Origin of the sequence: Streptomyces sp. BoleA5 (assembly GCF_000373665.1) — a bacterium.
In the GTDB taxonomy this organism is placed as follows: domain Bacteria; phylum Actinomycetota; class Actinomycetes; order Streptomycetales; family Streptomycetaceae; genus Actinacidiphila.
Map to the genome: position 1 here is coordinate 280,480 of NZ_KB892124.1, position 56,998 is coordinate 337,477.

At 73.7% G+C, this 56,998-nt stretch carries 49 protein-coding genes (2 of these 49 running past the window's edge); 24 read left to right on the top strand and 25 right to left on the bottom strand.

Annotated elements, in window-relative coordinates; all coding sequences use genetic code 11:
- Window positions 1–1,422, bottom strand: the 5' portion of a protein-coding gene (locus B085_RS44355) for an ATP-binding SpoIIE family protein phosphatase (RefSeq protein WP_063741104.1). The gene continues 1,017 nt to the left of window position 1, outside the view; the window shows 1,422 of its 2,439 coding nt (coding positions 1–1,422); the start codon lies at window positions 1,420–1,422; its stop codon lies off the left edge, out of view.
- A 210-nt stretch (window positions 1,423–1,632) separates the two neighbouring features.
- Here B085_RS44355 and B085_RS0131155 point away from each other — a divergent pair, with 210 nt between their 5' ends.
- On the top strand, window positions 1,633–2,223 hold the full coding sequence (locus B085_RS0131155) for a TIGR03086 family metal-binding protein (RefSeq protein ID WP_018562530.1): 591 nt from the start codon (window positions 1,633–1,635) through the stop codon (window positions 2,221–2,223).
- Here the strand turns inward: B085_RS0131155 and B085_RS0131160 are convergent.
- A complete protein-coding gene (locus B085_RS0131160; RefSeq protein WP_018562531.1) occupies window positions 2,186–3,049 on the bottom strand; it encodes a methyltransferase domain-containing protein in 864 nt (287 codons plus the stop codon). The genes B085_RS0131155 and B085_RS0131160 overlap by 38 nt on opposite strands.
- A 327-nt stretch (window positions 3,050–3,376) precedes the next feature.
- Here B085_RS0131160 and B085_RS0131165 point away from each other — a divergent pair, with 327 nt between their 5' ends.
- A complete protein-coding gene (locus tag B085_RS0131165; protein WP_026251633.1) occupies window positions 3,377–3,829 on the top strand; it encodes a lamin tail domain-containing protein in 453 nt (150 codons plus the stop codon).
- 262 nt (window positions 3,830–4,091) lie between these two features.
- Entirely contained in the window at window positions 4,092–4,277 is a 186-nt protein-coding gene (locus B085_RS0131175) for a hypothetical protein (protein WP_018562534.1), read from the top strand.
- Window positions 4,278–4,326: 49 nt separating this feature from the next.
- Here the strand turns inward: B085_RS0131175 and B085_RS0131180 are convergent, their stop codons facing one another.
- Both B085_RS0131180 and B085_RS0131185 read right to left on the bottom strand, forming a co-directional pair.
- Window positions 4,327–8,619, bottom strand: a complete 4,293-nt coding sequence (locus tag B085_RS0131180; protein WP_026251634.1) for a discoidin domain-containing protein — start codon at window positions 8,617–8,619, stop codon at window positions 4,327–4,329.
- A gap of 240 nt (window positions 8,620–8,859) precedes the next feature.
- Complete coding sequence (locus B085_RS0131185; RefSeq protein ID WP_018562536.1) at window positions 8,860–9,918, bottom strand: AI-2E family transporter; 1,059 nt, start codon at window positions 9,916–9,918, stop codon at window positions 8,860–8,862.
- Between the two features lie 256 nt (window positions 9,919–10,174).
- Here B085_RS0131185 and B085_RS0131190 point away from each other — a divergent pair, with 256 nt between their 5' ends.
- Window positions 10,175–10,957 carry a glucosamine-6-phosphate deaminase gene (locus B085_RS0131190; protein WP_018562537.1) on the top strand — a complete coding sequence of 261 codons (783 nt, stop codon included), beginning with the start codon at window positions 10,175–10,177 and terminating at the stop codon, window positions 10,955–10,957.
- A gap of 10 nt (window positions 10,958–10,967) precedes the next feature.
- Here the strand turns inward: B085_RS0131190 and B085_RS0131195 are convergent, their stop codons facing one another.
- Complete coding sequence (locus B085_RS0131195) at window positions 10,968–12,122, bottom strand: TDT family transporter (RefSeq protein ID WP_018562538.1); 1,155 nt, start codon at window positions 12,120–12,122, stop codon at window positions 10,968–10,970.
- A 70-nt stretch (window positions 12,123–12,192) separates the two neighbouring features.
- On the opposite strand from B085_RS0131195, the gene B085_RS47605 reads away from it, so the two are divergent.
- Window positions 12,193–13,218: a LysR family transcriptional regulator gene (locus B085_RS47605; RefSeq protein ID WP_018562539.1), complete on the top strand. Its 1,026-nt coding sequence runs from the start codon at window positions 12,193–12,195 to the stop codon at window positions 13,216–13,218.
- Here B085_RS47605 and B085_RS0131205 read toward each other — a convergent pair.
- Window positions 13,103–14,164 (bottom strand): NAD(+)/NADH kinase, encoded by a 1,062-nt coding sequence (locus tag B085_RS0131205; protein WP_026251635.1) that lies wholly within the window; start codon window positions 14,162–14,164, stop codon window positions 13,103–13,105. The two genes, B085_RS47605 and B085_RS0131205, sit on opposite strands and share 116 nt — an antisense overlap.
- A gap of 164 nt (window positions 14,165–14,328) precedes the next feature.
- Between B085_RS0131205 and B085_RS0131210 the strand changes: the two genes are divergently transcribed.
- Window positions 14,329–14,826, top strand: coding sequence for a cupin domain-containing protein (locus B085_RS0131210; protein WP_018562541.1), 498 nt, complete (start codon window positions 14,329–14,331; stop codon window positions 14,824–14,826).
- Between the two features lie 373 nt (window positions 14,827–15,199).
- Here the strand turns inward: B085_RS0131210 and B085_RS0131215 are convergent, their stop codons facing one another.
- Both B085_RS0131215 and B085_RS0131220 read right to left on the bottom strand, forming a co-directional pair.
- Entirely contained in the window at window positions 15,200–17,647 is a 2,448-nt protein-coding gene (locus tag B085_RS0131215; protein ID WP_018562542.1) for a SpoIIE family protein phosphatase, read from the bottom strand.
- A gap of 153 nt (window positions 17,648–17,800) precedes the next feature.
- Entirely contained in the window at window positions 17,801–19,879 is a 2,079-nt protein-coding gene (locus B085_RS0131220) for a SpoIIE family protein phosphatase (RefSeq protein WP_234018701.1), read from the bottom strand.
- A gap of 199 nt (window positions 19,880–20,078) precedes the next feature.
- Between B085_RS0131220 and B085_RS0131225 the strand changes: the two genes are divergently transcribed.
- Window positions 20,079–21,440 (top strand): hypothetical protein, encoded by a 1,362-nt coding sequence (locus tag B085_RS0131225; protein ID WP_018562544.1) that lies wholly within the window; start codon window positions 20,079–20,081, stop codon window positions 21,438–21,440.
- Window positions 21,441–21,639: 199 nt separating this feature from the next.
- Here the strand turns inward: B085_RS0131225 and B085_RS0131230 are convergent, their stop codons facing one another.
- Window positions 21,640–21,912, bottom strand: coding sequence for a helix-turn-helix domain-containing protein (locus tag B085_RS0131230; RefSeq protein ID WP_018562545.1), 273 nt, complete (start codon window positions 21,910–21,912; stop codon window positions 21,640–21,642).
- Window positions 21,913–21,977: 65 nt separating this feature from the next.
- On the opposite strand from B085_RS0131230, the gene map reads away from it, so the two are divergent.
- Entirely contained in the window at window positions 21,978–22,745 is a 768-nt protein-coding gene (map, locus tag B085_RS0131235) for a type I methionyl aminopeptidase (protein ID WP_018562546.1), read from the top strand.
- On the opposite strand, the gene B085_RS0131240 is transcribed toward map, so the two are convergent.
- Window positions 22,732–23,646, bottom strand: coding sequence for a MerR family transcriptional regulator (locus tag B085_RS0131240; protein WP_018562547.1), 915 nt, complete (start codon window positions 23,644–23,646; stop codon window positions 22,732–22,734). The genes map and B085_RS0131240 overlap by 14 nt on opposite strands.
- Window positions 23,647–23,742: 96 nt before the next feature.
- On the opposite strand from B085_RS0131240, the gene B085_RS0131245 reads away from it, so the two are divergent.
- The gene (locus tag B085_RS0131245) at window positions 23,743–25,263 is read left to right on the top strand and encodes a dienelactone hydrolase family protein (RefSeq protein ID WP_018562548.1); all 1,521 of its coding nucleotides are present in this window, start codon (window positions 23,743–23,745) and stop codon (window positions 25,261–25,263) included.
- Between the two features lie 3 nt (window positions 25,264–25,266).
- Here B085_RS0131245 and B085_RS44365 read toward each other — a convergent pair whose 3' ends face one another.
- The 8 genes from B085_RS44365 to B085_RS50210 form a co-directional block, all read right to left on the bottom strand.
- The gene (locus B085_RS44365) at window positions 25,267–25,761 is read right to left on the bottom strand and encodes a universal stress protein (RefSeq protein ID WP_018562549.1); all 495 of its coding nucleotides are present in this window, start codon (window positions 25,759–25,761) and stop codon (window positions 25,267–25,269) included.
- Between the two features lie 45 nt (window positions 25,762–25,806).
- Window positions 25,807–26,340 (bottom strand): hypothetical protein, encoded by a 534-nt coding sequence (locus B085_RS0131255; RefSeq protein WP_018562550.1) that lies wholly within the window; start codon window positions 26,338–26,340, stop codon window positions 25,807–25,809.
- Window positions 26,341–26,437: 97 nt separating this feature from the next.
- Entirely contained in the window at window positions 26,438–28,381 is a 1,944-nt protein-coding gene (locus B085_RS0131260; RefSeq protein WP_018562551.1) for an APC family permease, read from the bottom strand.
- Window positions 28,382–28,557: 176 nt separating this feature from the next.
- Window positions 28,558–29,625, bottom strand: coding sequence for a zinc-dependent alcohol dehydrogenase family protein (locus tag B085_RS0131265; RefSeq protein WP_018562552.1), 1,068 nt, complete (start codon window positions 29,623–29,625; stop codon window positions 28,558–28,560).
- Window positions 29,626–29,810: 185 nt separating this feature from the next.
- Entirely contained in the window at window positions 29,811–30,758 is a 948-nt protein-coding gene (locus B085_RS0131270; protein WP_018562553.1) for a Gmad2 immunoglobulin-like domain-containing protein, read from the bottom strand.
- 237 nt (window positions 30,759–30,995) lie between these two features.
- The gene (locus B085_RS0131275; protein ID WP_018562554.1) at window positions 30,996–31,772 is read right to left on the bottom strand and encodes a class I SAM-dependent methyltransferase; all 777 of its coding nucleotides are present in this window, start codon (window positions 31,770–31,772) and stop codon (window positions 30,996–30,998) included.
- Window positions 31,773–32,032: 260 nt separating this feature from the next.
- Complete coding sequence (gene ppk2, locus B085_RS0131280; RefSeq protein ID WP_018562555.1) at window positions 32,033–32,845, bottom strand: polyphosphate kinase 2; 813 nt, start codon at window positions 32,843–32,845, stop codon at window positions 32,033–32,035.
- Window positions 32,846–32,911: 66 nt separating this feature from the next.
- Window positions 32,912–33,685, bottom strand: coding sequence for a hypothetical protein (locus tag B085_RS50210; RefSeq protein WP_037732775.1), 774 nt, complete (start codon window positions 33,683–33,685; stop codon window positions 32,912–32,914).
- Between the two features lie 395 nt (window positions 33,686–34,080).
- Here B085_RS50210 and B085_RS0131290 point away from each other — a divergent pair, with 395 nt between their 5' ends.
- The gene (locus tag B085_RS0131290) at window positions 34,081–35,052 is read left to right on the top strand and encodes an aldo/keto reductase (protein ID WP_026251636.1); all 972 of its coding nucleotides are present in this window, start codon (window positions 34,081–34,083) and stop codon (window positions 35,050–35,052) included.
- Between the two features lie 48 nt (window positions 35,053–35,100).
- Here B085_RS0131290 and B085_RS0131295 read toward each other — a convergent pair whose 3' ends face one another.
- Window positions 35,101–36,471 (bottom strand): FAD-binding oxidoreductase, encoded by a 1,371-nt coding sequence (locus B085_RS0131295; RefSeq protein WP_018562557.1) that lies wholly within the window; start codon window positions 36,469–36,471, stop codon window positions 35,101–35,103.
- Between the two features lie 284 nt (window positions 36,472–36,755).
- Between B085_RS0131295 and B085_RS0131300 the strand changes: the two genes are divergently transcribed.
- The 4 genes from B085_RS0131300 (at window position 36,756) to B085_RS0131315 (ending at window position 42,658) form a co-directional block, all read left to right on the top strand.
- Complete coding sequence (locus tag B085_RS0131300) at window positions 36,756–37,655, top strand: glycoside hydrolase family 19 protein (protein ID WP_018562558.1); 900 nt, start codon at window positions 36,756–36,758, stop codon at window positions 37,653–37,655.
- A gap of 344 nt (window positions 37,656–37,999) precedes the next feature.
- Window positions 38,000–39,763: an endonuclease/exonuclease/phosphatase family protein gene (locus tag B085_RS49680; protein ID WP_018562559.1), complete on the top strand. Its 1,764-nt coding sequence runs from the start codon at window positions 38,000–38,002 to the stop codon at window positions 39,761–39,763.
- A gap of 29 nt (window positions 39,764–39,792) precedes the next feature.
- On the top strand, window positions 39,793–41,760 hold the full coding sequence (locus B085_RS0131310; protein WP_018562560.1) for a phosphocholine-specific phospholipase C: 1,968 nt from the start codon (window positions 39,793–39,795) through the stop codon (window positions 41,758–41,760).
- A gap of 115 nt (window positions 41,761–41,875) precedes the next feature.
- A complete protein-coding gene (locus B085_RS0131315) occupies window positions 41,876–42,658 on the top strand; it encodes a GntR family transcriptional regulator (protein WP_018562561.1) in 783 nt (260 codons plus the stop codon).
- A gap of 182 nt (window positions 42,659–42,840) precedes the next feature.
- On the opposite strand, the gene tmpA is transcribed toward B085_RS0131315, so the two are convergent.
- Window positions 42,841–44,478, bottom strand: a complete 1,638-nt coding sequence (gene tmpA, locus B085_RS0131320) for a TauD/TfdA family dioxygenase (RefSeq protein WP_018562562.1) — start codon at window positions 44,476–44,478, stop codon at window positions 42,841–42,843.
- A gap of 218 nt (window positions 44,479–44,696) precedes the next feature.
- On the opposite strand from tmpA, the gene B085_RS0131325 reads away from it, so the two are divergent.
- Window positions 44,697–45,368 (top strand): enoyl-CoA hydratase-related protein, encoded by a 672-nt coding sequence (locus B085_RS0131325; protein ID WP_018562563.1) that lies wholly within the window; start codon window positions 44,697–44,699, stop codon window positions 45,366–45,368.
- 27 nt (window positions 45,369–45,395) lie between these two features.
- On the opposite strand, the gene B085_RS0131330 is transcribed toward B085_RS0131325, so the two are convergent.
- Window positions 45,396–46,124 carry a hypothetical protein gene (locus B085_RS0131330; RefSeq protein WP_037732858.1) on the bottom strand — a complete coding sequence of 243 codons (729 nt, stop codon included), beginning with the start codon at window positions 46,122–46,124 and terminating at the stop codon, window positions 45,396–45,398.
- Between the two features lie 196 nt (window positions 46,125–46,320).
- Between B085_RS0131330 and B085_RS0131335 the strand changes: the two genes are divergently transcribed.
- Window positions 46,321–46,923 carry a GNAT family N-acetyltransferase gene (locus B085_RS0131335; protein ID WP_018562565.1) on the top strand — a complete coding sequence of 201 codons (603 nt, stop codon included), beginning with the start codon at window positions 46,321–46,323 and terminating at the stop codon, window positions 46,921–46,923.
- A gap of 9 nt (window positions 46,924–46,932) precedes the next feature.
- Here B085_RS0131335 and B085_RS0131340 read toward each other — a convergent pair whose 3' ends face one another.
- Window positions 46,933–47,121, bottom strand: a complete 189-nt coding sequence (locus tag B085_RS0131340) for a DUF4236 domain-containing protein (protein WP_018562566.1) — start codon at window positions 47,119–47,121, stop codon at window positions 46,933–46,935.
- Between the two features lie 276 nt (window positions 47,122–47,397).
- Window positions 47,398–48,549, bottom strand: coding sequence for a serine hydrolase domain-containing protein (locus tag B085_RS0131345; protein ID WP_018562567.1), 1,152 nt, complete (start codon window positions 48,547–48,549; stop codon window positions 47,398–47,400).
- A 182-nt stretch (window positions 48,550–48,731) separates the two neighbouring features.
- On the opposite strand from B085_RS0131345, the gene B085_RS0131350 reads away from it, so the two are divergent.
- From B085_RS0131350 to B085_RS0131390, 8 genes are all read left to right on the top strand, one after another.
- Complete coding sequence (locus B085_RS0131350; protein ID WP_018562568.1) at window positions 48,732–49,994, top strand: NAD(P)/FAD-dependent oxidoreductase; 1,263 nt, start codon at window positions 48,732–48,734, stop codon at window positions 49,992–49,994.
- 474 nt (window positions 49,995–50,468) lie between these two features.
- Window positions 50,469–51,068 (top strand): sulfite oxidase-like oxidoreductase, encoded by a 600-nt coding sequence (locus B085_RS0131355; RefSeq protein ID WP_018562569.1) that lies wholly within the window; start codon window positions 50,469–50,471, stop codon window positions 51,066–51,068.
- Entirely contained in the window at window positions 51,038–51,793 is a 756-nt protein-coding gene (locus B085_RS0131360) for a ferredoxin reductase (RefSeq protein WP_026251638.1), read from the top strand. Before B085_RS0131355 ends, B085_RS0131360 begins: the two co-directional genes overlap by 31 nt.
- A 37-nt stretch (window positions 51,794–51,830) precedes the next feature.
- Window positions 51,831–52,166, top strand: a complete 336-nt coding sequence (locus B085_RS0131365; protein WP_018562571.1) for a hypothetical protein — start codon at window positions 51,831–51,833, stop codon at window positions 52,164–52,166.
- A 152-nt stretch (window positions 52,167–52,318) separates the two neighbouring features.
- A complete protein-coding gene (locus B085_RS45985) occupies window positions 52,319–52,636 on the top strand; it encodes a hypothetical protein (RefSeq protein ID WP_018562572.1) in 318 nt (105 codons plus the stop codon).
- Window positions 52,637–52,926: 290 nt separating this feature from the next.
- Window positions 52,927–53,145 carry a hypothetical protein gene (locus B085_RS0131375; protein WP_018562574.1) on the top strand — a complete coding sequence of 73 codons (219 nt, stop codon included), beginning with the start codon at window positions 52,927–52,929 and terminating at the stop codon, window positions 53,143–53,145.
- Between the two features lie 943 nt (window positions 53,146–54,088).
- Entirely contained in the window at window positions 54,089–55,705 is a 1,617-nt protein-coding gene (locus B085_RS0131385; RefSeq protein ID WP_018562575.1) for an ABC-F family ATP-binding cassette domain-containing protein, read from the top strand.
- 87 nt (window positions 55,706–55,792) lie between these two features.
- Window positions 55,793–56,305, top strand: a complete 513-nt coding sequence (locus B085_RS0131390; RefSeq protein WP_026251640.1) for a CGNR zinc finger domain-containing protein — start codon at window positions 55,793–55,795, stop codon at window positions 56,303–56,305.
- Window positions 56,306–56,402: 97 nt separating this feature from the next.
- Here the strand turns inward: B085_RS0131390 and msrA are convergent, their stop codons facing one another.
- Entirely contained in the window at window positions 56,403–56,915 is a 513-nt protein-coding gene (gene msrA / locus B085_RS0131395) for a peptide-methionine (S)-S-oxide reductase MsrA (RefSeq protein WP_018562577.1), read from the bottom strand.
- A gap of 1 nt (window position 56,916) precedes the next feature.
- On the bottom strand, window positions 56,917–56,998 hold the final stretch of the coding sequence (msrB, locus tag B085_RS0131400; RefSeq protein WP_018562578.1) for a peptide-methionine (R)-S-oxide reductase MsrB. It continues 386 nt past the right edge of the window; only the last 82 of its 468 coding nucleotides appear in the window; its start codon lies off the right edge, out of view — the gene reads right to left on this strand; the stop codon is at window positions 56,917–56,919.

The window sequence follows — 56,998 nt, forward strand, 5'->3', positions numbered from 1 at the left end:
GCTGCCGCCGAGTCCGGCGTGGCCGCCGCGGGACAGGTGGCGCGAGGCGGTCTCCACGGTCGCCAGCACCGGCAGCCGCTGCGGCAGGAGGTTGCGCTGCAGGGTCATCGCCGTGGCGCGTTCACGGGTGTAGCGGCTGGCGTTGTCGATGCAGACCGCGGCACGCGCGACGAACTCCTGGGCGAGCAGGACGTCGTCCGCCTCGAAGGAGTGAGCCCGGCTGAACCGTACGAAGAGCACCACGCCCAGCGCCGCCCCCCGTGCGAACATCGGCACCAGCAGCCAGGACCGCACCGAGAAGCCGCGGATCAGCTGCGCCCGGGCGGGATCGGCGGCCTCGAGCTCGACCAGCAGTTCCTCGCCGGTCAGCAGGACCGGCTTCCCGGTGGCCAGGGCCCGGGCGGCCGGGGTGCCGGGCGTGGAGGCGAAGCGGTCCACCTCACCCGGCGAGACCACGGTCCGCGCCGGGCCGTCGGGGACCATGGTCGCCGCCGCGCGGCGCAGGGCCACCGTCTCGGCGACCGGCCCGGGCAGCGGCTCCTCACCGCCCAGTACCGTGTCCAGCAGGTTGACGTAACTGAAGTCGGCGAACCGCGGCACCGCAACGTCCGTCAGCTCCTGAGCCGTGTGGAGCACGTCCAGGGTGCTGCCGATCCGCGCGCTGGCCTCGTTGACCAGGTCGAGCCGTTCCCGGGCCCGGGCCTCGGTGGTGAGGTCGAAGACCATGTGCGCCAGGGCCACCACGTCACCGTCGGCACCGCGCAGTGGCAGGATCGTCTCCGACCAGACGGTGTCCCGGTCCGGGTCGCGGGGGTCGCGGCCGCGCACCTCGCTGCCGATCATCGCCCGGCCCGAGGCGAGCACCAGGCGCTGGCGCGCCTCGAAGGCGTCCGTGTCCAGCAGACCGGGCGGCGACACCTCGCGCATGGTGCGCCCGACGAAGTCGTCGGGGAAGCCCGTCGCGCGGATCCGGGAGTCGTTGCGGGCCAGGAAGCACAGGTCCGTGTCGAAGACGTCGATGATGAACGGGGACTCCGTGAACAGGCCGTGCAGCAGCGCGCCGAGCACGTCGTCGTTCCGCACCGCCTCGGCGTTCTCCGCCTGCAGCAGCCACTGGTCCGGCGCGAGGGGATGTCCCCACAGCACCACCCCGACGCGCGTGCCCTCCCGGTGCCGCAGAAGCAGCGGGCCCAGGAAGACCGAGTGCTCGGGGCAGACGAGGCCCGCGAGGCGGGCGCCGTCGGCGCGGGACCACAGCAGCCGGGACACCGGTCCGCGGGCCTCGGAGGCCGCCCAGCCGAGCAGCCGCTCCGCGCCGGGGGACCAGTTCGTCACGGTGCCCCGTGCGTCGACGACGGCGAAGGCGTCGCCTCTGGACCGGGGGAAACCGTCAGGGGCGTCGGCGAACAGCGTGCCGCGCATGTCCACCCGTCACGCCCACCCGGCCCTGGCACACCCAAGGGTTCCCACAGACCAATACTGCCCGCCGTCAAGATCTGGGGCACGCGGTGCGTGCCCCACCGTCGCGACCTGCCGGAACACGACCGACGAAGGCAGTTTCGGCGCACGGCGACGAATTCGGGGCACCGCACCGGTCCTCAATGGTGACGGCAACCGACCCAGGAGATCCCCATGACGTCTCATCCCGACCTCCGCCCGGCCTCCCGGGACGTGAGCGCGCTGCTGGAGCGGATCGGCGACGAGCACCTCGACGCACCCACGCCCTGTCCCGACTACACCGTGGCGCACCTCATCGGGCACATCGCCGGGCTCTGCGCCGGCTTCCGCGACGCCGCCCGCAAGGACTTCGGCCCGGCCACGGACACCGATCCCGGCGCCTCCGTCCCCGAGCTCCCGGGCGCCTGGCGCGAGCTGCTGCCCGTCCTGCTGACCGAGGTGGCGGAGGCCTGGAACGGCCCCGGGGCGTGGGAGGGCGAGACGAGGGTCGGCGGGATCTCCCTGCCCGCGGACGCCGCGGGCCGTTTCGCGCTGAACGAGCTGCTGGTGCACGGCTGGGACCTGGCCCGGGCGACGGGGCTCGAACACCGCCCCGACGAGTCGGCCACGGAGGTCGCGCTCGCCCTGCTCACGGCCGCCCGGGCGGCATCCGGCGACGGCTCGGGGCCCTTCGGCCGGCCCGTACCGGTCCCGGACTCCGCGCCGGCGCTGGACCGGCTGGTCGGCCTCACCGGACGGGACCCGGGGTGGACCCCGCCGCGCTGAGCGGCCGGCGGCCCCACGCGGAGACCATGGGCGCCGTGGCCAGGTCGAGCGTGCCGGCGGCGACGTTCGCCAGATGGCGGTCGACCTCCTCGTCGGTGGCCAGCCCGGCCGCCACGAGCCGGTCCCTGATGTGCCGCACCGTGGCCGCCTCCAGGACGGCGCACGCCGGTGACGTGATCGGGAAGTACGCGTCGGCGCCGACCTCCTCCAGCCCGGCCTCCCGCAGCAGGCGCGGCAGCGTCCGCCCGTAGGCCAGGTCCGCCCCACGCTCGGCCATCAGTGCGCGGAAGCCCGAGCGCAGGCGGTTGGCGAGCCGCTGCTCCGGTCCGGACTCGTCCGGGCAGAGCAGTGGCTGCAGCCCGGGATCCGCGTCCTCCAGCAGCAGCCGGCCGCCGGGGCGCAGCGTTCCGACCATGCGCCGCAGCGCCTCCGCCCGGTCGGTGACGTGCACGAGCACGAGCCGGGCGTGGACGAGGTCGAAGCCGCCCGGAGGCGCGGGGTCGGCGGCGACGTCGTGCCGAAGCACCTCGACGACGCCGCCCGCGGCCTCACGGGCCCACGACACGTCGATGTCGGTGGCGACCACGGCGCCGCCGGGGCCGACGCGCGCGGCCAGTCCGAGGGGCACCGAGGCGCCCCCGGCGCCGACCTCCCAGCAGCGCATCCCCGCGCCGACGCCGAGCGCGTCGACGTGCCGGAACGTCACCGGGTCGAAGAGCTCGGCGAAGGCGGCGAAGCGTGTCCCCGCCTCGGCCCGCCGGTTGTCCAGCAGATAGCCGTGGTCGTGCCCCGGAACGTCCCCGTGGTCCGTGCCGCGTGTCGTCATGGCGCGATTCTCCGTTACCGGGGCCCTTCGCCGGCCGCCGGGGGCAGCCCGGCGATCAGGACAGTCGTGTGGGTGACACCGAAAAGCCCGCACGGCGGTGCCCGGCGGGTGGTTGCATCGCGCAGACAGTCGATATTTCGGCTGAGATTGACAGATGTCGCTTACAGCTAACAGTTACGGATATGTCCGCATTCTGTAACGCGAAGCGATTGTTCCGGTTGTGCGCGCCGCCGCTGGGTCAGAGTTGGGCCATCGGCAACCGCCGAAGCATCCGCACCGCGGGAACGGCCCGAAAGGGCCGGGAACGCACCTTTTTGAGGGGGCATCATGTCTGCTCGTATCACTCGTCGTGTCGTCGCCACCGTCCTCGCCTCCGGAGCGGTCGTGGCCGCCGTGGCCCTGCCGGCCGGAGCGGCGGAGACCCGCGACCACGGCCGGTCCTCCCGGGTGGTCATCGGTGACGTCAACACCCGCGACGGCCACGGCGGCCGCTTCGGTCGCGGCGGCGGCGAATGGATCGAAGTGGTGAACACCGGCCGCGGCTCGGTCAACCTGCGCGGCTGGACGCTGTCGGACCGCGACGGCAACCGCTACCGCTTCAACAACGTGTGGCTCGTCGGGCACTCGAAGGTGCGCGTGCACACCGGCTTCGGCCGCGACACCCGGCGCGACGTCTTCCAGGACCGCCGCAACTCCGTCTGGGACCGCCGCGACGCCGCGACCCTGCGCAACGACCACCGCCGGGTCGTCGACGTGAAGTCCTGGAGCGGCCGCCGCTGACCGGCGCCAGATCCGGGCCGTGCCGCCGCCTCCCCGTGGCCGGCACGGCCCACCCGTCCCCTCCACGGCGTGCCGCGGCGGAAATCCGCCGCGGCACGTCGTCGTGCTGCGCGAGGATGGCGGCATGGACCGTGAACCGGGCACATGGGTGACCCTCTTCGGCTGCGAGAACCTGCCGGGCCGCCCCCGGCCCGCCGAGCTGACGGCGCGTTGACTGCGGGACCGGGGGATCGACTGGTGGCCCTTCACCGGCCATGAGCTGGTGATCGACCTCGTCTGCGGGATCCGGGAGGACGGGCACTGGCACGGCACCTTCGGCGTACGGGTCGACGCCGACGCCCTGCGCCGGCTCGGACTCCACCCGGACCAGCCGACGTCCGCCCCCGCCGATCCGCCGATCCCGGCGTGGTGGGGTTCGTGGGCGTACGGCCGCGGGCAGCGGGGATGACGGAGCGCCGTGGTGCCGGCCGGCACCACGGCGCCCGCGCGTCCCCGCGCTACGGGTTGACGTTGATCGTGAAGGTGGACGTGGTGTTCTTGATGTTCAGGTAGTTGTCGTTCATGGTCAGGTTGTTGAAGGTGACGGAGCCGACCGCCGGACCCTGTCCCGACTCCGGCATCTCGTTGGCCCACAGGCCGAAGCCCGACTTGGCGTCGTAGGCGTCACCGCTGCGGTGGGCGCCGGTGATGGACACGTTGGTCAGGACCGTGTCCTTGATCGGGTTCTGCGGCTGGCCGCCCACGTAGTTCGTCTGGAACATGATCCCGCTGTAGGTCGGGTCCACGATGTCCACGTCGCTGACGCGGATGCCCTGGAAGACCTTCGAGGCGGAGAAGAGCCAGATGCCCGGGAAGGTCTGGCTGCCCCAGAAGTGCCCGCCGCAGCGGACGATGGAGATGTTCTGGAGGTTGGTCGGGTCGGTCCCGAAGCCGTTCATCGGGTAGCCGAAGTCCAGGGAGCTGATCGTGACGCCCGAGTAGACCAGGGTGTCCGCGACGAGGATGTTGCGGAACGTGTTGGCGTAGCCGCCGTAGACGGCGATGCCCGCGGCGCGCCAGGTCAGCAGGGACGTCAGGTTCTCGTAGAGGTTGTTCTTCTCGTCCGCCCCCCCGGCGTCGATCGCCGAGAAGAGGGCGAAGCTGTCGTCACCCGTGGCACGGGCCTCGATGTTGTCGAGGTGGTTGTCCGTGCTGCCGTTGGTCATGTTGACGCCGTCGGCGAAGGTGTCGCGGATCCGGGAGTTCGTGATGGTGACGTTGTCGGTGTTGGCGCCCCAGTAGAGGCAGACCGTGTGCTCGTTCCAGACGTTGTCGATGGTCATGTTCGCGACGTTGGCGAAGTCGAAGACCTTGCCGGGGCCGTCGATGCGCGAGGTGTAGTTGCCGAAGAAGGAGAAGCCCGAGAAGGACGAGCCGTTGGCGGTGGAGTCGGCGCGGAAGCCCGCGTCGGTGTTGGACTGGCCGGCAGGCGTGTGGAAGCGGGTGTACCAGGGCCCCGCGCCGATGATCTTCACGGACTTGCCGTAGACCTGGAACTTGCTGCCCGTCTCGTAGTCGCCCGGCGGCAGATAGACGCCCTTCAGGGTGCCCGTGGTGTCCATCCGGGCCTTGTCCAGGGCGTTCTGCACGTCCTGGTGGGTGAATCCGGTCGGCGCGGTGTAGGCCGCGGGGTCGGGGTTGGCGATGGGCGAGACCTGCTCGGTGTTGACGAAGTCGATCGCGTACTGGCTGCCGTTGGCGGCGTCCTTCTGCAGCTTGATCTTCGATCCGGCCGGCACGGTCGTGCCGAGCATCATGTTGGCCTCGTCGTAGATGTGGCGGGGGCTGCCGTCACCCGGGTTGTTGCCGGGGGCGGTTTCGCTGCCGTACAGCCACGCGTACTTGGAGGTGAGGTCGACGGCCTTGAGGAAGCTGCCGTTGACGTACACGTTCAGGGTGGAGTTGATCCCGCCGCCGCCCGCGGCGTCGGGGATGGAGTAGCGCACGACCAGGGTGTTGGTGCTGGCCCTGGTGGTGAACTCCACCGAGCTGCCGGTGCTGTTCAGCGTGACGGCCTTGCGGCCGGACGCCTCGCCCGCGAGGTCGCCGACGGTGCGGTTGGGTCCGACCAGGGCGGCGCTCCCGCCGAGGACCCCGTCCTCCGCCTCGTACATGTCGTACGGCATGTTGGCGCCGCGTCCGACGAACAGGGACTGGGTGCTGGTGTTGTTCTGCTGCTTGACCGCCAGTTCGTTCGCGTCGGGCGCGAGGACGGTCCTGACGGTGTACTTGCCGTTCGCGGCGGTCCAGGTGCCCAGCGAGACGGGGCTCGTGGTGCTGCCCGCGGCGATGGCGCCGTTGTAGGAGCCGGTCAGCGTCTTGACGACGGAGCCGGAGACGGAGTCGGTGACCGTGACGGTGATGCCGTGGGATCCGCCCGCGGAGGCGACCGTGCCCTGGTTCCTGATCGCCACCGAGAAGGTGACGGTGTTGCCCTTGGCCGGGTTGCCGGGGGACCAGGCGGTGGGCGAGGCGATCAGGTCGGAGCTGTCGACCGGCCTGACGACCAGCGGGGTCGGGCTGTTGTAGGCGTTGTTGGTGTCGTTCTGCTCGATGACGTCCCCGGCCTCGTCGACCTTGGCGCTCAGCGGGTAGCTGCCCGCGTCCCGTACGCCGATGTTCGCCGTCACCGTGGTCGAGGCGCCGGCGGCCAGCGCGCCCACGGCGGCGGTGCCGACCTTGGTGGTGCCCAGGTAGAAGGTGACGTTCGTGGCGCCCGAGGCCAGTTCGCCGATGTTGCGCACGGTCGCGGACAGGCTCACCGAGTCGGTCTCGACCGGCGCGCCGGGGGAGACGGACAGGCCGGTGACGGTCAGGTCGGGGTTCGGCGCCGGAGTGCCGATCACCTGGAACTCCGCCAGCTGGCCCGCGGCGGCGCCGCTGTTGGCGGTGAACTGCAGCCGCACGTCGGCGACCCGGGCGCCGACCGGGATGGTCACCGTGTTCGCGGAGGACGGGCTGAAGGTGTAGCCGGCCGCCGCCTTCAGGCTGGTGAAGCCGCTCGCGCCCTGTTCCCGGCCGAGCACCTGGACGGTCTGGGTGCGGGTTCCCCAGGCGCTGTCCGGGTTGAGCTTGAGCACCAGCGAGGTGACGTCGGCGTTCGCCCCGAGGGAGACGGTCAGCGTGTTCGGGTAGCTGCCGCCGGCGCCCTCCCAGTAGGTGGTGACGCTGTTGTCGTTGGCGTTTGCGGCGACGAAGTTCTGCGTGCTGGACGACGCCGTGATCGGCTTGCCCACGGCCAGGTCGGAGCCGTTGCCGCCCGAGCCGTTGCGGGTGACGGTGGCGCTGGCGACGCTGCGGTTGCCCGCCGCGTCCTTGGCCCTCACGTAGTAGGAGACGGTCGCGCTGTCGGGCTGGCTGTCGGTGTACGTGAGCGTGGTGCCCGACACCGTGGTGCGCAGCACCTCGTTCGCGTACACCTCGTAGCCGGTGACGCCGACGTTGTCGCCGGAGGCGGTCCAGGTCAGCTTGACCTGGCCGGAGGCGGGCTGGGTGAGGGCGAGGTCACCGGGCTGGCTGGGCGCCTGCGTGTCGCCGCCGGAGCCCGTCCGGGTGACGGTGTTGCTGTTGCCCGAGACGTTGCCGGCCGCGTCCTTGGCGCGCACGAAGTAGCTGACGGTGGCGCTGTCGGGCTGGTTGTCGGTGAAGGCGAGCGTGCTGCCGGAGACGCTGGTGCGCAGCTCGCCGTCGGCGTAGACGTCGTAGCCGGTGACGCCGACGTTGTCGGTCGCGGCGTTCCAGGTGAGCCGGATCTGGCCGGAGCCGGGCTCGGTGTAGGCCAGGCCGGTGGGCGCGTTCGGCGCGGTGGTGTCACCGGAGGCCGGGCCGTAGACCTCCAGCTCCGACAACTGCGCGGCGGCCCATCCGGTGTTGCCGGTCACGTCGACCCGCAGGTAGCGGGTGGTCGTGCTGCTCAGGCTGATCGTGACGGTGTTGTTGTCGGCCGGTTTGAACGAGTAGTCGCGGGACGCCACCAGGTCGCTGAAGGACGTGCCGTTGGTGCTGCCGCGCAGGGACAGCGTCTGCGTCCGTGCCTCCCACGAGGGCGGCAGCTTCAGCGCCACCTTGGTGACCGCGACGGAGGACCCCAGGTCGACCTGGACCCACTGGGGGAAGGCGTTGTTGGCGCTCTCCCAGTAGCTGGTCTGGTTGCCGTCGCCCGCGTTACCGGCGACATAGGGCGCGTTGCCGCTGCTGGCGGTGAGGGTGCGGCCCTGGGCGAGGTTGTCGGTCGAGGTGGCGGAGCCGTGCACCTCGAGCTCGGAGATCTGGGCGGCGGGCCAGCCGGTGTTGGCGGTGATGTTCAGCCGGACGAACCGGGTGGGGGTGGCCGCGAAGCCGATGGTCACCGTGTTGCCCGCGCCGGGGCCGAAGGTGCGCCCGGCCGAACCGGAGAGCGTGGAGAAGGTGGTGCCGTCGGGGCTGCCCTGGACCGCGAAGGTCTCGGTCCTGGCCTCCCAGGAGGCGGGGAGCTTGACGACGACCTGGTCGATGCTGGTACTGCCGCCCAGGTCGACCTGGACCCACTGCGGGAAGGAGCTGCCCGCGCTCTGCCAGTAGGTGTTCTGGTTGCCGTCGGTGATGTTGGCGGCCCCGTACTCGGCGTGGGAACTGCTCGCGGTGGCCGGTGCCCCCGCGGCGAGGTTGGGACCGCCGGCGGCCGCGGCGGGCAGGGCCGACTGGCCGAGCAGCACCAGGCCGGCCGCGATCACCCCCGCCAGCAGCCGTCGGATGAACCGTTTCCTTGGCATGTCGTCCCTGTGCCTCTCGTCAGAGTTGTTGGTGCCATGACATGTCCCAGCTATGCGGCTGCCACGCAAAGAAAATTGCGTCGAATGTTTTGGTAATTGCGCGGCCCGAGCCGATAGTTGCAGAGCTGTTTCCGGGCGTCTATGCCCCCGACCGGGCTTTCGTCTCAGCCGACACGCGCTTGCGCTGGAGTGTCGTCCAGCCGACAGGGTGTTGCGGAAGCACCGCAAAAACTTGCGCGTCTACTCCGTGGCGCGCAGCGCCTGGTAGATCGACCAGAGGACGGAAACCAGCGGGACCGCCACCACCGCGCCGATCACCCCGGCGGCGATGGCCCCGCCGATGACGGTGAGGGCGACGACCACCGGATGCAGGCGCACCGCCCAGCCCATCACCAGCGGGTGCAGCACATGGCCCTCGATCTGGCCGATGACGACGATCAGGCAGACGACGACCGCCGCGATGATGGGCCCCTTCGCCGCCAGCGCCACCACGGCCGCGACCCCCAGGGCGATGGGCGAGCCGATCAGCGGTACGAACGCGGCGAAGAACTCCAGCAGTGCCAGCGGCAGCGCGAGCGGCACCCCGAGCAGGTACAGCGCCACCCCCACCAGGATCGCGTTGGTCGCCGCCACCAGCACGATCCCGTGGGTGTAGCCGGTGAACGTACGCCATGCCGCACGGCCCGCCAGCGACACCCGGCCGCGGACCGACCTCGGCAGCTGTCCGCAGAACCAGGACCACTGCCGGTCGCCGGAGTGCAGGAAGAACACCGAGCAGAACAGCGCCAGCGCCAAGACCGTCAGCACCTCGACCAGGCGCCCGGCGCCGCTGAGCGCGGTGCTGATCAGGGCCGCCCGGTGGCGGGAGAGCCACTGCCCGACCTTCGACTGCAGGTCGGTGAGCGCCGCGGGGTCGAGCCGGAACGGCGGCGTCTCCAGCCAGCGCTCGATCCGTGTCAAGCCCGCACCGAACTCCCGCTGCAGTCCGCCGGCCTCGCCGGCGACCACATCGCCGACCAGCGCCAGGATGCCGAACACGACGAAGATGCTGCCGATCAGCGAGACGGCGACGGCCAGCGAGCGCGGAATCGCGCGGGCGAGCAGATCGGTGAGCGGCCGCAGCATGGCGGTGCCGACCAGCCCGAGGAAGACGGCCACCGCGATCTCGTGGAACCGTCCCAGGGTGGCGAACACGGCGTAGACGACGGCCCCCACGACGAGCAGCCGCCAGGAGTAGGCGGCGGCCGTGTTCAGCGCGGGGAACACCCGGACGCCGGGCCGCCCGGCGGGCCCGCGCACCTCCCGGCGCCCGGCGCGGATCCGGGCCCGCCGTCCTTGGGACACCGTCCCGCACCTCCCCGTCGCGCCCGGCCCGCACGCCCGCGTCCGGAGCGCCTGTCCCTGCTTGCTACCACCGGGGGTGAGCCGTCCAACGCGGCGGGCGCCGCATTCGCCCGAAGGCACCCCCGGGCCGGTGGTGGATCTCCGGGGGTCCCGGCTGCTAAATTGGTCTAAACCAGTTTGCGGTCTCTCTCACCAGATCGGCGGTCCCGAAGTGGAAGTCGTCATCGTTCCGGACGCCGCCGCGGGCGGCGAACTCATCGCGGGCGCCGTCGCCGACCTGCTGCGCCGCAAGCCCGACGCGCTGCTCGGCGTCGCCACGGGATCGACCCCGCTCCCGGTCTACCGGTCACTCGCCGCACTGGCCGGCGAGGGTCGCGCCGACGTGTCGCGCGCCCGGATCTGCCAGCTGGACGAGTACGTCGGCCTGCCCGCGGGGCACCCGGAGTCGTACCGCTCGGTGGTGCTGCGCGAGGTCGTCGAGCCCCTCGGCCTCGCCGAGGAGTCGTTCATGGGACCGGACGGCACCGCCGAGGACGTCGTCGAGGCGTGCGCGGCGTACGAGCGGACGCTGGCGGAGGCCGGCGGGGTCGACCTCCAACTGCTCGGCATCGGGACGGACGGCCACATCGGCTTCAACGAGCCGTGCTCCTCGCTGGCCTCGCGGACCCGGATCAAGACGCTGACCGAGCAGACCCGCAAGGACAACGCCCGGTTCTTCGACCGCCCCGAGGACGTGCCGCACCACGTCATCACGCAGGGCATCGGCACCATCCTGGAGGCCCGGCACCTCGTGCTGCTCGCCACGGGCGAGGCCAAGGCGGAGGCGGTCGCCCTCGCCGTCGAGGGCCCGCTGGCGGCGGTCGTCCCCGCCTCCGCGCTCCAGATGCACCCGCACGCCACCGTCGTCGTCGACGAGGCGGCCGCGTCCGAGCTGAAGCTGGCCGACTACTTCCGGGCCACCTACGCGGCCAAGCCGGCCTGGCAGGGTCTGTGAACCCGTCGGTTCACGCGCGGGGCGCCGGGACGGGCGGCAGGAACAGCGTCCCCCGCACCCCGGCGCGTACGGTACGCACCGCGACCAGCGCCCACGCCGCCACCAGGCCCGCGTAGAGCACCAGCGCCGCCCCCTGGAAGGCCGCCGAGTGCAGCCGCAGCGCCAGGGCGCTCGTGCCGGTCACACAGGTACCCAGCGGGAAGGTGAAGCTCCACCAGGTCAGCGTGAACGGCAGGCCGTTCCGCGCGGTGCGCAGGGTGAGAGCCGCCGCCAGGGCCAGCCACATCATGGCGAAACCCCACGTGGGCACGCCGTAGAGGTAGCCGAACACCTCGGCCCCGGTGGCGTAGGGGCGGGGCAGGGCGGTGGGCGCCGCGTGCCCGAGGAGGTTGGCCGCCGTGACGGACTGCCCCAGCGGGCCCAGCACGATCCACAGGGTCGGCACCATGGCCGCCGGGCCCGTCTTGTGGCGCACCAGCCTGCCCCAGATCTGCGGGATGATCACCAGGCTCGCGATCAGGCTCATCCCGAACATCGCGTAGCACGCCAGCAGGAGCGTCAGCCGGGCCTGCCCGGCCGCGAGGTGCGGGACCAGGGCGGCCCCGGTGGCCGCGGACACCATCGGCGGGACGACGGGCATCAGCCAGCCGCCGAACGCCGAGTCGTCGGAGACGCGGTGGTCGGTCATCGCCCGGTACGGGATCCACACCCAGGTCACCAGCCCCAGCACGGTGCCGGCCGACCAGAGCGCCGCGGCCACGGCCAGGGCCGTGTGGGGCCCGATCCAGTCCGAACCCAGCGCCAGGGTGCCCGCGCCGACGGTGAGCAGCGCCATCGCCGGTGCGCCCCAGAAGTGCGCCATCACCGGATGCCCCGCGTGCGCCCGCGCGCGCTCGCGGTGGCGGGTCCAGTGCACCGCCCAGGCCGCGGAGAGCACCACCAGCCAGACGGCCGCCAGGGCCCACACGACGGTGGCCGCCGTCCGCAGCCCCGGCATGTGCGCGGGGAGCCCGGCCGCCGCCGTGGCGACGATGCCGGTGCCCATCACGGAGGCGAACCAGTTGGGGCCGAGGTCGCGGAAGACCCGGGAGCGGTGTTCCGGGTCCGGCACCCCGGTGCGCGGGTTGGTGCCGGGCGGGGAGGGGGCGGCGAGCGTCGAAGGCATGCCCTCAGCGTCGCCCCGGCCGGGTCCCGCCGGTAGGGACCACTTCCGGATGGGGTCATAGACTGGGCTTATGCCCCTGCCCGAGCGAGTGAGCGACCTGGCGGCGTTCGACCTGCTGCTGTCGGTCGCGAGCCTCGGCAGCGTCGGCGCGGCCGCGCGTGCCCACGGCGTCAGCCAGCCCGCCGCCAGCTCGCGCCTCCGGCACCTCGAACGCAGGCTCGGCCTGCACCTGCTGGAACGGTCACCGCGAGGCTCGCGGCTCACCGAGCACGGCGCGCTCGTCGCCGACTGGGCGCGCACCGCCGTCGACGCCGCCGCGTCCCTGGACGCCGGGATCACCTCGCTGCGCGGCACCACCGAGTGCCGGCTGCAGGTGGCGGCCAGCATGACCGTGGCCGAGTACCTGCTGCCGCAGTGGCTGCTGGCCCTGCGGGCGGGCGCCCCGCGCACCACGGTCGCGCTCACCGCGGGCAACTCCGAGGACGTCGCCGCGGCCGTCCTGGCCGGCGAGGCCCACCTCGGCTTCGTCGAGGGCCCGGACGTACCGCGGGGCCTGGTCGCCCAGGCGGTCGCGCACGACGAGCTCACCGTCGTCGTCGCCCCCTCCCACCCTTGGGCGCGCCGCCGGTCCGGCATCGGCGCCGCCGAACTCGCCGCGACACCCCTGGTCAGCCGTGAACGCGGCTCCGGCACCCGCCGCCACCTCGAGCACGCCCTGACCCGGGCGGCGGGGCTCGCGCTCGCAGACCCGCTGCTCGAACTCCCCTCCACCACCGCCATCAAGACCACCGTCGCCGACGGGCTCGCCCCGGCCGTCCTCAGCTCCCTCGCGCTCACCGCGGAACTCGCGAGCGGCACCGTCGTCGCCGTCCCCGTGACCGGACTGGACCTCACGCGGACGCTGCGTGTGGTGCGAGCCCGCGGGCGCGACCTGACCGGGCCGGCGCGGGAGCTGGCGGGGATCGCCCGGCAGGGCGGGGTCAGTGCCCGTCCGGCGGTGGGAGACGGAGATTCCGCAGGTCCGGCGGGACGGGCGACTTCGGCCGGTACAGCGGCGGGGCCTCCCCGTCGGCGGCCGCGGCCGGGGCGTCACTGAGCCGGAAGCGGTCGCGCACCCGCCCGTAGAAGTCGGTCGGGCCCAGCCGGATCAGCCGCAGCCGGTGCCGGGCCTTGTACACCCCGACCCAGTCGCCCGGATCCAGGACGCCCCTCAGCTGGCCGTCGATGCTGACCGCGACCCGGCCGGAGCGGGTCAGCACACGGACCGCCAGGACCTCGTCCGGGGCCGCCAGCAGGGTGCGGTCGAAGGCCATGTGCGGTGCGACGGGGGTGAACACGATCGCGTCGATGCGCGGGGAGACCACCGGGCCCCCGGCGGCGAAGCTGTACGCGGTGGAACCCGTCGGCGTGGCCGCCACGACCGCGTCCGCCGAGTAGGACGCGAACAGACGGCCCCCCAGGTACACCGCGAGGCTGGCCTGCCGGTCCCGGGCGAGCTTCTCGAAGACGACGTCGTTGACGGCGTTGACGGCCATCGGCACGCCCCAGCCCACGTCCTCGGGCTCGCTGGGCCGTACCCGCGGCGGCGGGAGCGCCGGCCCGCGACCGTACCGCAGCAGCGACTCGATGCCCTCGGGGATCTCCAGCGGCCGCGACGCCCGCAGCGTCAGCGTCATACGGTCCTCGACGGTGGCCCGGCCCTCGTGTACGCAGTCGAGCGCCCGTTCGATGTCCTCGGTGCACACCTCGGTGAGGAAGCCGACGCGCCCCAGGTCCACGCCCAGTACCGCCGCCCCGCACGCCGCGGCGACCCGCGCGCCGCGCAGGAACGTGCCGTCGCCGCCGAGGGTCACGACCAGGTCCGGATAGCCCGCCGAGGCCGCCTCCTCCTCACCGCTGTGCCGGGGGCGGTCCTTGCGCCACACGTCGATCTCCACCGCGGGGACCCCGTGGCGCGCACACCACCGCTGCACCGCCGCGGCGGCCTCGCTCGCGTCCTCGCGCGCCCCGTGCACGACCAACCCGATCCGGCCCACTGGCATCACGGCCTCCCCGGCGGCGTCCGCTGCGGCGTCATGACCCCATCGTCCGCCTCCCCGGTGCGCGCGTCGCGTTGGGCGCCGCGCGTCGCCGCTCCCCGCCGCCGTGCGGCGGCGCGCGGGCCGGAGTAGCGTTCGGCTGTTCCACACGTGCAGGGAGGACGAACGTGGAGACCAAGCCCGCGCCGGGTGTCCTCGCCCAAGTGGCGGACCTGATCGGCCGTACGCCCGTCGGGCAGCGCGGAGCGCTGTGGCGGCTCGGTGCGGACCGCCGCCAGCTCGACGCCAACGTCATCCGCCTTCCGGCGGGCACGGAGGTCCGGCCGCACGTCGAGGCCGACCTGGACGTCCTGCTGTACGTCGTGGACGGCGGTGGACACCTCTCGGGCGACGACGGCGGACGCCAGACGACCCTGGCGCCCGGCGCCCTCGCCTGGCTGCCGCGCGGCACCTGCCGCGCGCTGTCCGCAGGCGGCGCTGGACTGACCTACCTCACGGTGCACGCCCGCCGCCCGGGCCTCACCATCGCCGGTCCCGCCGCCGCGCCGGAAGCGGGTGACGCGGCCTGCCTGCTGCACCGCGTCTGCGTGGAGTGCGGCCGCCTGTCGGGCGAGAGCGACGCCCTGTACTGCTCCCGCTGCGGCACCGCCCTGCCACCGCGCTGAGCCCGCCCAGCGGGCCCGGCCGTCGGTACGATCACGCCGCAGCCGTGCTCGGCCCCGCAGCGGGCAGCGGCCGGGCCGTCCTGCGAAAGGCGACGCGGTCCACGGCGGCGCGTCCTTACGGGCGTCGTACCGGACGCGGCGACGGGGTGGGCGATTCCGGCGGGCAGCCGACCGCACGGCGATCGCGCCGCGGTCGTGCTCGGCGGGGCGCCGCGAGCCGCGGGATCCGGTCTCGGGGGCCGCCGGCGTGCGGGAGCCGGCTGACGCGGTCGCGGCCATGGCGCCCTCCGGCCTTCCGCCCCCTGGGGCGGAGCCCCGGGGCGGGGCGCGGCACGGCGGGTGCACGGGCCGAAGGCCCACGTGCCGTACCCGGTCAGAAGTCCCCCTGCAGGGGCAGGGGCTGCTCGGTCCAGATCGTCTTGCCCTCGCGCGTGTAGCGGGTGCCCCAGCGTTCGCTGAGCTGGGCCACCAGGAACAGCCCGCGGCCGCCCTCGTCCGTCGTCCGCGCACGCCGCAGGTGCGGGGAGGTGCTGCTGGCGTCGGAGACCTCGCAGATGAGGTGGCTGTCGCGGATCAGCCGCAGTGTGATGGGACCGCCCGCGTAGCGGTACGCGTTGGTGACCAGCTCGCTGACGATCAGTTCGGTCACGAAGGCCGCCTCCTCCAGCCCCCACTCCGCGAGCTTGGACTCCACGAAGGAGCGGGCCTGCCCGGCGGCGGTGGCGTCCGGGGGGAGGTCCCATGTGGCGACCTGCTCCGGCGCGAGGACGCGGGTCCGGGCGACGAGGAGGGCCACGTCGTCGGCGGCCTCGGTGGCGCGGCGCCCCTTGAGGAGGGTGTCCTCGACGGCGCCGCAGGTCTCCTCCAGCGAGCCGGAGGGCGCCGTGAGCGCCCCGCACAGCATCGCGATGCTGTCGTCGACGTCGCGGCAGCGGGTGCACAGAAGGCCGTCGGTGTACAGCGCGAGCGTGCTGCCCTCGGCCAGTTCGATCTCGGCGGTCTCGAACGGGAGGCCGCCGAGGCCCAGCGGCGGGCCCGCGGGGATGTTGATCAGGCTGCCCCGTCCCTCCGGGGTGACGACCACCGGCGGCGGATGGCCGGCCCGGGCGAGCGAGCAGCGCCGGGAGACCGGGTCGTAGACGGCGTACAGGCAGGTCGCGCCGACGACGGGAGGGGCGTTCTCGTCGGTCTCGAGCTGTTCCGAGGCGAGCCGGTCCACGAGATCGTCGAGGTGCGACAGCACCTCGTCCGGCGTGGGGTCCAGGTGGGCCAGGGTGTGCACGGCGGTCCGGAGCCGGCCCATGGTGGCCGCGGCGTGCAGACCGCGGCCGACGACGTCACCCACCACCAGCGCGATACGCAGCCCGGAGAGCGGGATGACGTCGAACCAGTCGCCGCCCACGCCGGTGGCGGTGTTGGCGGGCAGGTAGCGGTGGGCCACCTCGGCGGCGGGGTGCCACGGCACGTTGCCCGGGAGCAGGCTGTGCTGCAGGGTCAGGGCCGCCTGGTGCTGCTGGGTGTAGCGGCGGGCGTTGTCGATGCTCAGGGCCGCGCGTGCGGCGAACTCCTCGGCGAGGGTGAGGTCGTCGGCCTCGAAGGGCTCGCGGCCGCGCGTCCGCCAGAGGCTGATCAGCCCGAGCACGAGCCCGCGGGCGACCAGCGGCACCACCATCAGGGAGTGCGCGCCGACCTCGCGGGCCGCCCTGGCCCGCGCCGGGTCCTCGTCGAGCCAGGCCAGCGCCCGGTCCATGTCCGACTCGAAGACCGGGCGGCCCTCGGCCAGCGAACGCGCCTGCGTGGAACCCGGGGGGATGCGGATGGTCCGGCCCACCGGGTACATGATGCGCTCGGTGTCCGGGAGGGCCGACTGCACCGCCGCGCGGCAGACCGCGGGGAAGGCGTCCTGGGCGGGCTCCTCCCCCTGCGGGACGGCCTCCAGCAGGTCGACCGAGGCACTGTCGGCCAGCCCCGGCACGGCCACCTCGGCCAGTTCGCGGGCGGTGCGGCCGACGTCCAGCGTGGTGCCGATGCGGGCCCCGGCCTCGCTGAGCAGGGCCAGCCTGCGGCGGGCCCGGTGGCGCTCGGTCACGTCCTCGACGGTCTGGGTCACCCCGAGCACGTGCCCGTAGGTGTCCTCCATGCGGAACGCCGAGACCTCCACGTACAGTTCGCGCTGCGGGTCGCGGCGCAGCCGGCAGGGCTGCTCGGAGAAGATCGAGGACCGGCCGGTCTCGAGGACCCGGCGCAGCTGGTCGTCCACGGCTTCGGCGTCCGGCCCGAAGAGGAAGTCCGCCGTGCGCAGACCCTGGTGCTTCTCCGCGGGGACGCCGCTGAACTTGGTGATCGCCCGGTTCACGCGCAGGAAGGTCAGGTCGGGCGCGAAGACCGCCAGCCCGATGGGGGAGCGGCGGAACAGCCCGTCCAGCACCCATCGGTCGGTCTCCCACTGCACGACCTCGGTGGCGGGCGCCGCGACCACGTACCACTCGCGGCGCTCGTCCTCCCGCGCGACGGCCCGGACCCGGCAGCCCACCTCCACCCGGCGTCCGTCACGGTGCAGCACCGGCACGACCCCGAACCAGCCGTCCTCGCTCAGGCACGCCGCGGTCACATCCAGGACCAGCCCCATGTCGGCGGGGTGGACGAGGAGTTCGGGAGCCGGCCGGCCCAGCACGTCCTCCGCCCGGTGGCCCAGCAGCGTCTCGGCGCGCGCGCTCCACCCCACCACGGAGGCGTCGTCGTCCAGTACCACCGAGGCCGCGCCGTGCACCGAGAACGGGTCCTCCGGTGACTCGCTGAACGTCTTGGCCGGGTTGTCCATCGCTACCACCGTCGCACGTGCGGGAGAACCGGGCGAGCTGCGTCACAGGGGGTGGTTCCCCGCCGGGGCCCGGGAGCGGCGCCCGTACGGGCACAGCTCCAGTATCGGCCCGTCCTGCCGGCGGCGCGTGGCCCGCCACGCGGCGTCGCGCGCTCAGTCCGGGGGTTCATGGCGGGTGGTCGGGTGGATTGGCCGGGCCAGCAGGATCGCGACGTCGTCCTGCGCGCCCCGGGGCAGCAGACGGGCGAGGACGCGGTCGCAGACCCGGGAGAGCGGCCGGCCGCGATGGCGCAGAGCGCGGGCGAGTTGGCGCATGCCCTGGTCGAGGTTGCGGTCGCGGGCCTCGATCAGGCCGTCGGTGTAGAGCACCAGCACGGCGCCCGGCGGCAACGGCACCCGCTCGGTCTGGAAGTCCCGGCGGCCCACGCCGAGCGGTGTACCGCTCGGGCCGTCCAGGAAGGCCACCTCGCCCCCCGCGCCCGCCACCGCGGGTGGCGGGTGCCCGGCGCGCGCGACCAGGCAGCTGCCGTCCGCCGGGTCGTGGACGGCGTAGACGCAGGTGGCCATCTCGTTCTCGCCGACATCGGCGACGGCCGCGTCCAGCGACCGGAGCAGCTCTACCGGGGGGATGTCGTGCCGGGCCAGGGTGCGCACCGTGGTCCGCAGCTGCCCCATGACGGCCGCCGCGTGCACCCCGTGGCCCATGACGTCCCCGATGACCAGGGCGGTCCTGTCACCCGGCAGGGCGATGACGTCGTACCAGTCGCCGCCCACCTCCTGGTCGCTGGCGGGCAGGTAACGGCCGGCCAGTTCCAGCCCGGGCACCGTGGGCAGCGCGGTGTTGGCTAGGCTGCGCTGGAGGGTCAGGGCGGCGCGGCGCTGGGCGGAGTACATCCGCGCGTTGTCGATGCCGAGCGCCGCGCGGGCGGCGAGTTCGTCGATGAGCAGGTTGTCCTGGTCGTCGAAGGGCTCGCGCCTGCGGGACCGGGTGACCATGACGATGCCCAGCACCGTGCCGCGGGCCACCAGCGGGACCATGCGTGCGCAGCCGAGAGTGCGCAGATAGCTCCGCAGCCGCTCGTTCTCCGGGCCGGGCACCAGCCGGGGTATGTCGGCCCTGGTGAGCCTCATCGGCCGTCCCTCCACCATGACCTGCTCGTACGCCGACGCCCGGGGGACCTGGTGCGTCATGCCGACGGCCAGGTCCTCGGCCGGGGCCGCGGGGTCGGCGAAGGCGACCGCGAGACGGCGCACCATGCCGTGGGCGGAGGCCGTGGCCTCGTCCGGGTCGAGGACCTCCTCCAGCAGGTGCACGTCGGCGGAGTCGGCCACCCGGGGCACGAGCACCTGCACCACCTCCTCCGCGGTCTGCCGCAGGTCGAGCGTGGTGCCGATACGCGTGCCCGCCTCGGCGAGCAGGGCGAGCCGTTGCCGTCCGCGGGTGGCCTGGAGCTGCGCGCGCTCCTCCCGGGTGATGTCGATCAGGCTGGCGATCACGCCGAGCCGGCGGCCGCCGCCGCCGAGGAGCGGCGAGAACGAGCACGACCAGACCCGCTCGGCGCGGGGGTCGGCGCCCGTCCGTCCCAGGCCCCGGAAGTCCACCACGGGTTCGCCGCGGGCCAGCACCTGCCGCATCACGGTCTCCAGTGCCATGGTGTTCAGCCCGGGGACGACCTCGCTCACGCGCCTGCCGATGTGCTGGGCGGCGGGGACGCCGTTCATACGGGCCAGCGCCTCGTTGACCCGTACGTAGCGCAGGTCGGGCCCGAGCATGGCCAGACCGATGGGGGACTGGGTGAACAGCCCCTCCAGGGCGGCCAGCGAGTCCCGCATGCGCAGCACCGCGGAGGTCTCGGCGGCGATGCCCATCAACCCGGTGCGCCCCTGCGGATCGGCGGTGGGGCAGATCCACATCTCCATGGTCACCAGGTGGCCGTCGCGGTGGCGTACCGGCAGCGTGCCCACGACGGCCTCGCCCGACAGCACCCGGTGCGTCAGCTCGTCGGCCAGTTCCCAGTTCGCCACGGGGACCAGCAGCGGGGTGGCGCTGCGCCCGAGCACCTCCTCCGCCGTGTGGCCGAAGAGCTCCTGTGCGGCCAGCGACCACTGGGAGATGCGCCCCTCCGAGTCGATCCGCCACATCGCGATGGGCAGCAGGTCGCGGAACACACCTGCCTGCCCCACCGCCGTCTGGGGCTGACCGACATCCTTCGCAGACTGCTGTATGTCCACCGCGACGACCCATCCCCGGGAACGAGGGGCGTTCTCATGCGGTCGGTCCCCGCAGGCCCCCACCCGCAGGAACCAACCGGTAGATGTCGCTCATTGATAGGCAATTCTGACAGAACAGCCTATCGGAGATGCCGGAGACCGCCCGGGGAACGGGCTGCCGCAGCGCCGCGGCAGCCCGATCTGGGTTAGCGTCGTAAATATGGGGACCGTCCGGCGGATCCTCCGCCTCGTGCCGGTACTCGCCGTGATCTGCGGGGTGCTCTGCATCGCCGTCGCGACGGGCGCCGGAGCGCGGGCCGCGGGCGGTCTGGACACCGCGGCTGCCGCCCTGCGCGAGGGGCCCGTGTACGTCGATCCGCGGGCGCGCGACGTGCTGTCGCAGGCCGAGGCGGACACCCTCGCCGGGCGCATCGAGAAGGCGGACCGGCCGGTCTTCGTCGCCGTCCTCCCGGACACCGCGGAGTTCCCCGCCGCCACCCTCCTGCAGGACCTGCGGACCAAGGTCGGCATCACCGGCGTGTACGCCGTCGTCCTCGGCGACCGCTTCGACGCCGGAGCGGACCCCGCCGTGATGTCACGCAACGCCGTCGAGAACCTGACCGGCGCCGTGCGCCGGTCCGACCCCGGCGACCCCGCGGCGATGGTCGCCGGCTTCGTCGAGCAGGCACTGCCGCAGGCCGGCGGCCACGCCCCCGCCTCGTGGGGCGGCGGCTCCGTCGGCGTCGGCACGGGCGGCGGGACCGGGGTGCTCGTCGCGCTCGGCCTCCTGGTCCTCGTCGGGGGCGGCGGGGCTGTCCTGGTGTCCCGACGCGCCAAGCGGCGCCGCGAGGAGCAGGACCGTGCCCGGCTCGACGAGCTGCGCCCGGTGGTGGACGAGGACATCACCGCGTTCGGCGAGGAGCTGGGCCGGATCGGGTTCGACCCGGGCGGCGCGACGGCCGACGACGCCATGCGCGAGGACTACACGCGCGCGCTGGACGCCTACGACACCGCGAAGACCGCCATGGAGCGGGCGCACGCGCCCGGCGACGTGCAGCAGGTCAGCCGGGCACTGGGGGAGGGGCGCTTCGCGCTCGCCACGCTGGAGGCGCGCATCGAGGGCGGCCCGCTGCCCGAGCGCCGCCCGCCGTGCTTCTTCGACCCCCGCCACGGGCCGTCGGTCCAGGACGTGCCGTGGACCCCGGACGGCGGCGGGGCCGAGCGGACCGTACCCGTCTGCGCCGCCGACGCCGCCCGGCTCGAGGACGGCCTGGAACCCATGGCCCGCCAGGTCGACACACCCCGCGGTCCCCGCCCGTACTGGGAGGCGGGCCCGGCCTACGCCCCCTGGGCCCAGGGCTACTTCGGCGGGGGGATGCTGCCGGGGATCCTCGTGGGGACGCTGCTCGGCAGCTCGCTCGGCGGGCCCTTCGGCGGCCCCGGCCCCTACGCGTCCGGCGGCGGGCCGCCGGACGACCAGGGCGGCGACTATTCGGGTGCCGATTTCGACCCCGGGGATTTCGGGGGCGGGTTCGGGGACGGTGGGGGGTTTGGTGACGGTGGGGGTTTTGGGGGCAACTGAGCGCCGTTGTCGTGTGCGGGCGCGTTGTGGTTGGGGTTGGGGTTTCTCCCCCGCCCGCCCTCCCGATTGCCCCGGATGGTTGATGCGGGCCTGCGCGCGTGCGTGGTGGGCCGGGGGCGGGGGATGCCCGCCGCAGGCGCAACCAACCCGCACACGAGCAACCGGGCAGCCCGGCGCAGCTGCCCCCACCGGGCGCCCCCTACGCGGACATCGCGCTGTCATCCCCCGTCTCGGGGACGCACGCGAAGGCGAGTTCGTCCAGCGAGATGTCCAGCGCCGCGGCGAGCGCCGCCACCGTGAAGAACGCCGGGGTCGGAGCACGGCCGGTCTCGATCTTGCGGAGGGTCTCGGCGGAGACGCCGGCCGCCGCGGCGACCTCGACCATGCTGCGGTCGCCGCGTGCCCGGCGCAGCAGCGCACCGAAGCGCTCGCCGCGCTGTCGTTCCCAGGGGGTCAGGGGAGTTCGTACCATGACCGTGATACTAATACCGGTATAAGAATTGGGTGCCCCCGGGGGCGGAACAAGGAGCAACGGACATGGTGGAGATCAAGACGGACGCCGCGCTGGCGGCCATGCGGGAGGCCGGGCGCGTCGTGGCCCGTGCGCTCGCCGCGGTCCGTGAGGCGGCGCGCGTCGGCGTGTCGCTGCGGGAACTGGACGAGGCGGCCCGTGCCGTGCTGGACGCGGCGGGCGCGCGGTCGCCCTTCCTCGGCTACCGGCCGTCCTTCGCCCCCACGCCGTTCCCCGCGGTGATCTGCACGTCCGTGAACGACGCCGTCGTGCACGGCATCCCCACCGGCTACCGGCTGCGGGACGGCGACCTGGTGAGCGTCGACTGCGGTGCCGAACTGGACGGGTGGACCGGGGACGCCGCGATCAGCTTCATCGTCGGCACAGCCCGCCCCGCCGACCTGCGCCTCGTCGAGGCCACGCGGCGGGCCCTCGACGCCGGTATCGCCGCGGCGACCGTCGGCAACCGGATCGGCGACATCTCGCACGCCATCGGCACCGTCGCGAGCGAGGCCCGGTGCGGCATGCCCGGGGACTTCGGCGGCCACGGCATCGGCCGACGGATGCACGAGGACCCGCACGTGCCCAACCAGGGCCGCCCCGGGCGCGGTTACCCGCTGCGGCACGGCCTGGCCCTCGCCATCGAGCCGATGCTGATGGCCGGGGGACGCGGCGGCTACCGCACGGCCACCGACGGCTGGACCCTGCACACCGAGGACGGCAGCCGCGCAGCGCACTTCGAGCACACCGTCGCCGTCACGGACGAGGGCCCGCGCATCCTCACCGCGCTGTGACCTGGCCTTCCAGCGCCGAGCGCAGCCAGGTGTGGGCGGCCCCCGGGGTCGTCTCGCCCGGGCCCCTGACCTCGCCCACGAGCTGCCAGTAGCGGTCGATGCGGGGTTCCACGGCGAGCATGCCGCTCAGCCTGCGGCGGAAGCCGGGGGTGTCGCGTGCCTGGAACGACCGCGCGTGGGCGGTGACGAAGCAGTCGAGCGCCTCGCCGGCGCCCGGGGCGCGGCCGGCCAGGACGTCCGGCGCGGCCAGTTCGTAGGCCTCGTAGAGCCCTTCGTACAGCATGGCCGGACGGGGGCCCGCGTCGGGCCGGTGCGCCGCGAGCCGGTGCACGGCACCGGGCGGGCAGGAGGCCGAGGTGAAGGCGTGCAGCCGGGCGAAGGCCAGCACCTGCGCCGGGCCGGGCTCGTCCGGCGGCTGCGGCACGGCGAGGTCGACGACCCGGGCCAGCACGGGAGCGGGCAACCGCGCGGGCAGCAGCCAGCGGCGCCAGAAGCGGGCCATCGGGTCGGTGCTCGGCGGCACCGGGACGGCGCCGACGAGTTCCAGCCGCTCGGCGCGTTCCTCGGCGGTGCAGTCCTGGAGCAGCCGCAGAGCGGCCTCCTGCCAGCGCAGGGCGGCCAGTCGGGAGCCGAGCGTCTTCAGGTGGCCGGCGACGGCGTCCTCCAGGGCGTCCTCCCGCTCCAGCGCCCGCGCCACCTCCGGCACCGGCAGGTCCAGGGCACGCAGGGAGCGGATCAGGCGGAGGCGGGCCAGTGCCTCGGGGGCGTAGCGGCGGTGGCCGCCCGCGCTGCGGCCGGACTCGGGCAGCAGTCCGCGGTCCGAGTAGAAGCGGACGGTCTTGACGGAGACGCCGGCCCGCCCGGCGAGCTCCCCGATGCCCAACGTGCCGTCGTTCTCCACCGCTTGAACCTCCCTCAGGGGGAGTTCCTACCGTACCGGCGAGCGCGGACGGCGGGGACGGCCGGACCGCGGACCACCGCGTGCGGGGAGGCACACATGACCGTGTTCGTACTGGTTCCCGAGGCCCACACGGGCGGCTGGGTGTGGGAGGACGTCGCCGGGCGGCTGCGGGAGTCGGGCGTCGGAGCTCACCCGGTGAGCCTCACCGGCATGGCCGGCTCCGGCCGCCCGGCCGGGCGCGGCACCGACCTGGAGACCCACGTCGACGACGTCCTGCGCGTGATCGACGGTATCGGCTCCCCGGACGCGGCGGACGTGGTGCTCGTCGGCCACGGCTACGGCATCCACCCGGTGGTGGCCGCCGCCGACCGGCGGCCGGGACGCGTCGCCCGCGTCGTCCACCTGGACGCGGGCATGCCCCGGGACGGCGACCCGCCGCTGGCCCTGGTGCCCGACCAGGAACTGCGCGCCCGGCTCTCGGCCCCGGCCGCCCCTTGTGACGACGCGCGGCCCGTCACCCTGCCGGCGCCCAAGGCGTGGGAGCACTGGGGCAGCACGGCCGGCGTGCCCGCGGCGGCGCTGGCGCGGCTCGCCGCCGACGCCGCGCCCCAGCCCGCCGGGACGCTCACCCGGCCGCTGCGCCTGTCGGGGGCGGCCGCCGCCCTGCCGACGACCGGCGTCCTGTGCGCGGGCAACGGTTCGAGCATCGCGATGGTGGAGGCGCTGGTGGCCCTGGGGCACCCCGAACTCCAGGGGCTCACCGACCCGCGCGTCACCTTCTTCGAACTGGCCACCGGCCACTGGCCGATGCTCTCCGCCCCCGGCGAACTCGCGGGCGTCCTGATGAAGGCCGCCGCCGGGGACGGCCATCGCATCACCGCGACCGAACAGCCCGCGCACCTGCGGCCGTTCCTCCTCGATGTGCCCGAGTGTCCCCGCGAGCGCCGCGAGCGTACCGACCTGTACCTTCCGGAACCAGACCACGGCGGTGGACCCCGGCCGGCCGTGGTGTTCGTCCACGGCGGCCCGGTGCCGGCCGGCGCCCGGCCGGCACCGCGCGACTGGCCGGGCTTCGTCGGTTACGGCAGGCTCGCGGCGGCTCTCGGAGCGATCGGCGTGATGGTCGACCACCGGCTGCACGGACTCGGCGACTTCCCGCGCGCCGCCGGGGACCTCGCCGAGGCGGTCGAACTCGTCCGCGCCGATCCGCGGGTCGACGCCGACCGCGTCGCGCTGTGGTTCTTCTCCGCCGGAGGGCTGCTGTCCGCGGACTGGATGGCCGCGCCCCCGCGGTGGCTGCGCTGCGTGGCCGCCACCTACCCCGTCCTCGCGCCGCTGCCCAACTGGGGCCTGACCGACCCCCGTTTCCGGCCCGCGGCCGCGGTGCGCGCGGTGGGGGCACCGCCGATCGTCCTGACCCGGGTGGGGCGGGAGCGGGCGGAGGTCGCGGCGACGGTCGAGGAGTTCCTCTCCGCGGCCAAGGACGCGGGGGCGGACGTGGAGGTCCTCGATCTCCCCGACGGCACCCACGGCTTCGAGACGACCGACCACGGCGAGGCGGCGCGCGGCGCCGTGGAGCGCGCGATGCGCACCGTCCTGGAGCACCTGCGGGGCTGAGGCTCAGACCCCGGCCGGCAGGCGTGACGGCGGTACGGCCAGCACCGGGCAGGCCGCGTGCGCGACGCAGTAGCGGGCGACCGAACCGCGCAGCGCACGCGGCAGCAGTCCGCGCGACCCCGTGCCGACGACCAGCAGGTCCGCACCGCGGGCGGCCGCCTTCACCAGCACGTACCCGGCGGGCCCGCGCCCGGTCCCGGCGCGGAAGTCCGGCATCCCGGGCGGGGCGCCGGCGCCGAAGGCCGCCTCCAGAGCGGCACGCAGGCGCTCGCGGGCCTCCTGTTCCCAGTCGAACGGCCGCGGCGGAAGCGGCGTCCGGCGATGCGCGAACTCCTCGGGTGGCGGTTCCCACGCCAGCACCGCCAGCAGTCCCGCGGAGCGGGACCGGGCCTCCGCGACGGCCCGGTGCAGCGCGGCCAGACTGCCGGGGGAACCGCTCAGGCCGACGACCACCCGCGGGCCCGCACCTGACGCGCCGCGGTACGGCGACTCGCTCACGGACTGCCTCATTTCCCGCCGTACCACCGACGACGCAGCGGCCGGTCAGCCGATCCAGGAGGCATCGAGCACCGAGCGCGCCGTGGCGCCGTCGATCCGCTCGCCGAGCCGCCTCAGTACCTCTTCCCCCTCGCTGAACGTGCCGGCGGTGCGGGAACGCCGCGCCCCTGCCTCCAGCCGGTGCCACAGCAGCGGATTCGCCTCCAGGACGCGGGGATCGAGTTCCAGCCACCGGCCGTGCGCGTCGCACAGGAGCAGAAGCCGCGACACCCCGGGGGACTGGCGGACCAGGGTCAGCGCGTCCGTCCGCACCCGCCGCTCCCGCAGCGGGCCGCGCACCGCCGGCCACCCGTCGCCCGCGGTCACCCGGTCCGGGTGGAGCAGCACGAGCACGATCACGGCCAGGAGCAGCCACAGTGCCGCGCGCCGCGGGGTGAGCGTCCCCGCGACCGCGTCGAGCGGCACCGCCAGGCACAGGAAGGCGAGCGCGCACCCCAGCGCGCGTCGCAGGTCGGCACGCCAGTGGCGGTCGCCGATCGTGCCCCGCAGTTCGGGCCGGGGAGCCCTTCGCCGTTCCATGGGCCGACCGTAGACAGGACCGGACCCTTCCGGCGCGGCCCTGACGGCCCCTTGACGAGGGCCGGTCCGGTCTTGGCACGCCCCTGACGTGCGGGGGTCAGCCGACGTGGACGCGGGGCCTGCGGCTCCGGTCGGGCTCCGCCTCGCGCAGCACCTCGCGCGTGACCGGGGCGACCTCGCCCTGCCCGAAGAGGAAGAAGCGCCAGAAGTTGGCGAACGGGGTGCCCTCGGTCCACTCGAAGTAGATGTGCGGACGCTGTCCGGTGGTGTCGCGGACGTGCAGCAGGAACGCCGCCAGCGCGTTCGGGATGGAGGAGCTCTCCAGGGTCAGGACGCGGTAGCGGTCGTGGAGGACCTCGCCCCGGACCACCAGGCCCGCCTCGAACTCGGACGGGTCGGCCACGGTCACCTCGACGAAGACGAAGTCCTCCTCCGCCGGCAGGTCGTTGTCGGACCGGATCTGCTTGATCTTGTCGCGGTACTCGGCGGCGTCCCGCCGGTCGGGCTCGTTGGCGATGAAGCGGATCGTGCGGTGGGAGATGTCCCGTACGAAGCGCTCGGCCATGTCGTCCGTGCTGATGCCGGTGATGCGCAGTTCGAAGGCGCGGGCGAGCCGCGACAGCAGCGAGATCAGCATGATGCCGACGATGAAGCAGGCGCCGATCTTCACGCCGTCCGGACGCTCGAAGACGTTGACGACCGTGGTGTAGAGGAAGACGGCCGAGATCACCCCGAAGCCGATCGTCCAGTTGCGCTGCCCCGCCTTGCGGGCGGCGATGGTCACCGCGATCGCCGCGGAGGAGATGAGCACCAGGACACCGGTCGCATACGCGCCGCCCTGGGCGTCGACGTCGGCGTCGAAGATCCACGTGACCAGGAACGCGACAAGGGTGAAGACCAGCACCATCGGCCGCACCGCGCGCGCCCAGTGCGGCGCCATTCCGTAGCGCGGCAGATAACGGGGCATGAGGTTGAGGAGCCCGGCCATCGCCGAGGCACCGGCGAACCACAGGATGCAGATCGTCGACACGTCGTACACGGTGCCGAAGACGTTGCCCAGGTACTCGTGCGCGAGGTAGGCCAGCGCGCGGCCGTTGGCCTTGCCGCCGGCCTCGAACTCGTCGGCGGGGATCAGCAGCGTGGTGATGAAGCTGGTCGCGATCAGGAAGCAGCTCATGATCACGGCGGCCGTGGTCAGCAGCTTCTTCGTGTCACGGATGCGCCCGGCGGGACGTTCCTCGGTGTCGGACGCGTCGCCCTTGACGTGCGGCATCACCGCCACACCCGTCTCGAACCCGGACAGGCCCAGCGCGAGTTTCGGGAAGACCAGCAGCGCCACCCCGACCATCACCAGGACGTTTCCGTGCTCCGTGGTGAGGGCGTTCGACCAGTCGGTGACGACGTGTCCGGCCGTGGCGACGTGCCACAGTCCGGCGACCACGACGACCACGTTGAGCGCGAGGTAGGTGCCCACCAGGGCGACCGCCACACCGATCGCCTCGAGGAAGCCCTTCATGAACACCGCGCCGAGCAGCGCGACCAGCACCAGCGTGATGAGCATCTGCTTGCCGTGCAGCGCGCTCGCCAGGTGCGGGTTCTCCACCAGGTGGGTCGAGGCGTCGGCCGCCGAGAGCGTGATCGTGATGAGGAAGTCCGTCGCCGCGAAGCCCAGCAGCGTCAGCACGAAGAGCTTGCCCTTCCAGAACGACAGCAGCCGCTCCAGCATGGCGATCGAGCCCTCGCCGCGGGGGCTCTCCTGGGCCACCCGGCGGTAGACGGGCAGGGCGCCGGCCAGCGTGACGACGACCAGCACGACGGTGGCCACCGGCGACAGCAGGCCCGCCGCGAGCGCCGCGATGCCGGGCTGGTAGCCGAGCGTGGAGAAGTAGTCGACGCCCGTCAGGCACATCACCCGCCACCAGCGCTGGCCGTGGTCACGCCGTTCCGGGGCCGCCTGTCCGCCCTGCTGGTGCCGGGCCATGTCGGACAGGCCCTCGAGCATCCACGCGCGCAGGCGACCCGTAGGGACGGGGGAGGTCATGGAGGCTCCTGACGTACTGCGACTGATTCCCGCCACCACGAGATGGCCTGGTCAGCGTACGCATCGGCCGGCTCCCGAACCCCCGTAGGGGAGCCTCACGACGTTAAGATTCCGTCAAGAGTGGCCGTGGTGTCCCTGACGCGTCCCTTACGCCCCGCTCCGCACGCCCGCTCCGGTCAGAACCTGGGCACGAGCACGTCATGGTGCGGCCCGCCCAGGACGACCTTGAGCGCGCCGGTGTCCGCCGCCGCCGCGAACACGTCGTAGGCCTCCGCCATCTCGTGCAGTTCGAAGGTGTGCGTGACGAAGGGGCCGGTGGGCAGTTTCCGGGCCTCCAGCAGGCGCAGCAGGGTGGGCGTGGAGTAGGTGTCGACCAGGCCCGTGGTGATGGTGACGTTGCGGTTCCAGAGCTTCTCCAGGTGGAGCGTGACGGGCCTGCCGTGCACCCCCGCGTTCGCCACCCGGCCGCCGGGCCGGACCATCCGCGTGCACATCTCGAAGGTCTCCGGCAGCCCCACGGCCTCGATCACCACGTCCGCGCCGAGCCCTCCGGTGAGGTCGTCCACCAGTTGCTCCGGCTGCTCGCCCGCCGGGACCACGGCGTCAGCGCCCAGGTTCTTCGCGGCCTGCAGACGGGCCGCCGCCACGTCGACGGCGATCACGGTGTGCGGGGAGCAGAGCTGGGCGGTCGCGACGGCGGCCAGGCCGATCGGGCCGCAGCCGACCACGGCGACCGTGTCCCCGGGCCGGACCCGGCCGTTGAGGACGCCCACCTCGTAGGCCGTGGGGAAGACGTCGGAGAGCAGGACCGCGTCGTGCCCGCTCACGTTGTGCGGCAGCGCGTGCAGCGAGGTGTCGGCGTAGGGCACGCGCACGTACTCCGCCTGCGTGCCGTCGACGAGATGACCGAGCACCCAGCCGCCGCCGTCCAGGCACTGCCCATAGGCCTGCTCACGGCAGAACCGGCAGCGTCCGCACCCGGAGACGCAGCTGACGAGCACCCGGTCGCCGGGCCGGACGGTGTCGACGTCCGCGCCGGTCTCGACGACCTCGCCCACGGCCTCATGGCCGAGCACCGTGCCGGGAGCGACGTCCGGCACGTCGCCTTTGAGGATGTGCAGGTCGGTGCCGCAGATCGCGACGGTGTCGACGCGGACGATGGCGTCGCTCGTGTCCTGGAGGACGGGATCGGCCACCTCCTGCCAGGCGGCGCGTCCCGGACCCTGGAAGACCCATGCCTTCATGGCGTTCCGCTCCTTCGGGCTGAGCTGTGTCCCCCCTCCCAGCGTGGGCGCGGCCGGCGGCCCTCGCATCCGGCGCCGGGACCGTGCCGGACGGCGTTCATGGCGGCTTCCTGGACCCGGGACGTGCCCCCTGGTTCCAGTCTCGGCCGGTGCGGCGGCGCGCGCACGGTCCGGCCGGGCCCGCCTCACTGCGCGAGCGTGAGCGGCACCGTGTCCAGGACGACGCGGTGGCCGTCCTCGGCGGACAGCACGTAGGCGGTCAGGGTGCCCGGTCCCGGTACGCCGGCCGCGCGGTAGGGCACGGTCACGTCGAAGGTGCCCCGGGTGCCGCTGCCGGAGGAGGCCGCCACCCGTACGTCGGCGACCGTGCGGCCGGAGCCGTCGGAGACCCGCAGCCGGAACTCCGCCTCGAAGGTGTTCGCCGTGCCGTGCACGCGCAGCGGGGCGGTGACGGTCTCGCCCAGGAGCGGCGACTCCACGAGGACGCCGGGGGAGAGGTCCTCGAAGTCGCCGCGGCCGAGCGGGCGGCCGCCGGCGGCCGGGCCGAGGCCGGCCGCCGGCCCGCCGTCCACGCGGAAGCGCACCCTCTCGACGCCGGGGAACCGGGTCGCGGTGAACACCACTTGGGCCAGCCGGGCGTCCGCGGAAGCGCCGGGGGCGTCGTCGTAGCGGCCCGAGAGGTCCACGGTGGCGACGCGGTCGCGTACCGCCAGGGACCGCAGCGCCGTTCCCGAGGGGATCGCCGTCACCCGGTCCTGGCCGCGCTCGACGCCGCTCGGCCCCGCGAGCAGGGCCCGCAGGGCCGCCGCGGCGGTCGCCGGGCCGGTGACCGTGCGCGGCGCGGCAGAAAGCCTGCCCTCGTGGAGGAAGTAGACGGCCGCCCGGACCGGGCGGGGCGCCGCCGTGGCGGACGCGGACGCGGACGCGGGCGCGGACACGGGCGGGGGCGCGGAGGCGGGGCTGGTGGGGTCCGGCGATGTGCGGCTCGGGGTGCCGACGGGTGTGCCGGTCCGGGACGGGGCCCCGGAGGGCTCCCGGCCGGTGCCGCCGCAGGCGGACAGCAGGGCGAGGGACAGCAGCGCGGCGGCGAGCGCCCGCGCGGGGCGTGAGGCGGCGAGCCGGGCACCGTCCATGTGCGTCCTCCCCTCCGGCATGTGCACACAGTGCCCGCTCCGGCCCCGGCGCGCCATCACCCGGGAGGGTCACCCGCATCGGGTCGACCCGGGTGCGTGGTGCCTCGCTCAGGAAGGCATCGACGCCCTAACGCGGGCGCGGCCGGATCCGGCCGCGGCGGCGCGGCTGCCCGGTGGCGGAAGAGCAGGTGCCGGTCCGGCACGGTTCCGCCCCGGCTGCGGCTCCGGCCGCCCTCGTCACCGAGCCGCGGCGGCCCCTGGTCCGGCAGGAGGCCGAGCCGCCCGCGGCGCCCGGAACAAGGCCGCCCACAGGAAGTCCTCGCCGAAGCGGGCGGAGTCCGCCGGTTCGTCGCGCATGCGGCGCAGCTCGACCTCTGTCAGGCCGGAGAAGATCCGGCGCAGCGACTCCGGGGTGTAGGCCAGGCCGCCGTGCAGCCGGGACTCGCGGTAGAAGTCGGCGTCGTCCAGCTCGGACCCCATGGCGCCGGCGGCGAAGCAGGTCAGCGCCAGATGCCCGCCGGGTGCAAGGACCCGGTCCAGCAGCGAGAGGTAGCTGATGCGCCGGTGCGGCGGCAGATGGTGGAAGCAGCCCGAGTCGTGGACCAGGTCGTACGGGCCGCGCAGCACCGTCCCGGCCAGCGTGAAAGCGTCACCGCGGTGGAAGCGCACCGCCGCCCCGGCCTCGCGGGCCCGCTCCTCGGCCCAGGCGATGGCGGCGGAGGAGAGGTCGACGGCGTCCACGGTGAACCCCCGTGCGGCCAGGTACCGCGCGTTGCGCCCCGGACCGCACCCGACGTCGAGGACCCTGCCGCCCGGGGCGATCAGGCCCCGGTCGAGCCACTCCACGAGGTTCTCGTCCGGCTTGTCCACGAAGAACGGCACGGGCCGGGCCCGGTCCGCGTAGAACGCGTCCCACCAGTCGGCCGCCCCGTCCGTCCAGCGGTCGGCGCCCGCGGCGAACAGGTCGTCCAGGAGCCTCAGCACATCGTCGACGTCTCGGATTCCACGGTCCATCAGATCCCCTTTCCCGATGTGGAGACGCTAGGCCGTGCGAGCCCGAAAGCCCAGCTCAGCGGCAGTGCGCGAACCCCGCGTACGCCCGCCTCCCCCACACCGGACCCGCCCTACGGCCGCCGTGTCCGCCCCCCGCCCGCGGGCACGCCCCCGCCCCCTCCGAGGCCCTCCGCGGTGCCTTTCCCGGGCACGCCCGGCGATGTTTTCCAGCGGATTTCCGGCGGATCCCCGACAGCGTCACCGCGTCGGCAACGGCGGCGTCAACGGCGCAGGGTCGCCGCGTGGTCCGGGACGTAGGTCTGCAGGTCGCGGGGCGGGCGCTGGTAGCCGGTCGACTCGGGGCGGGGCGGGAGCTCGATGACGGGGAGCGGCACCTCCTCGTACGGGATGCCGGCCAGGAGGTGGGCGATCATGTTGATGCGGGCGGCGCGTTTGTCGTCGCTCCCGACGACGTGCCAGGGGGCCTCGGGGATGTCGGTGTGCACGAACATCTCGTCCTTGGCTCGCGAGTACGCCTCCCAGCGCGTGATGGACTCCAGGTCCATCCCCGACAGCTTCCAGCGGCGCGTCGGGTCCTTTAGACGGGCCCGGAAACGCTGTTCCTGCACGGCGTCGCTGACGGAGAACCAGTACTTGCGCAGGATGATGCCGTCCTCGATCAGCAGCCGTTCGAAGATCGGGCACTGGTGCAGGAAGCGCACGTGCTCCTCGGGGGTGCAGAAGCCCATCACGTGCTCGACGCCCGCGCGGTTGTACCAGCTCCGGTCGAAGAGGACGATCTCCCCGGCGGCCGGCAGATGGTCGACGTAGCGCTGGAAGTACCACTGGGTGCGCTCGCGTTCGGTCGGCGCGGGGAGCGCGGCGATGCGTGCGATGCGGGGGTTGAGGTGCTCCGTCACCCGCTTGATCGTGCTGCCCTTGCCGGCGGCGTCGCGCCCCTCGAAGACCACGACGAGCCGGTGTCCGCCGGCCCGCACCCATTCCTGCAGCTTGACCAATTCGACCTGCAGCCGCAGCAGTTCCCGCTCGTACACAACGCGCGGCAGGCGGTCCTGCCCCTTCTTGTCACCCATGCCCCGGCGCCCTCGCTTCCGTAGGACGCCCACGGTACGGCTCCCGGGGCGGCCTCCGGGGGAGGCTCAGCCGACCGGGCCGGTACCGCCCGGAGCGCCGGCGGAGTGACCGGGGGCGGTCGCCGGGAAGGGCAGCCAGGGGCCGTGGGCGTGCCCGCGGCCGTGGAGGTGCGGTATCCCCGCGAAGGGCGGCGGCAGCTCGGTGTCCGCGCGGTGCGGGGCGGTGGGCGGCGCGGTTCGCGGGGCGGACGCCGCCGGGGGCTCGGCCGCCTCGGCAGCCGGGGGTGCGGGGGTGTACGGGGCGCTGGTCGTGGGTGCCGGAGTCGGGGCCGGGGTGGTCGCCGGCGGAGTCGGGTCCGGTGTGTGTGTCGGCGTCGGCGTCGGGGTGGGCGTCGCCGGCGGGGTGGTGGAGTGGGTCGGCTTCGGGGTCGGCGTGCTCGCGGGGGGCTTCGGCTGGGCCGGCTTGGTGGTCGTGGGCCCGGCCGTGGTCTTCGCGGGCTTCGGCTTCTCGGGCTTCGCCTTCGGCTTGGCCTTCGCCGGGGCGGGGCGTTCGGATGGCGTCGTGCCGGTGTCCTTCTTCTCCTCGGCCTCCGGGGCTGTGTCGCGGTGACCGCTGTCGGCCTCGGCCAGCCCGCGTTCCGGCTGCCCGGACGCGCTCGGCACGATCGAGGTGACGTGGACCTTGGAGGAGCCGGACGGGCGGTCCGCCCCGGAGCCCTCCGAGCCGGACTGCTGGAGTGCCCATGCGGTGCCGCCGAAGGCCGCGGCGGAGGCGACAGCCGCGGCGGACAGCTTGAGCCGCAGGGAACGCCCGCGGCGGTGCTTGGCCTGGTTGCGCATGTGAGACGAGGACCCTTTCGGCTAGCCCCCGCCCGGAATGCCGGCTGCCGCGCTGCGCGGCCGGGGCCGGATACGTCAGGACTCTGCGCGAGCATTCCCGCCGGCGCAAGGGCCTGACCTGCGCAGTCGTCGGAAACGGAGTGCCATGTTCCGGAAAGTCGCAGGTCAAAGCCATGAGGAACCGCGCAAATCGGTGCATGTGACATCGCCCACGTCCCTGACGGGGCGGAAGTCCTGTAATGGTGGATAGGGATTTTATGGTCAGGTTCCGGACGATACGGACGGATGCCTCCGTGTTCCGGGCAGGGGTCGTCGACGTGAAGATCCACCGGCTTGCATACTCGGGTGCGCCGTACGGCGATCGAAGCCACCACATCACACGCGGAGGCATGGACGTGGAGTACACGAAACTCGGCAGGACCGGTCTGGACGTCTCGCGGATCTGCCTGGGCTGCATGAGCTACGGCACACCCGACCGCGGCGGCCATCCGTGGACGCTGGAGGAGGACGCCGCCCGCCCGCTCATACGCGCCGCGGTCGAGGCCGGCGTCACGTTCTTCGACACCGCCAACGTCTACTCCGACGGCACCAGCGAGGAGATCGTCGGCCGTGCCCTCGCCGAGTACGCCCCGCGTGAGGAGATCGTGCTGGCCACCAAGGTGCACGGCCGCATGCGCCCGGGCCCGAACGGGGCGGGTCTGTCGCGGAAGGCCGTCCTCACCGAGATCGACGCGAGCCTGCGCCGCCTCGGGACGGACTACGTGGACCTCTACATCGTCCACCGCTGGGACCCGCACACCCCGGTCGAGGAGACGATGGAGGCCCTGCACGACGTGGTGAGGTCGGGCAAGGCGCGGTACATCGGGGCGTCCTCCATGTACGCCTGGCAGTTCTCCAAGGCCCAGTACACGGCGGAGCGCCACGGCTGGACGAAGTTCGTCAGCATGCAGAACCACTACAACCTCCTCCACCGCGAGGAGGAGCGCGAGATGCTGCCGCTCTGCGCCGACCAGGGCGTCGGCGTGACCCCGTGGAGCCCGCTCGCCCGGGGGCGGCTGACCCGTGACTGGGACGCGGGCAGTGCCCGGCAGGACACCGACGCGTTCGGCGGCACCCTCTACCTCGAGGAGGACCGGGTGATCGTCGAGGCCGTGGCGTCCATCGCGGCACGGCGCGGGCTGTCGCGGGCGCAGATCGCCCTGGCGTGGCTGCTGGGGAAGCCCGGGGTGACGGCGCCCGTCGTCGGCGTCGGCAAGGAGGCGCATCTGCGCGATGCCGTCGCCGCGCTGGACGTGCGCCTCACCGAGGAGGAGCTGAAGGAGCTGGAGAGCCCGTACCGGCCGCACGCCGTCGTCGGCTTCTCCTGAGCCGCCACCGGGCCGGGGCCGGAACCCCGGTCCCGGACGGGGCGGTCGTCACGGCGTGATGTTCTGGTTGAGGTGGAACAGGTTCCCGGGGTCGTACGTCCGCTTGACCTCGACCAGGCGGTCGTAGTTGCCCTTGTAGTTGGCCCGGATCCGTCCCTGGTCGTCGCCGGCCATGAAGTTCACGTACCCGCCCTCCTCCGAGAGCGGTGCCAGGTCGCGGTAGTAGTCGCGCACCCAGGCGGTGTTGGCCTCGTTGGCCGCGGGATCCGGCCACATGCCGGCGATCACGGTGGCGAAGGACGCGTCGCGGTAGGCGAAGGCGGTCGCCTCCGCGGCGACGCGGTGGCAGGCGCCGTCGATCGGGTAGATGTGCACGGTCGAGTTCAGGGCGGGCAGGCCGGGCGCATGCGCGAGGTGCGCGGCGATGGCCTCGTCGGTCAGCTCGGTGACGAAGTTGGCCTTCCAGTAGTGATGGAGGCCGGGAGGCACGAGCCCGTCGAAGGCGGTGTTGAGCGCCGGGTACGGCATCGGGCCGACGTGCTCGGCGACGACCGGCGCCATGTCGCGGAAGGGCCGCAGTGCCCGCTCGCCCTCCTCGAGCGGTCCGGCCCAGCAGGTCACGGCGGCGATGTGGACCCTGCCGTGCCGCTCCGGCGGGATGAAGGGCAGGGGCGGGGCGATCTGGAACGCGGGGAAGGCGCCCAGCTGTTCGGGGGCGTCGGCGATGATCTCGCGGTAGGCGTGCAGCACGCTGCGGGCGTCCTCGAGGTCGTAGAAGATCGGGCCGCCGTAGATGTCCCCGACCGGGCTGAGCCGGAACCGGAACGAGGTCACCACGCCGAAGTTGCCCCCACCGCCGCGCAGCGCCCAGAAGAGGTCGTCGTACTCCTTCTCGCTGGCGACGAGGAAACGTCCGTCCGCGGTGACGACGTCCGCCGAGACCAGGTTGTCGCAGCTGAGCCCGAGCCCCCGGGACAGGTAGCCGATGCCGCCGCCGAGGGTGAGGCCGCCGACGCCGGTGGTGGAGATGATGCCGCCGGTGGTGGCCAGCCCGAAGGCGTACGTCGCCGCGTTGACGTCGGCCCAGGTGGCGCCGCCCTCGGCGCGGGCGGTGCGTGATCCGGGGTCGACGCGTACGGAGCGCATCAGCGACAGGTCCGCCACCACCCCGTCGTCGCAGGTACCGAAGCCCGGTACGGAGTGCCCGCCGCCGCGCACCGCGAGGTCGAGACCGTTCTCCCGGGCGAAGTCCACCGCCGCGATGACGTCGCCGGCGTTGGCGCAGCGCACGATGACGGCGGGACGCCGGTCGATCATCGCGTTGTAGACCCTCCGGGCCTCGTCGTAGCCGCCGTCGTCCGCGGTGATCACCGCCCCGTGCACGCGCTCCCGCAAGTGGTCGATTGAGGGCTTGCCCATGGCCGACACTCCTCGTGCGCTTCGTACGCGGGCACCGCCCGGGGACACGGCCCGCCTGGGGCCGGCGGTGCGGCTCGACGTGGCGTGCACCTCGCCCGCGGGCCCGCCCGTCCGCCGGCGCCGGCCTGATTCCACGCTACGCCGAAGGGGCGGAGCCTCAACCCGGGGCCGTGCCGGGGCCATGCGGGGGATGTTGGTCTAGACCTTGACAGGTATAGGCCAATCCGGTTCATTGCTCAGTGCGAAGCGCAGCAACTCCCCCCACGCAAGGAGCAGTTACGGTGATGCGACGTATCCTCGCCGCCCTGACGACACTCACGGCCGCCGCCGGCCTGGCGGTGGCCCTCCCCGCCGGTACGGCCTCCGCCGCGACCTGCGCCACGCCCTGGAGCGCCGGCGCGGTCTACACCGGCGGCATGACCGCCTCCTACAGCGGCCACAACTGGCAGGCCAAGTGGTGGACGCAGGGCGAGACCCCCGGCACCACCGGCGAATGGGGTGTCTGGGCCGACCAGGGCACCTGCGGCGGCGGCACGACCGACCCGGGCGACCCCGGCAACCCGTCGGGATTCGTGGTCAGCGAGGCCCAGTTCAACCAGATGTTCCCGAGCCGGAACTCCTTCTACGGCTACAGCGGCCTGGTCGCGGCCCTCTCCGCGTACCCCGGCTTCGCCAGGACCGGCAGCGACACGGTGAAGAAGCAGGAGGCCGCCGCCTTCCTCGCCAACATCGCCCACGAGACCGGCGGACTGGTCCACATCGTCGAGCAGAACACCGCCAACTACCCCCATTACTGCGACTGGGGCCAGCCCTACGGCTGCCCCGCCGGCCAGGCCGCCTACTACGGCCGCGGACCGATCCAGCTCAGCTGGAACTTCAACTACAAGGCCGCCGGCGACGCCCTCGGCATCGACCTCCTCCACAACCCCTGGCTCGTCGAGCAGGACGCCGCCGTGGCGTGGAAGACCGGTCTCTGGTACTGGAACACCCAGAGCGGCCCCGGCACCATGACCCCGCACAACGCCATGGTGAACCAGGCCGGCTTCGGTCAGACCATCCGCTCCATCAACGGCTCCCTGGAATGCGACGGCCGCAACCCGGCGCAGGTGCAGAGCCGCGTCGACAACTACCAGCGCTTCACCCAGATCCTGGGCGTCGCCCCGGGTGGCAACCTGACCTGCTGAACGACTCCACCTGTGCGCAGCGGAACGTGCGCCGTTGAACGGTGCATGACGCCGCCTCCCCCCGAGCGGTGGCCCGGGGGGAGGCCGCGACCGCGTGTGCGGAAACCCTTGTGGCGCGCCCCGTTCGCCGCGACGCTGCTGTTCAGAGCGGTTGCCCGGGCGACGGGCGACCCGCCCCGCCCCGCGGGCGATCCTCAGATTTCCCTCTGATCCCCGGTCGGCGGCAACCCGTCGTTCACGGAATGGTCGCCATGGGACGGCTTGCTGGGAGCGAAGTTATCTAGACAACTTTGCCCACCCGTACGCCGCCGCGGCGGCGCCCGGGGCGGAGAGGACCCAACACCGTGCCATCCCTCTCACAGGTCGCCGCATCCGGGAGCAGCGTCGCGCTCGACTCCACGACGCCTCCGCAACGCGGTGACAAACTCACCTTCACCTGGTCGACGGACGCTCCGGACCCCAAGAACTGGATCGGCGTCTACGACGGCGACCGGCAGCCCGCCGGCGGCAGCGGCTCGCTGGTGTGGACGTACGTCACCGGCAGCTCGGGGCGGACGACCCTCGACACCTCCGGCCTGAGCGGGGGGCCGTACACCGTGTACCTGCTGGCCAAGGACGGCTACGGCATCCTCGCCAGGAGCGAGCCGTTCACCTTCGCCGGCCCGCCCACCGGTGACTCCGTGGAACTGCTGACCCCCCACCCGTTCGAGGGCGACAAGGTCTCCTTCCACTGGACGACCGACGCACCCCACGCCAAGAACTGGATCGGCGTCTACGACGGCGACCGGGTCCCCGGCAACGGCGCCTCCCTCGCCTGGGAGTACACCCCCGCCGCCTCCGGCGACATCACCATCGACACCTCCGGCCTCAGCGGCGGCCCGTACACCGCCTACCTGCTGGCCAAGGACGGCTACGGCATCCTGGCCCGCACCGCGCCCTTCAGCTTCGTGCCGCGCCCCGTCATCCCGCGCCCGCACGCGGTCGTGGACGCCCTCACCACCGCCGCGCAGACGGCGGGCACCGCCTTCTCCGTCGAACTCGGCGGGCTGTGGATCCGCCCCGAGGGCAACGCCGAGGGAAGCGCCACCTTCAAGCGGGCGGGCGGCGACCCCTGGCTGACCGTCGCCGCCGACGGCACCGTCAGCGGCAAGGCCCCGTCCCTCGCGCCGCGCACGCCCGGACGGCTGGTCGTCGCCGTCACCGACAGCGCCGTGGGCACCGACACCGTCACCGTGCAGGTGCCGGTCCGCGCGAGCAGGGACCGGCTGACCCTCAAGGTCGCCACGCTGAACCTGTGGGAGGCGGGCAGCCACATCGACGGCGCGCTGGAGAAGCAGCTGCGGCTGGTGCTGACCCAGGGCCTCGACGCCGTCGCGCTCCAGGAGTGCGGTGACGACGCCGCCCAGCGGCTCGCCGCCGCGCTCGGCTGGCACGTGCACCAGGCCGGCGGCCTCGGCATCGTGAGCCGTTACCCGCTCACCGGCACCGTCGTCCCCACCGCCTCGCTGCCCGCCGCCGCCGCGACGCTGCGGCTGCCCGGCGACCGCACCGTGCGGCTGTGGACGGCGCAGCTGGACGAAGCCGGATACGGGCCGTACGCCGTGCTCGCGGGCCGGACCGCCGCGCAGGTCGAGGCCGCGGAGAAGGGCAGCGCGCGATACCGGCAGACGCAGGCCCTGGTGGCCGCGATGCGCCAGGACATCGCCTCGCGCGGTCCTGTCGTGCTCGCCGCCGGCCTGGCCTCGCCGTCGCACCGCGACTGGACGAACCGCACGTCGTCCGCACACGGGGGGACCGGCCGGCTCCGCTGGCCCGTCACCGAGGCCCTCGAGGACGCCGGCCTCACCGACGCCTTCCGCGCCGAGCACTCCAGCCCCGTGAAGAACCCCGGCACCACCTGGTCGCCCGTCAGGCCGCAGCACGAGGGCGGCGGCGCGGAACCGCAGGACCGCATCGACCAGGTCCAGTACGCGGGCCCCCTCAAGGTCGTCGAGGCGCACACCCTGGTCACCGGCCGGCCCCGGCCCGTCCCGGACACCGCCGGCAACGGCTGGCCCTCCGACCACGCCGCCGCCGTCGTCACCTTCTCCCTGTCCGCCCGCGGCTGACCCCGAACGACCTAAGGACACATTCACCCATGACCGAGTTCAGCCGCCGCGCCTTCATCGGGACCGCTGCGGGAGCCGCCGCAGCCGTCGGGCTCTCCGGAACGGCCGAGGCCGCCGGGCACGGCCCGCGGCAGGGCAGCATCGAGGACGTCAAGCACGTCGTGATCCTGATGCAGGAGAACCGCAGCTTCGACCACTACTTCGGCACCCTCGGCGGCGTACGGGGCTTCGGCGACCGCCAGGCGGCCGTCCTGTCCAACGGCGACCCCGTGTTCCGCCAGCCCGCCCGCGGACGCGAGGAGGGCCACCTCCTGCCGTTCCGCATGGACACCACCAAGTACAACGCCCAGAACGCCGGCGGCCTGCCCCACGACTGGGACAGCGGCCACACCGCCGTCAACAACGGCGCCATGGACAAGTGGGTGTCCGCCAAGGGCGAGCGCACCATGGGCTACTTCACCCGCGAGGACATCCCCTACCAGTACGCGCTCGCCGACGCCTTCACCCTCTGCGACGGCTACTTCTGCTCGCTGAACGGCCCCACCGACCCCAACCGCCTCTACCTGTGGACCGGCACCGCCGGCCCCGGCGTCGACGGCACCACGGGCCCGTGGACCGACAACACCCCGGTCACCGGCAACCCGGTGGCCGACTGGACGACGTACGCGGAGCGGCTGGAAGAGGCCGGCGTCAGCTGGCGCGTCTACCACAACCCGGACGGCTCGGACGACCGCTACGGCGACTACGACGACAACGCGCTGTCGTACTTCAAGCAGTTCCACGCGTTCCCCAAGGACGACCCGCGCTACATCAACGCCATGACGAAGTTCGACCCCACGGCGTTCGACAAGCACTGCAAGGACGGCACCCTGCCCACCGTCTCGTGGCTGGTGGCGCCGTACCTGTTCAGTGAGCACCCGTCGGCCGGCCCCGACTACGGCGCCCACTGGGTCGACACCGCGCTCCAGTCGCTGTTCTCCAACCCCGAGGTCTGGAAGCACACCGTCTTCCTGGTCATGTACGACGAGAACGACGGCTACTTCGACCACGTCATCCCGCCGTTCCCCGAGCCGGGCACCAAGGACGAGTTCGCGAACGGCAAGGCCATCGGACTGGGCAGCCGGGTGCCGCTGTGGGTCGTGTCGCCGTGGTCGCGCGGCGGCTGGGTCAACTCCCAGGTCTTCGACCACACGTCGGTGCTGCGCTTCCTGGAGCGCGTCACCGGGGTGAAGGAGCCCAACATCTCCGACTGGCGGCGCACCGTGTGCGGCGACCTCACCAGCTGCTTCGACTTCAGCAAGCCCGACTACAGCATCCCCCGGCTGCCGGACACCGTCGCGCTGATGGCCAAGGCCGACGCCAACAACTCGCTGCCCGCGGTGAAGGTGCCGGACCGGTCGGCCATGCCCGAGCAGGAGGAGGGGCGGCGGCCGCACCGACCGCTGCCGTACCGGCCGTGGGCCGACGTGGCCGTCGACCGCGACACGGGCAAGGTCACCTGCCGGCTGATCAACGACGGCACCGTCGGCTACCACTTCACGGTTTTGCCGAACACCGCGCTGCCCTTCACCGGCACGCCGTTCACGGTTCCGCCGCGCTCGTCGCGCACCTATGTGTGGGAAGCGGCGGCCACCGACGGCCGCTACGACTTCTCCGTTCACGGCGCCGACGGGTTCGTCCGCCGCTTCTCCGGGACGATCGTTCCCGAGGGGCAGGACGACGTCGCCGTGCCCGGCGTCACCGCGACCCTGCGGCACGACGGCCGGCCGGAGAACGCGAACGTCGAGTTCTACCTGCGCAACGACGGCGGCACCGAGGTCGCCTTCACGCTCACGCCGAACGACTTCGCGGGCAAGGAGCAGACCGTGTGGGTCCGGCCGGGCGACCGCACCCGGGTGACCTGGCGCACGGACGGCGGCCGCTACGACGTGACCGTCACCGCGGGCACCGGCACCCGCTTCGCCCAGCGGTACGCGGGAACCGTCCACGCCGTGTGACGCGCGCCGGAGGGGACGGGGAGCGGGCGGTCGCCCCTGCCCCCGTCCCCTCCGGGTAGGGTCGGGGGAACCGGCCGCGCGCGCGGCCCGCACGGCACGAGCAGCGCAGGAGACCATGGTGCGGCAGGAGCAGGGCACCCCGGACAGCGAGCTGCGCTACCGGAAGGTCGCGGCAGAACTGCGCGAGGCGATCATCGCGGGCGAGTACGCCGCCGGCACGAAACTGCCCCCCGAGGGCACCCTGGCCGAGCGCTACGGCGTATCGCGCGGCACGGTCCGGCACGCGCTGGCCGTGCTCCGCACGGACGGCCTGGTCACCTCGCGCCGCGGCACCCGGCGCACGGTGCTCGGCGGCCCCCGTGCGCAGAGCTTCTCGGAACTGCTGAGCTTCACCAACTGGGCCCGCTCCATCGGGGAGACCCCGGGCGGCCGGGTGGACAGCGTGGTGCGGCGGCCCGCCGAGCCCTTCGAAGCCGGCCGGCTCGGCCTGGAGGACGGCGCCGACGTCCACCTGGTGCTGCGGGTGCGGACGCTGTCCGGGGAGCCGGTGATGGTCGAACGGTCCCTCTACCCGGCCCGGATCGGCGAGCTGGTGACGGAACTGCCGCCCGACACGGTCTCGCACACCGAGGCCCTCGTCGCCCACGGCGTGCTGTTCACCGACGCCGACCACACCATCGACCTCGCCTGGGCCGACGCTGACGACGTCCGCCTCCTGGACTGCCCGCCCGGGCAGGTCCTGCTGCGCGAGCGGCGCCGCACCACCGATCCGGCGGGCGCGCCGGTGGAGTGGTCCGAGGACCGCTACCTCCCCGGCACCATCGCCTTCACGGTGCACAACTCCGTCGCGGCCTCCACCCTCGGCCGCCGCCACAGCCCGCGCAACGGCAGGGACTGAGTGCCCCGGAGCCTGGACCTCGGCCGCGCACCCACTGGCACACCGCGGACCGGCGGCCCCCGGACCGCACCCTCCCGTCCGCGGCCCGCATCTTCGCGCCCCAAGGGCGCGAGACGGCGGGACAGCCCACCCGTCCACCCACCCATCCACGCACCCTCCGACCGGCGTTCCCCCCAACCGTCCTAGCCGCGCATCAGCGCGTACAGCAGCGGGAGGAAGTGCTCGAACGACGGTGTGGCGGCGGCGGGGTCCTTCGCCTGCTCGTCCCAGCGGCGGACGGCGACCGCGTCGGCCGCGCCCGGCAGCCCGGCGAACTCCGCCGCCTGGCGGGGCGTCATCACACCGCCCTGGACCTCCAGGGTGTACTTGGACGCCTCCGACAGCCGGTCGTAGTAGCCCGGTTCCACCGCGCAGAGATAGCGCTTGGCGGCAACGTGCAGCCGCACCGGCTCGGTGACCTCGGGGCCGAACCAGCGGCCCAGCAGGTCGGCGCCGGTGTGGCTGTGCCGGTTGTCGTGGCCGGCCATCAGGTCCCGTCCGGTGACGACCTCGCCCTCCACGTGCCCGATGTCGTGCAGCAGAGCGGCCGCCACCAGGTGCGGCGGGGCACCGGCGGCCTCGGCCCGGGCTCCCGCCTGCAGCATGTGCTGGGCCATGGTGACGGGCTCGCCCAGGTACTCCGCGGACACCGCGCCCGCGAACAGCTCGGCGAGCGGCTCCAGGGTGTCCGCGCGGCGCAGCACGGCCAGGGTGCTCGCCAGCGCGTCCAGGTCCGCGTAGCAGCCCTGCAGGTGGCGCGCCCCGTCCTGGGCGAAGGCGGTGCGGGCGTGCAGCAGACGGGTGTTGTCGAAGACCAGGCAGTCGCCGGGCGTGAGCCGCAGGTCCAGCTGCAGTTCGGGGCGGAGCAGCAGCTCGGCGAAGGTGCGGTAGGCCGCGTAGAAGTCCTCCAGCTCGTCCGCGGCGAGCCGCAGGGTGCCGATCGAGCGGTTGTTGAGCCGCACCTCCCGTACGCGGCCCAGCGGGTCCGTGTCGATCAGCGGGCGGTCGGCGCGCAGTTCCGTCCCCGCGTCACGGAAGACGAACGGCACGGGCGTGCGGGTGAGCACGTCGAACGCCTCCGGGTCCTCACGGCGCAGCAGCGCGGCCGCCGCGAAGCCGTCGACGAGGCCGGAGTCCCCGCCGGCCGCGTCGTTGACCAGGCAGTGCAGCAACTGGAGCGTCGGAACGGGGTCCCGGTACGGGTTGTCGGTGTGCGGCGTGATGGCGGCCGAGGTGAAGGCCAGATTGTTCGGGTCCGGCTCGACGCGAACGTCGAAGAGCTTCCCGTAGTTGGTCTCGCGGACGTAGCCGAAGGTCTCCGCCACGTCGAGCACCTGGCCCTCGCGCCCGGGCACGCCGCGCAACAGCATGAAGCCGAGCCGCAGCACGGACTCGAGCATCCGGGCCCGCACACCGGCCTCGGCGAGGTACTCCTCCCAGCCCGCCTCGGGCAGCCGTCCGGCGACCTCGCGCGCGGTCCACAGTTCCTTCCCGGCCTCGCTGCGCAGGTCGCCGTGCCCGTTCCGCCCGGGCCGGACGGCCTGCAGCCACGCCAGCGGATACGAGGAGCGGTGTCCGTCGGGTTCCCAGACCACCTCCACGGCGGACGTCGCGTCCCCGGCCGTGTCGGCCGCGGAGCCCACCCGCAGCCCGGCGGGCAGGGCGCCGATCTGGAACAGCTTCTGCCCGGACCGCGGGTCGCGGCACTCGGCGCAGGGGCAGTTGTCACGAAGCCACATCGCCGGCAGATCACCGACGGGGAAGCTGGGCAGGGCGGACATGGTCGCTCCTCGGGGCAAAGTTGTATAGCCAACTTTGCCGACCGTCACAGGCGGACACGACCGGGAGGTGACCCGGGCGTGTCGCGGCGGCGAACACCCCGGCACGCGCGGAGGGGGGACACCAGGCGGTGTTGCTTGTAGCATGGCAGGGCGGTTACCGACCGGTAGGTACGTGAGGCAGCGGGACCGCCCAGGGACTCTCAACGACGGAGGCAGCCATGCCCACGCTCGATCGCCAGGACGACGTCTTCGTCCTCGACCTCGGGGACAGCGAGAACCGCTTCCACCCCGACTGGCTCGCGTCCGTCGACGCCCTGCTGGACGAGGTGGAGAAGGCGGAGGGGCCGCGGGCCCTGGTCACCGCGGCCACCGGCAAGTTCTGGTCCAACGGGCTCGACCTGGAGTGGCTGTTCGCCCACGCGGACCGGGCCGGCGCGTACGTCACCGGCGTGCAGGCCCTGCTCGCCCGTTTCCTGACCCTGCCGGCGGCCACCGTCGCCGCCCTGCAGGGCCACACCTTCGCCGCGGGCGCGATGCTCTCGCTGGCCCACGACTTCCGCGTGATGCGGGCCGACCGGGGCTACTGGTGCCTGCCCGAGGCGGACATCAACATCCCCTTCACCCCTGGCATGTCGGCCCTCATCCAGGCCCGACTGCACCCGCAGACGGCCCACGAGGCCATGACCACCGCGCGCCGCTACGGCGGCCTCGACGCGCTGGCCGAGCGCATCGTGGACCGCACGGCGGGCGAGGGCGAGGTCCGCGAGGCCGCCGTCGCCCTCGCCCGTCCCCTGGCCGGGAAGGCGGGTCCCACCCTCGGCACGATCAAGACCCGCCTGTACGGACCCGCCCTGGAGGCCCTTCGCCAAGAGGGCGTGCCCCTCGGCTGACCCGAACGCCAGGGGCGCCGGGGTGGGTCAGCGGGGGTCGTTGAGCCAGTCGCCGGGGAGGTCGTCGCGCACCCGGTCGAGCGCCTCCTCGGTGCGGGCCCGCGCCCACAGCCAGGTGCGGTCCTCCTCGCGGAGTATCACGTCGGTCCCGGCGTACCAGCGCGCGCCCGGGTCCTCGCCGGGCGGGTACGCGGGCAACGGCAGCGGGGTGAACCGGCCGCCCAGGGACTCGGACTCGGCCTCGTCGAGGTCGTCGCGGAAGTCGCCGAGCTCGAACGGCGCGTGCAGCGACTCCGACAGGACGATCTCGACGCACGTCCAGGAGAAGCGGTCCAGCCACGCCGACCACCTCTCGGCCTCCTTGTCCGCGAGGTCCGGTTTCATGACGACCGGCGGATCGGCCTTGTGCAGGTCGGTGAGGAGGATGCCCCACGACGCGGCGCCCTGGTTCTCGTACCGGAAGACGAGCGCCTCCTCGCGCGAGTCCACATGCAGCTCGGCCGGCGCGAGCAGCCTGTCGTGATTGCTCGTCAGGTCCGGCCGCCGGCCGAAGAGCCGGTAGGCGTCACGCAGCACGGCGGGGAGGGTGAGGCCCAGGCGCTCTTCGGCTGCGGCCAGTTCGGGCTCGCCGCAGCCGTCGCCGTCCTGCAGGGGGGTGAGCCAGTGTCCGGCGAAGCCCCGCACGAACCGCAGCGCCCCGGCCGGGTCCGTCATCCCCGCGGCCAGCTCCCGCCGCACGTCGAAGTCGTCCTTCATGCCGCGCACGCTATCGCGCCGCCGCACGGCGCCCACCACCTCGGCCGCCGCCGGCCCGCGGACGCGGACCGGCCCGCCCCGTCCCCGACTGCGTTCCGCGTCCGACTCGTCACCCTGGGGTGATGGGGCGCATGGGGCGTGCGGCGGGAATCCGCGAGTCGGTGCGGTGGCGGGCCCGCCGGATTAGCGTGCGGATATGGCAGTACGCTTCCCCGCTTCGGTCACCATCGACGGCCGGTACGCGCGGCTCGTCCCGCTCTCGCCGCTGCACGTGCCGGCGCTGTTCGCCGCGGCGCGCGCCGACGAAGGGATGTGGCGCTGGCTGTCGACGACACCACCGGGTTCACCGGGCGAGATGGCGTCGCTGGTGGAGCAGCGGCTGGCGCAGGCCGCGGCGGGGGAGTCCGTGGTGTTCGCGGTCGTCCCGCACACCACGGAGCGCCCGTCGGGCTGGGCCGCGTACATCGACGTCTCGGTCGTCGACGAGCGCGTGGACATCGGCTGGAGCTGGCTGGATCCGGCCCTGTGGGGCAGCCCGGTGCACCTGGAGACCCACTTCATGCTGGTGTACTACGCCTTCGAGGACCTGGGCTTCGGCCGCGTCCAGTGGCGCCTGGACGACCTCGACGTGGCGACCCAGGACGCTGTGTCCCGCATCGGCGGCATCCGCGAGGGTGTGCTGCGCCGGCACTTCCGCCGGATCGACGGATCGTGGCGCGACACCGTGTACTACTCGCTGGTCGCCGCGGAGTGGCCGGCCGTGCGGGAGCGCTGGATGGCGGGCTGGATCCTCGAATGACGACGGGCGTCAGTGCCCCTTGCGGGTGCGCCGCCAGGAGAACGGCCCCGGGAGGTCGACGGATTCGGTGCGTTCGCCGCGGGTGTTGACCGTGTGGTGGACGCCCTTGCTGCCCGTGGTGATGGACAGCGAGCGCTTGTTGACGTTCAGGCGGACGCCGGGCAGGATCCGGAACGACTTGCGGAAGCGAAGAGGCATGTGGTGCTCCTTTCCGAGGGTTCGGTCTGGAGTACGTGTGCCCAGCTGACGGCCTTTCAACGGGTCTCATTCTCCAGCGGATCGCAGACCGCCGCGTCAGGCCGGAGGGCAACCCGCATGCCGCCGCCCGCGAGTCCGGTGTCTTCGGCGCCGCCGTGCCGCCGTGCCGCCGTGCCGCCGTGCCGCCGTGCCGCGTCGCGGCAGCGTCGGCGTACCGCTCTCGGCCGAGCCGGTCTTCCCGCCGGCGGAATCCGGGGAGGCGCGATCGCGCCGGGCTCAGGTCCCGGCCGCGTAGGCCCAGAAGGCGCGCATCGTGTCCGGCGCGGCCGGGCCGGTCAGTTCGACCTGGGTGAGCAGCACCGACACGGTGCCGGTGGCCGGGGTGATGTGCGCCGCCGTGCCGGTGCCGCCGATCCAGCCGTAGCGTCCCGGTACGTTCCACGGGGCGGTCGCCGCGACGTCCACCGAGCCGCCGAAGCCCCAGCCCTGCCCGTCCAGGAAGATCTTGTTCGCGGCACGCTCGGCGGGCGGCAGGTGGTCGGCGGTCATCAGCCGCACGGACTGCGCGGACAGCAACCGGCGGCCGCCCGAGGTGCCTCCCGCGAGGAGCATCCGGCCGAAGGCGTACCAGTCGTCGGCGGTCGACACCAGTCCCGACGCGCCGGAGGGGAACGCCGGGGGACTGCTCCACTGCCCGTCCGGCGCGTCCACCAGTTCCAGCCCTCCCCGGGGATCCGGACGGTAGAAGGTGGTGAAACGGCCCAGGTCGGCACGCCGCACGGCGAAACCGGTGTCGGTCATGCCCAGCGGTTCGAAGATCCGTTCGGTCAGGAACTCGGGCAGTGTCCGTCCCGACGCTCGCGCGACCAGCACGCCCTGGATGTCCGAGCACGTGTTGTACAGCCAGGCCTCGCCCGGCTGGTGCAGCAGGGGGATCCCGGCCAGCGTCGCCATCCAGGCGTCCGGCGCCATGACCTGCTGGGGCCGCGGCGGCCCCTGCCTCAGCTCGCCGAACAGCGGGGCGAGCGCGGGCAGGGAGAAGTCCGCGGGAAAGCCGTAACCCGCGCGCGAGGTCAGCAGGTCGAGGACGGTGATCGGCGCCGCGGCCGGCACCACGTCGTCGACCGGGCTCGCCGGGGTGCGGACGACCACGGGCTCGGCCAGTTCGGGCAGCCACGTGGCGACGGGGTCCGACAGGGCGATCAGCCCGTCGTCCACGAGCATCATGACCGCCGCCGCGACCACCGGTTTGGTGATCGAGGCGATGCGGAAGACCGAGTCCCTGGCCATGGGGGCCGGGTCCCCGACCCCCATGGTCCCCACGGCCGCCACCTCGACCCGGTCGCCGCGTGCCACCAGGCCCACCGCTCCGGGCACCGATCCGTCGTCCACGAACGCCTGCAGGACGTCGCGCAGCTGCGGCTCCATCGCTCCACCTTCCCTCGTGTGCCGTCATGGAGAGGACTCCCGCCGCGGCGCCGACTCATCGGTGCGCGGGCGCCGGGCGCCCCGTTCGGCGGTGTGTGGCAAGGGGCGGCCCCGGGCACCCGCGTAGCGTACGGAAGGCCGGCCCGTATCGGGGTGTACACGGAGGAAAGGGCACCGGACCCATGCAGCAGGAGCGCGGTGACCGCTGTGACGTGATCGTGGTGGGGGCGGGCGCCGCAGGCCTGGCGTGCGCCGCGGACCTGGCCGTGGCGGGTCTGGCGGTGCGGGTGCTGGAGGCTTCCGACGCGGTCGGCGGGCGGATGCGCACCGACCGGCACCGCGGCTTCCTCCTCGACCGCGGCTTCCAGGTCTTCAACACCTCCTACCCGCAGGTGAAGCGGCGCCTGGAGCTGGAGCCGCTGCGGCTGCGGCCCTTCACCCCCGGTGTACTGGTGCACACCTCACGCGGGCGGCTGCGCTTCGCCGACCCGACCCGCCCGCCGTACGCGACCGCCGACCTGCTGCCCGGCCGGCTCGCGTCGGGGCGCGACCTGGCGGCGCTGGGGGTCCTCAGCGCCCGTGACATGGTGCTGCCCGCGGGAAGGCTGCGCGCGGGCGCCGACACCACGACGCTCACCGCGCTGGCCGCCGCGGGCATCTCGCCCGAGCTGGTGGAGACCCTGTTCCGGCCGTTCCTGTCCGGGGTCTTCCTGGAGGACGAACTGGAGACCTCCAGCCGCTTCTTCCACTTCGTCTGGCGCAGCATGCTGCGTGGCACCCTCGCCCTGCCCGCCGAGGGGATCGGCGCCGTGCCCGCGCAGCTCGCCGCGCGACTGCCCGAGGGCACGGTCCGCACCGAGGCGCCGGTGCGCGAACTGACCGGTGACGGGGTGCTGCTGGAGGACGGTACGGACCTCGCCGCGCCCGTCGTGGTGGTGGCGACCGGACCGGGGGCGGCCGCACGGCTGCTGCCCGGCCTCACGACGCCGCCCACGCGGACCGTGACGACGTACTACCACGCCCCCGAGCGGTCGCCGCTCGCCGAACCGACGCTGATGGTGGACGAACGACGCCGCTTCCTCAACACCGTGGTCCTCACCGAGGTGCAGCCCGGGCTGTCCCCGGACGGCCGTGCCCTGGTGGCGACGTCCGTGCTCGGCACCCCGGGGCCCGCCGACGAGCCCGCACTGACCGCGGCGCTGTCGGACGTGTACGGCACGGACGCCTCCGCCTGGGAGCCGCTGCACCGCTGCACCGTGCGCGAGGCGTTGCCCGCGATGCCGGCGCCGCACCCGATGACCCGCACCACCCGCGTCTCCCCGGGCCGCCATGTGTGCGGCGACCACCGGGCGACCGGGTCGCTCCAGGGCGCGCTGGCCTCGGGCGCGCGGGCCGCCCGGGAGGTGCTCTCGGACCGCCGCCGGGCGGCGACGCGGCTGCGCTGAGCCGCCGGGGCGCCGGGGGCGCTCAGTCAACGCGACCGGCTGGTCCATCCCGGTCGCGCTGACCCCCTGGGCGATGAACAGCTCCGCCGCCTTGATATCCGCTCCCGGGCGCCTCGGTCACCGCGCCGGCGTACGGGGGACGGTCCTTCCCACCGGCACCCGCCACCCCGTCCCCGTTCCGTCCCCTTCGCGGGGACAGGGGTACACGCGCCTGAGCGAGGTCAGCGCCGGACCCCCTCGGCGTCCCCCGCGAGGCCGCCGCCTGCATGCTGGAGCGGCTCCGCGGCGGCGACGCCTCCCTGGTGGTGGAGCCGCGCAGGCCGGTCGCCCGACCTGCCGCGGCGGCGCGGCGCCGGTCACGACGACCGGGGCCGCGCCCCGCGGGCTCCGGTGGACCGGATCCCCCCGGTCCGCGATGCTGGGGTTCCCACCACGGGCGAGCCGGGGCGGCGAGGAGAGGAAGGACGGCGCGGCATGCCCATCATCTCGCGCGGATTCCACGGCCGGCGCCCCACGTCGGGCAACAACCTCCCGCCGGGACAGTACGAGACCTTCGACTTCCCCGTCATGTCCGCCGGCCCCACACCGCGGATCACCCACGAGGACTGGGAGTTCACCGTCACCACCGAGGACGGCACCTGTCACCGGTGGGACTGGACGGAACTGATGGCGCTGCCCGCCGAGACCCCGACCGTCGACCTGCACTGCGTGACCAAGTGGTCCAAGTTCGGCACCAGATGGCGGGGCGTCTCCCTCGACACGCTGCTCGCCGACGTCGAGACATCCGCCGAGTACGCGCTCGTTCACTCCTACGGCGGCTACACCACCAACCTGCCCCTGGAGGACCTCCTCGACGGGCAGGCGTGGATCGCCCACGAGTACGACGGCGAGGAGCTCGCCCCCGAGCACGGCGGCCCCGCCCGGCTGCTGGTCCCGCACCTGTACCTGTGGAAGTCGGCGAAGTGGGTCCGCGGCATCCAACTGCTCCCGGAGGACGAGCCGGGCTTCTGGGAGAGCGTCGGCTACCACGACTACGGAGACCCATGGCGCGAACAGCGGTACCAAGGCGACTAGGCGACCGCCTGCGCTGGCTGGCCGCCGAACTGGTGGAGCGGCGCGCCGAGTCCGTGGCGGCGCGGACCCTGGTGTTCGACGTGCCCGGCTGGCCGGGTCACCTGCCCGGCCAGCACGTCGACGTCCGGCTCACCGCGGAGGACGGCTACAGCACCCAGCGCAGCTACTCCCTGGCGTCCGCGGCCGACGGCGGCCGGGTCGAGCTGACCGTCCAGCGTGTGGAGGACGGCGAGGTCTCGCCCTACCTGACCGACGACCTCGCCGTCGGGGACGCCGTCGAGATCCGGGGCCCCGTCGGCGGCTGGTTCGTCTGGCAACCCGAGCAGACCGAACCGGTCCTGCTGGTCGGGGGCGGCTCCGGGATCGTCCCGCTCATGGCGATGGTCCGCGGCCGCGCCGCGGCGGGCAGCCGCGCCCCGTTCCGGCTGCTGTACTCCGTACGCACCCCCGAGGACCGGTTCTACGCGGCCGAACTGGACCGGGGCGCCCCCGGCCTCGACACGACACACGTCTACACCCGTTCGGCACCGGACGGGTGGACCCGCCCGGTGGGCCGGCTCCAGGCCCGCGACCTGGCCGAATGGGGCTGGCCCGTGGACTTCGAGCCCACCTGCTACGTGTGCGGCCCCACCGGCTTCGTCGAGACGGCCGCGGGTCTGCTGGTGGCCCTGGGCCACTCCCCGGACCGGATCCGCACCGAGCGCTTCGGTCCCAGCGGGGGATGACCCCGCGCCACCTCACGGTAAGGAGACCACCCCGACCATGACCGAGCGCTACGCCGCCCGCCTGATCGAGGTGCCCGACGAGGGCGTCCGCCTCCACCCGACGGAGGGCACGGCGCCGCCCGAGCGGCCGACCGAGGTCAACCTGCTCGGCATGGCCGTCGCCCTGGCCCTCGGCGCGGCCGGCTACGAGCACCACCCCGCCCTGCGCGACCCCCGGCTGCAGACCCTGGAGGCGCTGCTCGCCGGCGAGGCGGTGATGCCCTGGCGCCCGCCCGCCGCGCAGGCGGGGACCGCCGCGTACGTGGAATGCGAGCGGTCCGGCTCCGGCGTCTTCACCTGCGCGGTACGGCACCGGCCCGCCGAAGGGGCCTGATCGCCGCCCGCGCACCGGGGTGGTACCCCCGTTCCCAGGTTCACCGGGGCCCGGCCGACCTGCGATGGAGGGCACCAAGCCCGCTGTTCCAAGGGATCGGAGGGTGGTGGTCCGGGACACGGACGCCACGGAGACCGCGAACGAGGAGAGCAGTGACGATGCTTGCCACCGTCGCCCCCGAGGACCGATGGTTCGTGGGATTGCGGTTCAGTACGGCCCGCGGTGCCGTGCGCAGCCACTACTACGTGGTCGGTGAGGCCGACGACGCCGAGGACGCGGTGCGGGCCGCGATGCACCGCGCCGCCGACGCCCACGAGTGCGCGGCGCGGGAGAACGCCGAGATCGACGGGGTCGAGGTGCGCCGTCTGCGCTGGAACCCGCTGGGCTGGGCCTACCTCACCGCAACCGACGGGGACGCCGGGGCATCGCTGTGCCTCGGGTCCGGCGCGGGGACGGCGTGGAGCGCCTGATGGCCCTGCTCGGCACGGAGCGGCGCGGGCGCGCGGCGCCTGCGGAGCGTGCGGCCCCGCCGGGCGGGAGCCGACGAACCGCCTGAGGTGGCCGGGGCCGCTCTTCGCGGGCCCGCGCCCCCGTCGGGATGATCGCACCGTGCGTCGTGCCGGATGTGCCGGATGTGCCGGATGTGCCGGGAGGGCACCGGGCCGGCGTCCAGCGTCGCGGTGGCGGCGGCCGCCATGCTCCGCGACCGGCGGGTGCCGTCCGTCACGGCGTCCGTCGCGTCCCCTGGGAGCCGCGCCCGATGAACGAGCGATCCACCGTCCACTCCGTGACCCACGACCTGCTGCGGTCACTGCGGCTGACAACGGTCTTCGGCAACCCGGGATCCACCGAGGAGACGTTCCTCCGGGAATTCCCCGACGACTTCACCTACGTCCTGGCCCTGCAGGAGGCCTCCGTGAGCTCCGGAAGGAGTTCACGGCGGCTCTGGAGTCGGGCGTCACCTGCGTCATCGTGGTGACCACCCGGCCGCAGAAGATCACCCTCTGAGCGCGGGAGGGGAAGGCCCCGACCGACCTGGGACTGCGCGGCCGCGTGCGCCTGTCACCGGTGGCGGGCGGGGACTCGGTCGGGCCGCGGCGGAGGCGCCGACCGCCTGCCGGGTCGGCTGGTAGGGTGACGCGGATCTCCGAACCGGGAACCAAGGGAGTCCGAACGTGGCGGGTGACGACGACATCTCCGGGTGATACCGGGTGTCCTCGGCCATGGGCGGGCGCGCACGACGCGCCGATGCCGTGGCCGTTTCGTCATGCCTTCCCACACTCCCCTTCCCGCGCGGCGGCCCCATGGCCCCGTGCGGTGACCTCCCGAGGGCCCACCCATGTCCGACGCGCATGTCATCTGTGCCCACCCGTCCTTCCCCCGGCCTGACGGCACCCCCGTCCTCGAGGCCCCGTCCTCCACCGTCGGCGGCGTCCGCACCGGTCCCGTCGCGCCGAACGGCGCCGGCGAGAGCACCCTCCTCACGCTGATCGCGGGGGAGTACGGGCTCCGCGGCGGCACCGTCACCGTCGACGGGACGCTCGGCCGTCCCCCGCAGAGCCCGCCGCCGGCCGGTGACCTCGCCATTGCCGAGGTCGCGGGGTCGCCGACGCCGTCCGCGCGATCGACGCCGTCGAGCCGGGGGACACCGCCGAGGAGCACATCGCGACGGTCGGCGACGACGGGGACATCGGGGAACGCACCCGCGCCGAGCCGGACCGGCTCCGCCTCGGCGACCTCGGGCCGCCCGACGAACCCACCGACGACCTGGACATCGACGCGCGCCGCCGGCCGCACCTGTCCGACGGGCGCCTGACGCAGACCGGCGCCTTCCCGGTGTGACCCGCGCCCGTCCCCTCAGCCCTTCCGCCCCGCCTGCCGTCACGGCGGCCATGGCCCCGACCCCTTTTGTGGTGATCCCCGTGACCCAGCCCGCCCTGTCCGCCCATGACCTCGTCCGCACCTTCGGCGGCCGACGCGTGCTCGACGGCTTCTCCCTCACCGCCGCCCCCGGGCACCGCATCGGTCTCGTCGGCGAGAACGGCGCCGGCAAGTCGACCCTGCTCGAAGTGCTCGCCGGAGTGGCCGAGCCCGACGCCGGAACCGTGATCCGCCCTCCCGACCTCGGCTTCCTGCGCCAGGAACTTCCCTTCCCCGGCAGCGCGACGGTCGGCGACGTCCTCGACGACGCCCTGCGCGAGGCGCGCGGTCTCCTGGCCGAGCTCGACCGTTTCGCCGCCGCCCTCGCCAGGACCCCGCAGGACGCGCCCGCCCACGGCGAACTGCTCGACGCGTACGCGGGAGCGCTCGACGCCGCACAGGTCCAGGAGGCCTGGGACGCCGACCGCCGCGCCGACATCGTGCTGGCCGGCCTCGGCCTCGGGGACGTCCCGCGCGACCGCGTGCTGTCGCGGCTGTCGGGCGGACGGCGCGGCCGGCTGGCGCTCGCCGCGCTCCTGGTGCGACGGCCCACCGCCCTGCTGCTCGACGAGCCGACCAACCACCTGGACGACGCCGCCGCGGCCTTCGTGGAGGAGCAACTGCGCGGCCTGCCGGGTGCCGTGGTGGTCGCGAGCCACGACCGGGCCTTCCTCGACGCCGTCTGCACCGACGTGATCGACCTCGACCCGGCGGCGGACGGCCCGACCCGCCACGGCGGCAACTACAGCGCCTACCTGAAGGAGAAGCACGCCGAACGGGCCCGCTGGCAGCGGCGCTTCGACGCCGAGCAGGAGGAACTCGCCGAGCTGCGCCGGTCGGTGGACGCCACCGCCCACCGGGTCGCGCACGACCGGCCCAAGCGCGACAACGAGAAGATGGGGTACGGCCACTCCGGCGGACGCGTACAGCAGCAGATCTCCCGGCGTGTGCGCAGCGCCGCCCGCAGGCTGGGGGAGCTGGAGCGCGAACAGGTCGCCCGGCCGCCGGAGCCGCTGCGGTTGCGTGCCGCCGCACTCGCCGCCCGGTCCGCCGAGGGTGTCCTGCTGGCGCTGCGCGACGTCCATGTGCCCGGAAGGCTCACCCTGGACCGCCTCGACGTGCCGGCGGCCGACCGGCTGCTGGTCACCGGGGTGAACGGGGCGGGGAAGTCGACCCTCCTGGCCGTGCTCGCCGGGCACCTGACGGCGGCGGGCAGGGTACGCCGCAGGGAGGGCCTGACCGTCGGCCTGCTCACCCAGGACACGGCCTTCGAGCGGCCGCACCGCACCGCGCGGGAGACCTACGCCGCGGCGCTCGGCGCCGAGCGCGCGGAGGCGGTCCCGCTGGCAGACCTCGGGCTGCTCGGCACCCCCGAGCTGGACCGGCAGGTCGGGCGGCTGTCCGTGGGGCAGCGGCGCCGACTGGCCCTGGCCCTGCTGGTGGCCGACCCGCCCGAGCTGCTGCTGCTCGACGAGCCCACCAACCACCTCTCGCCGCGGCTCGCGGACGAACTGGAGGAGGCGCTCGGCCCGGGACCGGGCGCGATCGTCGTGGCCAGTCACGACCGGCGGCTCCGGTCCCGGTGGAGCGGCCGTGAGCTGCGGCTGGAGGCCTTGTGAGCCCGCCGGGGCGCTGTCGTGCCCGCACCCGGAGGTGTAACCTTCAAACGACCGATGAAGGGTTACCTGGGATGGGAGGCGCCGAGCATGACGGCCGAGACGGCGGACGACGACTACCTGCTGGAACTGCTCAACACGACCCCGGTCGCCGACGGGACCCAGGTGGACGAACTGGCCGACCCGGCCGCCGGCCGCCGCTGGCTGCGCGCCCACGGCGGCACCGGGACGGCACAGGAGCTGCGCCACCTCCTGGCGGCGCGTGACGCGCTGCAGCGCGTCACACGTGGGGACTCGGCGTCCGCCGAGCTCCAGAAGCTGCTCACCGGGGTCGCCCGGGTGCCGCGGGTGTCCGCGCACGGCGTGGACTGGGTGCTGGAGGCCCCCGCCGAGCGCATGCCGGCCGTCCGGGCCGTCACGGCCTGGGGCGCGCTGCAGGAAGGCAGGCCCGGACGCCTGCGGCCCTGCGCCAACGACGAGTGCCGGCTGTTCCTGCTCGACCGCAGCAAGGCCAACACCGCCCGCTGGTGCTCCATGGCGGCCTGCGGCAACCGCATGAAGGCCCGGCGCCACCACCGGCGCGCCCGGGCCGCCGCCGACTGACCTGCGACGACGGCGGCCCGGGGCCGCACAGGGCCCCGGGCCGCCGAGGGCCGCCGCGCCGCCCGAGCCCGTCACCAGGGCGGCGCGACGGGGTCCGTCAGCCCTTCGTACGGGCGGGCAGCCGCCAGTTCGGCCGCGGGAAGTGGCAGGTGTACCCCTCGGGGTAGCGCTCCAGGTAGTCCTGGTGCTCCGGCTCGGCCTCCCAGAAGGGCCCGACGGGCTCGACCTCGGTGACCACCTTGCCGGGCCACAGGTCCGAGGCGTCGACGTCGGCGATGGTGTCCTCCGCGACGCGCTTCTGCTCGTCGTCCACGTAGTAGATCGCCGAGCGATAGCTCATGCCGATGTCGTTGCCCTGGCGGTTCCGCGTCGACGGGTCGTGGATCTGGAAGAAGAACTCCAGCAGCGCCCGGTAGTCCGTCTTCTCGGGGTCGAAGAGGATCTCGATCGCCTCGGCGTGGGTGCCGTGGTTGCGGTAGGTGGCGTTGGGCACGTCGCCGCCCGTGTAGCCGACGCGGGTCCCCACGACTCCGGGCTGCTTGCGGATCAGGTCCTGCATGCCCCAGAAGCAGCCGCCCGCGAGTACGGCCCTCTGTGTCTGTCCTGCCATGTCAATCCTCCGAATCGGTCCTGTCACCATTGTCGAACAACCCGAGGTAGGCCCCGTAACCTTCCCGCTCCAGGTCATCGGCG

What these genes read in the sequence shown, in the direction of transcription:
- B085_RS0131155 (WP_018562530.1), top strand. Translation starts at nt 1,633, where the DNA reads ATGACGTCTCATCCCGACCTCCGCCCGGCCTCCCGGGACGTGAGCGCG.
- B085_RS0131160 (WP_018562531.1), bottom strand. Translation starts at nt 3,049, where the DNA reads ATGACGACACGCGGCACGGACCACGGGGACGTTCCGGGGCACGACCAC.
- B085_RS0131165 (WP_026251633.1), top strand. Translation starts at nt 3,377, where the DNA reads ATGTCTGCTCGTATCACTCGTCGTGTCGTCGCCACCGTCCTCGCCTCC.
- B085_RS0131180 (WP_026251634.1), bottom strand. Translation starts at nt 8,619, where the DNA reads ATGCCAAGGAAACGGTTCATCCGACGGCTGCTGGCGGGGGTGATCGCG.
- B085_RS0131195 (WP_018562538.1), bottom strand. Translation starts at nt 12,122, where the DNA reads ATGCCTTCGACGCTCGCCGCCCCCTCCCCGCCCGGCACCAACCCGCGC.
- B085_RS47605 (WP_018562539.1), top strand. Translation starts at nt 12,193, where the DNA reads ATGCCCCTGCCCGAGCGAGTGAGCGACCTGGCGGCGTTCGACCTGCTG.
- B085_RS0131205 (WP_026251635.1), bottom strand. Translation starts at nt 14,164, where the DNA reads ATGCCAGTGGGCCGGATCGGGTTGGTCGTGCACGGGGCGCGCGAGGAC.
- B085_RS0131215 (WP_018562542.1), bottom strand. Translation starts at nt 17,647, where the DNA reads ATGGACAACCCGGCCAAGACGTTCAGCGAGTCACCGGAGGACCCGTTC.
- B085_RS0131225 (WP_018562544.1), top strand. Translation starts at nt 20,079, where the DNA reads ATGGGGACCGTCCGGCGGATCCTCCGCCTCGTGCCGGTACTCGCCGTG.
- B085_RS0131230 (WP_018562545.1), bottom strand. Translation starts at nt 21,912, where the DNA reads ATGGTACGAACTCCCCTGACCCCCTGGGAACGACAGCGCGGCGAGCGC.
- map (WP_018562546.1), top strand. Translation starts at nt 21,978, where the DNA reads ATGGTGGAGATCAAGACGGACGCCGCGCTGGCGGCCATGCGGGAGGCC.
- B085_RS0131245 (WP_018562548.1), top strand. Translation starts at nt 23,743, where the DNA reads ATGACCGTGTTCGTACTGGTTCCCGAGGCCCACACGGGCGGCTGGGTG.
- B085_RS0131255 (WP_018562550.1), bottom strand. Translation starts at nt 26,340, where the DNA reads ATGGAACGGCGAAGGGCTCCCCGGCCCGAACTGCGGGGCACGATCGGC.
- B085_RS0131260 (WP_018562551.1), bottom strand. Translation starts at nt 28,381, where the DNA reads ATGACCTCCCCCGTCCCTACGGGTCGCCTGCGCGCGTGGATGCTCGAG.
- B085_RS0131265 (WP_018562552.1), bottom strand. Translation starts at nt 29,625, where the DNA reads ATGAAGGCATGGGTCTTCCAGGGTCCGGGACGCGCCGCCTGGCAGGAG.
- B085_RS0131270 (WP_018562553.1), bottom strand. Translation starts at nt 30,758, where the DNA reads ATGGACGGTGCCCGGCTCGCCGCCTCACGCCCCGCGCGGGCGCTCGCC.
- B085_RS0131275 (WP_018562554.1), bottom strand. Translation starts at nt 31,772, where the DNA reads ATGGACCGTGGAATCCGAGACGTCGACGATGTGCTGAGGCTCCTGGAC.
- ppk2 (WP_018562555.1), bottom strand. Translation starts at nt 32,845, where the DNA reads ATGGGTGACAAGAAGGGGCAGGACCGCCTGCCGCGCGTTGTGTACGAG.
- B085_RS50210 (WP_037732775.1), bottom strand. Translation starts at nt 33,685, where the DNA reads ATGCGCAACCAGGCCAAGCACCGCCGCGGGCGTTCCCTGCGGCTCAAG.
- B085_RS0131295 (WP_018562557.1), bottom strand. Translation starts at nt 36,471, where the DNA reads ATGGGCAAGCCCTCAATCGACCACTTGCGGGAGCGCGTGCACGGGGCG.
- B085_RS0131300 (WP_018562558.1), top strand. Translation starts at nt 36,756, where the DNA reads ATGCGACGTATCCTCGCCGCCCTGACGACACTCACGGCCGCCGCCGGC.
- B085_RS0131310 (WP_018562560.1), top strand. Translation starts at nt 39,793, where the DNA reads ATGACCGAGTTCAGCCGCCGCGCCTTCATCGGGACCGCTGCGGGAGCC.
- B085_RS0131315 (WP_018562561.1), top strand. Translation starts at nt 41,876, where the DNA reads ATGGTGCGGCAGGAGCAGGGCACCCCGGACAGCGAGCTGCGCTACCGG.
- tmpA (WP_018562562.1), bottom strand. Translation starts at nt 44,478, where the DNA reads ATGTCCGCCCTGCCCAGCTTCCCCGTCGGTGATCTGCCGGCGATGTGG.
- B085_RS0131325 (WP_018562563.1), top strand. Translation starts at nt 44,697, where the DNA reads ATGCCCACGCTCGATCGCCAGGACGACGTCTTCGTCCTCGACCTCGGG.
- B085_RS0131330 (WP_037732858.1), bottom strand. Translation starts at nt 46,124, where the DNA reads ATGAAGGACGACTTCGACGTGCGGCGGGAGCTGGCCGCGGGGATGACG.
- B085_RS0131335 (WP_018562565.1), top strand. Translation starts at nt 46,321, where the DNA reads ATGGCAGTACGCTTCCCCGCTTCGGTCACCATCGACGGCCGGTACGCG.
- B085_RS0131340 (WP_018562566.1), bottom strand. Translation starts at nt 47,121, where the DNA reads ATGCCTCTTCGCTTCCGCAAGTCGTTCCGGATCCTGCCCGGCGTCCGC.
- B085_RS0131345 (WP_018562567.1), bottom strand. Translation starts at nt 48,549, where the DNA reads ATGGAGCCGCAGCTGCGCGACGTCCTGCAGGCGTTCGTGGACGACGGA.
- B085_RS0131350 (WP_018562568.1), top strand. Translation starts at nt 48,732, where the DNA reads ATGCAGCAGGAGCGCGGTGACCGCTGTGACGTGATCGTGGTGGGGGCG.
- B085_RS0131355 (WP_018562569.1), top strand. Translation starts at nt 50,469, where the DNA reads ATGCCCATCATCTCGCGCGGATTCCACGGCCGGCGCCCCACGTCGGGC.
- B085_RS0131360 (WP_026251638.1), top strand. Translation starts at nt 51,038, where the DNA reads ATGGCGCGAACAGCGGTACCAAGGCGACTAGGCGACCGCCTGCGCTGG.
- B085_RS0131365 (WP_018562571.1), top strand. Translation starts at nt 51,831, where the DNA reads ATGACCGAGCGCTACGCCGCCCGCCTGATCGAGGTGCCCGACGAGGGC.
- B085_RS0131375 (WP_018562574.1), top strand. Translation starts at nt 52,927, where the DNA reads ATGAACGAGCGATCCACCGTCCACTCCGTGACCCACGACCTGCTGCGG.
- B085_RS0131390 (WP_026251640.1), top strand. Translation starts at nt 55,793, where the DNA reads ATGACGGCCGAGACGGCGGACGACGACTACCTGCTGGAACTGCTCAAC.
- msrA (WP_018562577.1), bottom strand. Translation starts at nt 56,915, where the DNA reads ATGGCAGGACAGACACAGAGGGCCGTACTCGCGGGCGGCTGCTTCTGG.